Annotated in this window: 43 protein-coding genes (2 of these 43 running past the window's edge); 18 read left to right on the forward strand and 25 right to left on the reverse strand. The window is 44.1% G+C overall.

From position 1 onward, the window contains the following. Both leuB and leuA read right to left on the reverse strand, forming a co-directional pair. On the reverse strand, positions 1 to 353 hold the 5' end (the start) of the coding sequence (gene leuB / locus DV872_RS09085; RefSeq protein WP_114629608.1) for a 3-isopropylmalate dehydrogenase. Its footprint begins 709 nt before the window's first position; the window shows 353 of its 1,062 coding nt (coding positions 1–353); the start codon lies at positions 351 to 353; its stop codon lies off the left edge, out of view. A gap of 115 nt (positions 354 to 468) precedes the next feature. Beyond that, positions 469 to 2,160, reverse strand: a complete 1,692-nt coding sequence (gene leuA / locus DV872_RS09090) for a 2-isopropylmalate synthase (RefSeq protein ID WP_114629609.1) — start codon at positions 2,158 to 2,160, stop codon at positions 469 to 471. A gap of 199 nt (positions 2,161 to 2,359) precedes the next feature. On the opposite strand from leuA, the gene DV872_RS09095 reads away from it, so the two are divergent. Both DV872_RS09095 and DV872_RS09100 read left to right on the forward strand, forming a co-directional pair. Then, the gene (locus tag DV872_RS09095) at positions 2,360 to 3,295 is read left to right on the forward strand and encodes an AEC family transporter (protein WP_114629610.1); all 936 of its coding nucleotides are present in this window, start codon (positions 2,360 to 2,362) and stop codon (positions 3,293 to 3,295) included. Between the two features lie 18 nt (positions 3,296 to 3,313). Beyond that, positions 3,314 to 4,498: a MalY/PatB family protein gene (locus DV872_RS09100; protein ID WP_114629611.1), complete on the forward strand. Its 1,185-nt coding sequence runs from the start codon at positions 3,314 to 3,316 to the stop codon at positions 4,496 to 4,498. Here DV872_RS09100 and rlmB read toward each other — a convergent pair. From rlmB to DV872_RS09125, 5 genes are all read right to left on the reverse strand, one after another. After that, on the reverse strand, positions 4,466 to 5,206 hold the full coding sequence (rlmB, locus tag DV872_RS09105) for a 23S rRNA (guanosine(2251)-2'-O)-methyltransferase RlmB (RefSeq protein ID WP_114629612.1): 741 nt from the start codon (positions 5,204 to 5,206) through the stop codon (positions 4,466 to 4,468). The genes DV872_RS09100 and rlmB overlap by 33 nt on opposite strands. 92 nt (positions 5,207 to 5,298) lie before the next feature. Continuing rightward, positions 5,299 to 8,367 (reverse strand): ATP-binding protein, encoded by a 3,069-nt coding sequence (locus DV872_RS09110; protein ID WP_114629613.1) that lies wholly within the window; start codon positions 8,365 to 8,367, stop codon positions 5,299 to 5,301. Positions 8,368 to 8,489: 122 nt separating this feature from the next. Further along, positions 8,490 to 10,196: a class I adenylate-forming enzyme family protein gene (locus DV872_RS09115; protein ID WP_114629614.1), complete on the reverse strand. Its 1,707-nt coding sequence runs from the start codon at positions 10,194 to 10,196 to the stop codon at positions 8,490 to 8,492. Then, positions 10,189 to 11,106, reverse strand: coding sequence for a 2-oxo acid dehydrogenase subunit E2 (locus DV872_RS09120; RefSeq protein ID WP_114629615.1), 918 nt, complete (start codon positions 11,104 to 11,106; stop codon positions 10,189 to 10,191). Before DV872_RS09120 ends, DV872_RS09115 begins: the two co-directional genes overlap by 8 nt. Positions 11,107 to 11,432: 326 nt before the next feature. Further along, positions 11,433 to 12,704, reverse strand: coding sequence for an MFS transporter (locus DV872_RS09125; protein ID WP_114629616.1), 1,272 nt, complete (start codon positions 12,702 to 12,704; stop codon positions 11,433 to 11,435). Positions 12,705 to 12,890: 186 nt separating this feature from the next. Between DV872_RS09125 and DV872_RS09130 the strand changes: the two genes are divergently transcribed. The 5 genes from DV872_RS09130 to DV872_RS09150 all read left to right on the forward strand — a co-directional run bounded on the left by DV872_RS09130 (position 12,891) and on the right by DV872_RS09150 (position 20,040). Then, positions 12,891 to 13,892: a LacI family DNA-binding transcriptional regulator gene (locus DV872_RS09130; protein WP_158546899.1), complete on the forward strand. Its 1,002-nt coding sequence runs from the start codon at positions 12,891 to 12,893 to the stop codon at positions 13,890 to 13,892. 105 nt (positions 13,893 to 13,997) lie between these two features. After that, positions 13,998 to 15,329 carry an ABC transporter substrate-binding protein gene (locus DV872_RS09135; RefSeq protein WP_114629618.1) on the forward strand — a complete coding sequence of 444 codons (1,332 nt, stop codon included), beginning with the start codon at positions 13,998 to 14,000 and terminating at the stop codon, positions 15,327 to 15,329. A 237-nt stretch (positions 15,330 to 15,566) separates the two neighbouring features. Beyond that, positions 15,567 to 16,649: a carbohydrate ABC transporter permease gene (locus tag DV872_RS09140; protein WP_114629619.1), complete on the forward strand. Its 1,083-nt coding sequence runs from the start codon at positions 15,567 to 15,569 to the stop codon at positions 16,647 to 16,649. Further along, positions 16,646 to 17,758 carry a carbohydrate ABC transporter permease gene (locus DV872_RS09145; RefSeq protein WP_114629620.1) on the forward strand — a complete coding sequence of 371 codons (1,113 nt, stop codon included), beginning with the start codon at positions 16,646 to 16,648 and terminating at the stop codon, positions 17,756 to 17,758. Before DV872_RS09140 ends, DV872_RS09145 begins: the two co-directional genes overlap by 4 nt. Positions 17,759 to 17,775: 17 nt before the next feature. Beyond that, positions 17,776 to 20,040, forward strand: coding sequence for a glycosyl hydrolase family 65 protein (locus DV872_RS09150; RefSeq protein WP_114629621.1), 2,265 nt, complete (start codon positions 17,776 to 17,778; stop codon positions 20,038 to 20,040). 17 nt (positions 20,041 to 20,057) lie between these two features. Here DV872_RS09150 and DV872_RS09155 read toward each other — a convergent pair whose 3' ends face one another. From DV872_RS09155 to DV872_RS09170, 4 genes are all read right to left on the reverse strand, one after another. After that, positions 20,058 to 21,722, reverse strand: a complete 1,665-nt coding sequence (locus tag DV872_RS09155; RefSeq protein WP_114629622.1) for a choice-of-anchor D domain-containing protein — start codon at positions 21,720 to 21,722, stop codon at positions 20,058 to 20,060. Next, positions 21,709 to 23,331 carry an HD-GYP domain-containing protein gene (locus DV872_RS09160; protein ID WP_114629623.1) on the reverse strand — a complete coding sequence of 541 codons (1,623 nt, stop codon included), beginning with the start codon at positions 23,329 to 23,331 and terminating at the stop codon, positions 21,709 to 21,711. Before DV872_RS09160 ends, DV872_RS09155 begins: the two co-directional genes overlap by 14 nt. Further along, on the reverse strand, positions 23,324 to 24,514 hold the full coding sequence (locus DV872_RS09165; RefSeq protein ID WP_147283133.1) for a hypothetical protein: 1,191 nt from the start codon (positions 24,512 to 24,514) through the stop codon (positions 23,324 to 23,326). The genes DV872_RS09160 and DV872_RS09165 overlap by 8 nt, the downstream gene beginning before the upstream one ends. 116 nt (positions 24,515 to 24,630) lie before the next feature. Beyond that, positions 24,631 to 25,080, reverse strand: coding sequence for a GNAT family N-acetyltransferase (locus DV872_RS09170; RefSeq protein WP_199563454.1), 450 nt, complete (start codon positions 25,078 to 25,080; stop codon positions 24,631 to 24,633). Between the two features lie 201 nt (positions 25,081 to 25,281). Here DV872_RS09170 and DV872_RS09175 point away from each other — a divergent pair, with 201 nt between their 5' ends. From DV872_RS09175 to DV872_RS09215, 9 genes are all read left to right on the forward strand, one after another. Beyond that, positions 25,282 to 26,088, forward strand: a complete 807-nt coding sequence (locus DV872_RS09175) for a TrmB family transcriptional regulator (protein ID WP_114629625.1) — start codon at positions 25,282 to 25,284, stop codon at positions 26,086 to 26,088. Between the two features lie 282 nt (positions 26,089 to 26,370). Beyond that, the gene (gene ord, locus DV872_RS09180) at positions 26,371 to 27,420 is read left to right on the forward strand and encodes a 2,4-diaminopentanoate dehydrogenase (RefSeq protein ID WP_114629626.1); all 1,050 of its coding nucleotides are present in this window, start codon (positions 26,371 to 26,373) and stop codon (positions 27,418 to 27,420) included. A 4-nt stretch (positions 27,421 to 27,424) separates the two neighbouring features. Then, on the forward strand, positions 27,425 to 27,730 hold the full coding sequence (ortA, locus tag DV872_RS09185) for a 2-amino-4-oxopentanoate thiolase subunit OrtA (RefSeq protein WP_114629627.1): 306 nt from the start codon (positions 27,425 to 27,427) through the stop codon (positions 27,728 to 27,730). Continuing rightward, positions 27,730 to 29,145, forward strand: coding sequence for a 2-amino-4-oxopentanoate thiolase subunit OrtB (gene ortB / locus DV872_RS09190; protein WP_114629628.1), 1,416 nt, complete (start codon positions 27,730 to 27,732; stop codon positions 29,143 to 29,145). Before ortA ends, ortB begins: the two co-directional genes overlap by 1 nt. A 2-nt stretch (positions 29,146 to 29,147) precedes the next feature. Further along, the gene (locus DV872_RS09195) at positions 29,148 to 29,525 is read left to right on the forward strand and encodes an ornithine aminomutase subunit alpha (protein ID WP_114629629.1); all 378 of its coding nucleotides are present in this window, start codon (positions 29,148 to 29,150) and stop codon (positions 29,523 to 29,525) included. Continuing rightward, on the forward strand, positions 29,509 to 31,722 hold the full coding sequence (oraE, locus tag DV872_RS09200; protein WP_114629630.1) for a D-ornithine 4,5-aminomutase subunit OraE: 2,214 nt from the start codon (positions 29,509 to 29,511) through the stop codon (positions 31,720 to 31,722). The genes DV872_RS09195 and oraE overlap by 17 nt, the downstream gene beginning before the upstream one ends. Beyond that, a complete protein-coding gene (locus DV872_RS09205; protein ID WP_230391510.1) occupies positions 31,723 to 33,102 on the forward strand; it encodes a GlmL-related ornithine degradation protein in 1,380 nt (459 codons plus the stop codon). Position 33,103: 1 nt separating this feature from the next. After that, positions 33,104 to 34,909, forward strand: a complete 1,806-nt coding sequence (locus tag DV872_RS26525) for an alanine racemase (RefSeq protein WP_158546900.1) — start codon at positions 33,104 to 33,106, stop codon at positions 34,907 to 34,909. Positions 34,910 to 34,917: 8 nt separating this feature from the next. Then, the gene (locus DV872_RS09215; protein WP_114629631.1) at positions 34,918 to 36,744 is read left to right on the forward strand and encodes a glycoside hydrolase family 2 protein; all 1,827 of its coding nucleotides are present in this window, start codon (positions 34,918 to 34,920) and stop codon (positions 36,742 to 36,744) included. A gap of 115 nt (positions 36,745 to 36,859) precedes the next feature. Here DV872_RS09215 and DV872_RS09220 read toward each other — a convergent pair whose 3' ends face one another. The 7 genes from DV872_RS09220 to DV872_RS09250 are packed head-to-tail and all read right to left on the reverse strand — an operon-like array spanning position 36,860 to position 43,489. Continuing rightward, entirely contained in the window at positions 36,860 to 37,330 is a 471-nt protein-coding gene (locus DV872_RS09220; RefSeq protein ID WP_114629632.1) for an ureidoglycolate lyase, read from the reverse strand. Beyond that, the gene (locus DV872_RS09225; RefSeq protein ID WP_114629633.1) at positions 37,327 to 37,959 is read right to left on the reverse strand and encodes a dihydroxyacetone kinase subunit L; all 633 of its coding nucleotides are present in this window, start codon (positions 37,957 to 37,959) and stop codon (positions 37,327 to 37,329) included. The genes DV872_RS09220 and DV872_RS09225 overlap by 4 nt, the downstream gene beginning before the upstream one ends. 9 nt (positions 37,960 to 37,968) lie before the next feature. Beyond that, positions 37,969 to 38,973, reverse strand: coding sequence for a dihydroxyacetone kinase subunit DhaK (locus tag DV872_RS09230; protein ID WP_114629634.1), 1,005 nt, complete (start codon positions 38,971 to 38,973; stop codon positions 37,969 to 37,971). After that, positions 38,954 to 39,967 (reverse strand): ABC transporter permease, encoded by a 1,014-nt coding sequence (locus DV872_RS09235; RefSeq protein ID WP_114629635.1) that lies wholly within the window; start codon positions 39,965 to 39,967, stop codon positions 38,954 to 38,956. Before DV872_RS09235 ends, DV872_RS09230 begins: the two co-directional genes overlap by 20 nt. An 8-nt stretch (positions 39,968 to 39,975) precedes the next feature. Then, entirely contained in the window at positions 39,976 to 40,947 is a 972-nt protein-coding gene (locus tag DV872_RS09240) for an ABC transporter permease (RefSeq protein WP_158546901.1), read from the reverse strand. 10 nt (positions 40,948 to 40,957) lie between these two features. After that, positions 40,958 to 42,451, reverse strand: a complete 1,494-nt coding sequence (locus DV872_RS09245; protein WP_114629637.1) for a sugar ABC transporter ATP-binding protein — start codon at positions 42,449 to 42,451, stop codon at positions 40,958 to 40,960. A gap of 18 nt (positions 42,452 to 42,469) precedes the next feature. Next, a complete protein-coding gene (locus DV872_RS09250) occupies positions 42,470 to 43,489 on the reverse strand; it encodes an autoinducer 2 ABC transporter substrate-binding protein (RefSeq protein ID WP_114629638.1) in 1,020 nt (339 codons plus the stop codon). Between the two features lie 212 nt (positions 43,490 to 43,701). Between DV872_RS09250 and DV872_RS09255 the strand changes: the two genes are divergently transcribed. Further along, entirely contained in the window at positions 43,702 to 44,706 is a 1,005-nt protein-coding gene (locus tag DV872_RS09255; RefSeq protein ID WP_114629639.1) for a LacI family DNA-binding transcriptional regulator, read from the forward strand. A 120-nt stretch (positions 44,707 to 44,826) separates the two neighbouring features. Here the strand turns inward: DV872_RS09255 and argF are convergent, their stop codons facing one another. The 6 genes from argF to asnA all read right to left on the reverse strand — a co-directional run bounded on the left by argF (position 44,827) and on the right by asnA (position 55,169). Further along, complete coding sequence (gene argF, locus DV872_RS09260; protein WP_114629640.1) at positions 44,827 to 45,819, reverse strand: ornithine carbamoyltransferase; 993 nt, start codon at positions 45,817 to 45,819, stop codon at positions 44,827 to 44,829. Between the two features lie 77 nt (positions 45,820 to 45,896). Beyond that, a complete protein-coding gene (locus DV872_RS09265; RefSeq protein ID WP_114629641.1) occupies positions 45,897 to 47,129 on the reverse strand; it encodes an arginine deiminase in 1,233 nt (410 codons plus the stop codon). 195 nt (positions 47,130 to 47,324) lie between these two features. Continuing rightward, positions 47,325 to 48,668, reverse strand: coding sequence for an NADP-specific glutamate dehydrogenase (gene gdhA / locus DV872_RS09270; protein ID WP_114629642.1), 1,344 nt, complete (start codon positions 48,666 to 48,668; stop codon positions 47,325 to 47,327). A 151-nt stretch (positions 48,669 to 48,819) separates the two neighbouring features. Continuing rightward, positions 48,820 to 49,482: a response regulator transcription factor gene (locus tag DV872_RS09275; protein ID WP_114629643.1), complete on the reverse strand. Its 663-nt coding sequence runs from the start codon at positions 49,480 to 49,482 to the stop codon at positions 48,820 to 48,822. 2 nt (positions 49,483 to 49,484) lie between these two features. Then, positions 49,485 to 54,065 (reverse strand): PEP/pyruvate-binding domain-containing protein, encoded by a 4,581-nt coding sequence (locus tag DV872_RS09280; RefSeq protein WP_114629644.1) that lies wholly within the window; start codon positions 54,063 to 54,065, stop codon positions 49,485 to 49,487. A 66-nt stretch (positions 54,066 to 54,131) separates the two neighbouring features. Next, a complete protein-coding gene (gene asnA, locus DV872_RS09285; RefSeq protein WP_114629645.1) occupies positions 54,132 to 55,169 on the reverse strand; it encodes an aspartate--ammonia ligase in 1,038 nt (345 codons plus the stop codon). A 166-nt stretch (positions 55,170 to 55,335) separates the two neighbouring features. On the opposite strand from asnA, the gene aroE reads away from it, so the two are divergent. Further along, the gene (gene aroE, locus DV872_RS09290) at positions 55,336 to 56,193 is read left to right on the forward strand and encodes a shikimate dehydrogenase (RefSeq protein WP_114629646.1); all 858 of its coding nucleotides are present in this window, start codon (positions 55,336 to 55,338) and stop codon (positions 56,191 to 56,193) included. Between the two features lie 34 nt (positions 56,194 to 56,227). Here the strand turns inward: aroE and DV872_RS26530 are convergent, their stop codons facing one another. Beyond that, a protein-coding gene (locus tag DV872_RS26530) for a methyl-accepting chemotaxis protein (RefSeq protein ID WP_158546902.1) crosses the window boundary here: on the reverse strand, positions 56,228 to 57,671 show its 3' portion. Its footprint extends 422 nt past the window's final position; only the last 1,444 of its 1,866 coding nucleotides appear in the window; its start codon lies off the right edge, out of view; the stop codon is at positions 56,228 to 56,230.

The following is a 57,671-nucleotide window of genomic DNA, read 5'->3' on the forward strand; positions in this document are numbered from 1 at the left end:
ATGGCCTTCAGCTCTTCATAGAGGACTGCAGGTCTGAGGTTGGCATAGAGTTTAAGCATTTTTCTCAGTGCAAGAAGACCACCCAGCTCGGGAGTTTTTTCGGGAGGAAGTCCGTCCCATTTAGGTCCGCCGATGGAACCTAGAAGAACAGCATCAGCTTCCTTACAGATTTTCTGAGTCTCTTCGGGAAGGGGTGAACCTGTTTCATCATAGGCAATACCACCAATATGTCCCGTGGTCAGTTCCAGTTTAAATCCGAATTTTTCTTCTACTTTAGCAAGGACCTGCAGGGCAGATTCCATTACTTCCGGTCCAATCCCGTCACCGGGGAGAACAGCTACTTTATATGACATTTGATGCTCCTTTCTACCAGAGAGAGTAACATCACTCTGGTGTCTTTTTAGTTAAGGCCTAAGGGCCTTTGATAAACCCCGCCGACGGGTATGGCAGCAGGCGGTGAAATAAAAATCAGTTCTGTTCTTCAATTCTGTTAAGAGCACAGAGCAGGGCTTTCAGAGAAGCCGCGTTGATGCTGTTATCAACACCTACTCCGAAGTTGGAACGTCCCTTACTGTCGGCGACCTGAATATAACAGACTGCCTGTGAGTCGGCTCCTTCACTCAGAGCATGCTCATCGTATGAGAGAAAGTGAATATGGGGAGCAGATGTAGACTGCAGAGCATGAAAAAATGCGTCAATGGGTCCGTTTCCGTGCCCCTCCAGCTTCATCTCCTCACCCTTGTAGTTCAATGTACAGTTGATACCGACATTGTGCTGTTCTTTTCCGTTATCATCCACATCCAGCCGGGCATTGATCTCGTAATTCAGCAGTGACCAGGGAGCGTGAACTTCCAGGTACTCCTTGCTGAACTCTTCAAAAATATCCTTTCCCTTCAGCTCCCTACCGGTCTCATCGGTTATCTTCTGAATAGTCCTGGAGAATTCAGGATGCATTGCCTTGGGCAGTTTATATCCGAACTGAGCGTCCAGGATATAGGCGACACCACCCTTACCGGACTGACTGTTGATACGGATAATGGCCTCATACTCTCTTCCAAGATCAGAAGGATCGAGGGGAAGATAGGGAATTTCCCAGAAGTCAGACTTAATTGACCTATAGTTGTCGAGTCCCTTCTTGATGGCATCCTGGTGAGAACCGGAGAAGGCTGTAAACACAAGCTCTCCCACATAGGGGTGACGCTCATGAACATTCATTCTTGTACAACGTTTATAAATCTCGGTAATGTTGTCGATGTCAGAGAAGTCCAATCCTGTATCAATACCCTGAGAATACATATTCAGAGCCATGGTGATAAGGTCGGTATTACCGGTTCTCTCTCCGTTACCGAAGAGTGTACCTTCCACTCGGTCGGCTCCTGCCAATATGGCCAGCTCAGCAGCAGCGACACCTGTTCCTCTGTCATTATGAGTATGGAGACTGATAAGAACAGAATCCCTGTTTTTGATATTCCGGCAGAACCATTCAATCTGGTCAGCATGGACATTGGGAGTATGCATCTCCACAGTAGCCGGAAGGTTGAGAATAAGCTTATTCTCGGGAGTGGGTTCCAGAACATCCATTACGGCTTCACAAATTTCTAAAGCAAAGTCCAGCTCGGTGCCGGTAAAACTTTCGGGGCTGTACTCATAGCGGATATTTGTATCAGGATAATCGGCGGCAATCTCCTTGATAAGCCTGGCACCTTCAACGGCAATCTTGATAATCTCCTTCTGGTCTTTTTTAAAGACCACATCCCTCTGGAGGGTGGAGGTTGAGTTATAGAAATGCATAACTACATTCTTACAACCCTGGATAGCTTCGAAAGAACGGCGGATCAGATGTTCACGTGACTGGGTCAGCAGCTGAATAGTGACATCATCGGGAATAAGATTCCTGTCGATCAGAGTTCTGAGATAATCAAATTCTGTCTGAGATGCGGAGGGGAATCCAATCTCAATTTCCTTAAAACCAATTTTTAGGAGTAGGTCAAATAGTTCCAGTTTTTCTTCCACACTCATAGGAATGGGTAGAGCCTGATTTCCGTCTCTTAGGTCGACGCTGCACCAGTAGGGTGCTTTAGTAATGGTCTTTGAAGGCCATGTCCTGTCAGGCAGTGAAACTGGGGGGAAGGGTTTATACTTCCGATGATCGTAACTCATTGAGCTCTCCTTAGTAGTACGGCTGTCTTTAATTATGTAAATGACTCCGCCTTAAACAATTGGTTAATGGGACAAATACTATATCAATCTACTAACGGAAGTCTACACATCAACCATTTTTGTAATAATATTTAACGTTGATAATTTTGCATCACTGAATTGCTTTACCCGAAGCCCAGCAAATGCTAAAAGTTTAGTTATGAATGTACTTTTTTTTGTGTTTGAGGGTGTTTTCCCCGTTTTTCTGCTGATTATCATCGGTGCCGTTCTGAAAAATCGCAAAGTGATCGGTCCAGAATTCAGTAAAGGCGCCTCAATGGTGAGTTTCAAACTGGCTCTCCCCTCACTTGCTTTCACAAAGATAGCAACATTGGACTTTTCACAGGTATTCATATTGAAGGAGATTCTGATTATTGGGGGGCTGACCCTTCTAGTTACCGCAATTTCTGCACTGATCAGTATGAGATTCAGTGATGTAACACAGAAAGGCGCCTTTATTCAGGGAACCTTCCGTGGAAATATCGTCATTATTGGAATTGCTCTGACATTGAATCTTTACGGAGAGGCCATGGCCGCCAGAGCAGCAATGATTCTGGCATTCATGCTGCCTCTATTCAACATACTGGCAGTTGTTGTACTCACCCTCCCCCTCCACGGACTGAATGCAAAAGGGGTTCTCAAATCCCTGAAAAGCATAGCTACCAATCCTATTATTATGGGTGTAGCAACAGCCATGTTTTTCTCATTTTTCAGAGTACCCGTACCATCCATACTGGGTAAGCTTCTGGGATACCTTGCCGACCTGGCCCTGCCACTTGCCCTTATTAATATAGGTGGATCACTCTCAAGTCAGGGCTTAAAGGAGAAAGGAAGGAAGGCTTTGGGATCATCATTGATAAAAATTGTATTTTTACCTGTTGTAGCGGTGATCATTTTCTATACTATAGGGTACAGACAGGACGAACTGGGCATGATTTTCCTTATTACAGGAGCACCGGCGGCCGTCTCCAGCCATATTATGGCGGATGCGATGCACAATGACGGTGATCTTGCAGCCCTGATTGTAATGATAAGTACAGCCCTGGCATCTATTACAACCATGGCTGGAGTAAGCATAATACAAGCCTTCTTATAATTTCCAAGGAGTGAAAACATGGATTTTGACCGGATAATAGACAGAAAAAACAGCAACGCAGCAAAATGGGATGAAAAGGTTCTCAAGGCCAGGTTCGGTAATGAAGATATGCTCCCCTTCTGGGTCGCAGATATGGACTTTGCCTCTCCTTCAATTGTAATGGATACTTTGAAAGATAGAGCCGAGCACGGAGTTTTCGGATATCCTGCAAGTGATAAAGGCTTTCTTAAGGCCTGGCAGAACTGGGCAGAGGCCGAGCACAACTGGTCTGTATATCTATCAGATATCTGTTTTACTCCGGGAATAGTCAGTGCAATGAGCCTGGGAGTTCATCTATTCTCAAAACCCGGTGATTCAGTGATTCTGCAGGAACCCGTTTACCAGCCCTTCAGAAATATGATTATCCGTAACCATAGAAACACAGTGGTCAACGAACTTGTGATGGACGGTCCCCGGTATGTAATGGATTTTGATGATCTTGAAGAAAAAGCCTCACAGCCGGATTGTACCCTTCTTCTGCTATGCAGTCCCCACAATCCCGGAGGCCGTGTCTGGACAGAGGAAGAACTGAACAAAGTTTCTGAGATCTGTATCCGTAATGAAGTCTTTGTCATTTCTGATGAGATCCATGCAGACCTCGTCCTTGGAGAACGTCCTCATATTCCCTTTTCATCCCTCTCAACAGAGGCTGCCGAAAACTCAATGACCCTTATGGCCCCCTCCAAGACCTTCAACATTGCAGGAGAAAAACTCTCTATTGCAGTTTTCGGTTCACAGAAAAGAAGACAGACCTACCTGGATGGTCAGCTGGCATTCGGCACACAGGAAGGTTCCGCTCTGGCACTGGCAATCGGTGAAGCCGTTTATAATGAGGGAGCCGAATGGCTGATCGCCCTCAAAATATACTTAAGAGAGAATATTGCCTTCATCGAAGAATATCTGGATAAAAACCTGCCGGGCGTAAAACTGATGAAACCTGATGCAGGATTTATCGGATGGATAGATTTCAGAGAACTCGGAATGAACCATTTAGAGATTCAGGATCTTCTGCAGGAGAAGGGGAAAATAGCCCTCGTGGAGGGTACATGGTTCGGACAGGGAGGAGAAGGATTCTTCAGACTGAACTACGGCTGTCCCCGGAGCCTGCTCCGGGAAGGGTTGGAACGTCTGTCAATTTCTCTGGCGGATAACCTCATACATTAGAATCCCAGCTGCCACGGAGACATTCAGGGAATCGACATGACCATTCATGGGAATGCTTACCATAGTATCGCATTTATCCTTTAAAAGGCGGGAGATTCCCTTGCCCTCAGAACCCAAAACGAGACAGGTACGTCCCTTGAGGTCGGTCTGCGCAGCTGTTGAGCCACCCATATCTGCCCCATAAATCCAGAACCCCGCATCCTTGAGGGCATCCAGAGAACGGGCAGAATTACTGATCTGAACAGTGGGGACCCAGGCATGAGCCCCGACAGAGACTTTGGCAACCGTTGAGTTGATACTGGCAGAACGGTTGGCAGGCAGCAGGATCAGGTCTACTGAAAACTGATCTGCAGATCGGAGAATGGCACCAAGGTTATGAGGATCAGTAATGCCGTCTAAAAGCAAAACAAGAAGCTGATCATCACCGCCTCTTGCGGCCAGGAATGTTTTAAGATCAGTATAACGGTTCACGGTATTTCCGCTTTTAGGAGCCGAAGAACTCTGAACAAATACAGACCCTTTATGACCGTCGGAATCACTCATTTTATCCATCTCAACAGGAGTTATTGTCTTTACTGGAATTCCTCTACGGCCTGCTTCTTCTTCAAGCTGTGTAATTCTCTTATTAGTTCTGCTGACATAAAGTGTGCCCTCAGCTATTTTCATGCTCTCCATGATGCTGTGATAGGATGTAATAACCCTTGCCATAATTTCTCCATTGAACTCAGATTGGTGTGCATTCTAGGTGATTTATATGTTTTATTCTACCAAAGAACATTCAGAGCCTGGATATTTTAAGCTCAAATTATCAGAGACTGAATCTCCTGCACAAGATCCTTCATGGTAAAAGGCTTATGAATAAGGGAGGCATCCTTAAGATCAGCAATATTATGAAGCCTCTCTTCCGTATAACCGCTCATAAAAAGCACGGGCATATCATAACCCATGGACCTGAGATTGTTAAATGCATGAACCCCGCCCATCTCCGGCATAATGACATCAAGGAGAAAAAGACCTATGGTTTCATCATCAGATCTCCGTTTTTTCAGGGCATTAATCAGCTCTTTTCCATTCACAAAGCTTTTTATCCTAAATCCGCTTTTTCTCAGCATGGTCTCTGCAAGCTGGCGGACCATTGGATCATCCTCCGCCATAAAAATAAGACCCTTTAATTCAGGGCTGTCTTCTTCTCTGGAACTAAGCTCTTTCCGGGTATCCTGAGAAGCATTGACCCGAGGCAGATAAATATGAAAAGAAGTACCACGGCTGCGGTCTGTTTCAATATTAAGATACCCCTGGTGCTGCCTGATTATCCCATAAACAATTGAGAGTCCAAGTCCAGTACCCTTATCCTTATCTTTGGTTGTAAAGAATGGATCAAAGATCTCCGGAAGAATTTCCTTATTAATACCCGAACCGTTATCCTGAACAATCAATTCCACATATTCACCAGCAGGAATATACCCATCCAGCCCGGGAAAAGAGTGTGTGGCAATATGAATAGACTGACGGATGCTCAGAAGACCGCCCCCTTCCATGGCATCCCGGGCATTGAGACTCAGATTTATAAGGACCTGCTCAATCTGCTGTTTGTCGGCATAAACCCAGTCATCCTCAGCCGCAAGATGGGGCTCCAGAACGATATTCTCTTCAAGAAGACGCCCCAGTATGGGCATAAGACTGTGAATAAGCCCTGACATGGTAAAATTTTCCATGTTCATATTTTCTGTTCGACTGAAAAGAAGAAGCTGCCTGGTCAGATTTCTGGCACTGGCCGCAGTCTTTATAATAGGTTCGATATATTCCATCTCACGGGTGCCGGCACAGTCATCCTTCAGAAGCTGACTGTATCCAAGAATGATCTGGAGCAGATTATTGAATTCATGGGAGATCCCTCCTGCAAGTTTTCCAACCGCTTCCATCCTGGCAGCCTGACGAAGCTGACCCTGGCTGGCTTCAAGAGCCGCTCTTGTCTGAGACAATTCTGAAAAGTCCTGAATTATCCCGGTTACAATCTGTTTCCCTGTTTCAGGATTTTCCGCCTGCCGTGCAATAAGATGAAGGATCTTGTTTTCGCCATCATCAACAGGAATGGTCATAATGGATTTTACACGACTGGATTCATTTTGAAGTTCATCGGGGAGAATTGTGCTCTGATTCCAGGAAGGAAAAATCTTCTTCATAAAATCAAGAGTCTCAGGAATTCCATCAATGCCGGGATCAACAGAACTAAGAGTATAAACCTCACGAGAGTACCAATAACTATTTTTTTGCGGATCATATTCCCAGTTACCGACCATTGCCATGGCCTGAGCATCCCGCAGACGACGCTGTTCATTCTGGAGAATCTGCTGAATTTTTTCTGAATCACTTATATCCTTGAATACCACAATAACACCGATAAGAGTATCATCCTTGGGATCTCTGATAGGAGAAGCACTGTCCGAAATATGGATTTTCTGACCCTTCTTATTTATCAGAACAGTGTTGGCATCCATCAGAACACGCTCATTATGCGCCAGGACTTTATGAACCGGATTGATAACCATCTCACCGGTCAATCCATTTTCAAGTGGCAAAACCTGAGAAATATGGAGTCCACCGGCCTCTTCAAGTATCCAGCCTGTCATATTCTGAGCCATCTTATTCATAAATACGATCTTCGATTCGGTATCAGTAGAAATTACACCGTCACCGATAGAGCTTAAAGTTGTATAAAGCTCATTTTTCTGCCGTGAAAGATGAAGAGTCGAACGATTCAGCAAAAAAGACTGCCTTATCAATAACCCGATAAGGAAAAGAAGACAGAATAATGCTATAGAAAGAAGCTGAATGGTCACCTGGTAACTGCTTATTGATAGAGGATTAAGGAGGATAGATTCTCCCGGAATGTCCTGTTCTCTGAATTTCCAATATCTGAAGCGCTTCTGGTCAATTGCATAAACAGTTGTGTCATCTTCGATTACAGGAATTGTACCTGCGTCTTCCCCATCCAGAATTCCAGCTATCAGATCAACAGCCAGTCCAGCCTGTATGGTGCCTGATGTTACTTTACCGCCAAGGATGCCGGATCGTAGATGCAAAAGGTTGAAGACTGGAACTGATGTTTCCGAAGCGAGCCTGGAAAGGAAAGCCTTTTCTGAAATAAAGTTGCCTTTTTTATCTCTATACCAGCTGGTAAGCAGGAGAATTGAATCATCAGACACAGAAGAACTCCACTGGATAAGTTCATCGGTGGTAAGTTTATTTTCACCCAGAAAATGAAAATCCAGGAGAGCAAGCTCTCCTCTCAGATCCTGGATCTGCCTCTCAACCATCTGCCTGTTTCCGTATCCTGTGGGAGTCGCATCGACTATGACATACACAGTCCGGAGAGAAGGAATCAGCTTCTTTGCAAGGGCAAGAGTGTCCGGCAAATTCACCTTGCTGATCACACCTGTATGATTCTTCCTGAGGGTATTTTTAACAAATTCGTAGTCATTTACACCGCAGAAAACAATAGGAGTATCAGGGAAAAGCTCCTCGCCTTGTTTTGCAAGGAACTGAAGAGCATTGTCATCTACTGCAACAATAAGGGAGAAAGCATCGGCATCAAAGAGTGAAAGATCCCTGATAATACTCTCTTCCATTTCTTCAACCGATTTACGCTTTGTATCCATATATTCAAGGGTAATTTTAGTGCCGGGAATTTTCTCTTGTATTCCTTCAAGAAGAGCCGAATAGATACTGTCCTCCCAGAGATGTCCGGGGTGATAAGAGAAGAGGAGAAAAATTGAAGCTGTATCTTCAGAAGAAGAATCATCATCAGCGGAAAGCAAGGTAAGAGAAAACAGAAGCAGCAGGGTTATTTGTAGAAATAAGCTTCTCATCAGCCCCCCGTAAATATTGGATGCAAAATAATTTTATCACGTCTTTCCCTTTTCAGGGAATCACAGTGAGTTTTTTTTGCAAATCAATATATTTTAACTAGTATTTAAAATTGAGGATTTCCTCAGACCTCAGCGGCCTCTTCCTGCTCCAGCACTGTGTAGGCAATCTTACCTACTCTTGTAAGGGGAAGTTCATCCCGGAACTCGATCAGACGGGGACAGCTCCATTTATTGATATGTTTTCTGCTGTAGGCGATCAGTTCTTCCTCCAGCTCAGAACCGGCACTGTACCCTTTATTGAGGATTACAAAAGCTTTTATTTTATGGAGTTGATAATCGTCAGGAACCCCGATAGCACAGCTCATCTTTACCGCAGGATGACTCTCAAGTACCTTTTCCACCTGTGTTGGATATACCGCAATGCCGGAAACTTTGACCATTCTCTTCTGACGCAGTTTAAAATAGAGGAAACCGTCTTTATCCATAGCTCCGATATCTCCGGTATGAAGCCAGATTCTTCCATCATCATGAGTCTGCAGAACTGCAGAGGTCTCTTCGGGATCATTAAGATATCCTATCATTACAGAAGGACCTGAAATACAGATCTCACCATCTGTTCCAGCAGGAGCTTCATCATATGAATCTGGAAGTATCACCTTGGCCAGCATATCTGGATAAGGGACTCCAATTGAAGCTTCCCGATATTCATCCTCGGGCATTAAAACAGAAACAGTTACAGACTCAGTCAGCCCGTAGCCTTCACGCAGTTCAATATCTGCCCCCCGCTCCTTCAGAACCTTGTCAAAATCCCTCTTGATACTGATCGGAACAGAATCACCTCCGGCAAAAACGCCTTTCATCCCTGAAAGGTCAGCCTTAAGAAGATTCTTATTACTGGAAAGAGCTTCAAACAGAGTGGGAACACCCGCCATGATGGTGGGTTTTTTCTTTCTGATAATCTTTCCAGCCACCTCAGCCGAAAACTGAGGCACCAGGATACTACAGCCCCCATTAACCAGAAATGTATGGATACAGACTGCCAGTCCGAAACCATGAAAAACAGGAAGAATTGCAAGAATTGAGTCTCCAGGAGCCAAGGGTCCCAGCCTTTTAGAACCCTGACATGCTGTCTGCCCCGCCAGAACATTGAAGTTCATATGACTGAGCATAATCCCCTTGGGACTGCCCGTCGTACCACCGCTGTAAAGAAGGGACGCAAGTCCTTCCGGATTACTTTCCACTTCATCAACAGGACTGCCTTTAACAGCTGTAAGATCAGACCAATTAAGGATTCTGGAATCTTCCGGCAGTGCTTTGATTTTTCTTCCTTTTGCCAGGAAAAATAGAGTCCGCATTGTGGGACTCATATAAGTTCCCAGCTTTGTGATTAATACTGTTTCAACTTTTGTATTATCCAGAATATCTACGAAACGGGAGTAGAATGCATTGAGAGTAATCGCCCATCTGCTTTCACTGAGATTCAGGTAATATTCGATCTCATCAGGGGCAGATAAGGGGTGGATCATACTGGAAACAGCACCGATCTTTGCCAATGCATAAAAAGTGATGATAGCCTCTGGACAGTTGGGAAGACAGACAGTCATCCTGTCTCCCGCCTTCATTCCCTTTGCACTTAAATCTGCCGCGGTCTGATCGATAAGATTCAGGAGTGAACTGTAGCTGATCTCCGCTCCCATAAAATCCAGGGCTGTATTATGAGGATAGGCTTCGGCAGATTCACGGAATGCCCGGTAGAGGGTTCTCTTTTTATAATCAATTTCAGAGGGAATATTACCGTAATATTTCAGCCAGGGCTTAGTTTCAAACATAACCGTCTTCCTTGATAGACTTAATGGGTTTCAGATTCAGTTCATCCAGAAGATGCTGGGGGATATCGGGAACTTCGCTCAACTCAGCCGGGTTCTCCACAAAACGCTTGATCATATCAATGGCTCTTGCACAGTAGATCCCTTCGGAAAGACGGTCATCCAGGGTGTAGGTAAGTTTAACAATATCCCGTCCGATCACTTCACCTTTACTGTTCATTGAATAGACTTTCTTAATCTTCCCTATAGCAGCAAAAAGACCATTATTACCCCATTCAAAAAGATGATGATAAGGAGCATCAATGCCCACAGAGCCCAGATTTGTCAGAAAAAGAGTGGTATACATGGGATCTACACGGATCATGGATGCAGGAGCCAGATTCCAGTAATCCAGAACCCTGAACCCCCACATAATCATACGGAGGATGGATCTGGGAAACTTCATTAGAAAGTCTGTCTCCGATGAATTGACGTTACCCTCATCACTCTTGGCTTTATTGACATACTGATTAACTCGAGCTGTAATACTCTCAAGGGTATCTTTAGGATCGAAGGCGATCTTTACATTGATCTCCTGAGCATCATCCGTCAGTGTCTTCTTGGCAACAAAATTAACAGATAATTCATTTCTCTGATAATAACGGTAACCCGATACAAAACGATTCAGCTGGGGACGCAGAGCGATGGACCTTACAAAGGCGCCGAGAAAAACATGAAAGACTGTCATTTTCTTGCTTCGGTCTTCCATACTCTTGTTGTGTTTTTTAACATAAGCCAGAGTTTCGGTTACATCAATTTCCTGTTCAAAATAGATGATAGACTCGGTTCTGTTTCTCATTAGAAAGGGGAGCATCCCTCTGAATGAGTGAAGATTTCTGATAAGTGTACCATCGGGACGTTTTTTAAAGGCCATTTTTTTCTCCAGTTATATAATCTCTTATCTAATATCTGTTCTTCAATGAAATAATAAAATTGTCAAATGCCTCCGGATAAGTTCCCACTGATCAATACCATTGATGTTCCAGGTTTCCCTGACCGCAACAGCCCGTTCACTGAGGATGGGAGGTGTAAAATAATTCCATTCAATCCGAAAATCAACAACAATATAAAAAGCCCAATTGCTATGCCGAAATGTCTGAAGCTTCGATTCATCTATCGCTTATTCCATAGTATACAATTTTTAATGATGCCTATTATACAACGACTGGACCAAGATCTGCCACTTATAAATATACCGGTCTATCTGGCTCCGATCATGTCATCCTTTGCCTTTTTTACATCCACAGGACAGATCATCTTATTGATAACGAATAGTGCAGAAAGAGACAAAATACCGATGACAGGAAAAAACAGCCTGAAGTCCACAGATCGCAGGAGTAATCCGAAGAGCAGGGGTGCCAGGGCACTGCTCAGATTCAGGGCTCCGTAAATACCTGAATACAAGGCCCGCTTATCCTCTCTGCTGATCTGTACCAGGACAGCCTCCCCGCTCATCTTATGAGCTCCCGAGAGCGCCCCCAACATGGGAAAGATCAGATATAAAACCCACAGACCCTGACCTGAAAAAAGCAATATACTCAGCGTAAGAGGGATCAGCAGGCTTGCGATGCTCTGAATCTTTAAGAGTCCCTTAAAGCCCAGAGGTCCAATAATCTTCGGCCACAGGAAATTTGAAAGAAGCATCCCCCCCATCTGCAGAAGGACAATCGTCCCCACATATGATGATGGCAGATTGAATGTTCTTAACAGAGATGGAAGATAAAATGGGATCAGAACAATTGAGACAGTGAGAAGATTAGCCACGATACAGTAATATCTGAAACTTATGTCTTCGCTCAGGATTTCTCTGATAGAAGCTGTTATTCCCTTCAATCCGGGAGCTCCGGTACTTACACTCTCAGACTCGGGCTCTTTGATCATCCAGAATCCGATAGATCCCAGGGCCAGCATCAGTGAGGCCAATACGAAGAGAAAAGTATAGCGTTGAGTCCCTGCAAATCCGGTCAGTACAAATCTTGTCAGAACTCCGGAGACCAGGACTCCGGCACTCCAGAAGACCTGTTTCCGCAGGAAAAATTTATGTCTCAGTTCCCGGGGGATTGAAGTCCCGATAAGTGAAACATAACTGATTCCGGCAAAAGCTCCTGAGAGGGTAAACACCGTGAGACCGCAGTATATAAAAATCAAAACAGAAGAGGGTGAGAAACGTCCGGCATTGTTAAGGAGAAGACCGATACCGAAAAGTGCCATCATCCTGGCATACAGACCTGCAATAAGATAGGGTTTCTTTCTTTTTCTTGACTGAATAAATGGGGCAAAAAGGAGCTGAGAGACAAGAGGAAAACCGACCATTATGGCTGTTATAAAACCGATATGCAGCTCTGAGCCCCCTACCTGAAGCACAAGTGCGGGCAGCACAGAATTCACCTCTGTAAATGTAACTGTCAGTGCAAGAAATATCCCATGCCAGAGGAAACCGAAATAACTTGATTTTTGATCTTTTGTAATCATTCGAGGCTCTCTCCTTTATACAGATGATACCATGGCTTCAGGATTCTTTATAAAAATCCTGTATCCGATTTTTTTGAATAACTGACAATTAATTTGACAGATATCTCCAAGTGGGTATATTCTGAAAAGTAGATGAAAGTACTTTCACAAAAGTTCTTTCTTTATTCAACAACTGTTCAGGATAATATGAAAAAAAGAGCAACAATATATGATGTAGCAAGGGAAGCAGAGGTCAGTATTACAACTGTATCCCGATATCTGAATAACCCGGAAAATGTAAAAGCCGAAACAGGGCAGCAGATCTCCCTATCTATGGAAAAGCTTGATTATATTCGCCAGGGAAACGCAGGAACTATTACAAGCCGCTCAGTCCGGAGAGTCGGAGTTCTCACACCATTTTTCCCGGCACCATCCTTTGTAGATAGACTGAGAGGGATGATTCCCTTCTTTAAAGAAAAGAACTATGAAGTCGTTATTTACACCATAGAGAGTCCGGACCAGCTGGATGAATATCTGAGTTCCGTCCCCTTCACACGCAGAATTGATGGACTGATTTTAATGTCTGTTTATCTGACGACTGATCAGAACCGCGCACTAAAAGCCTCAGGACTCCATGTTGTGATGATCGAATCGGATGATGAGAACTACAGCCGTGTTTTGACTGACGATCATAAGGGCGGTCAGATTGCAGCAGAACTTTTTCTTGAAAAAAATTACCTGCCCTGTGCCTTTATGGGTGATAAAAACCGGAATCTCTCCTACAGCTGCCATCCTTCTGAACTGAGATTCAGGGGGTTTAAAGAGACTCTGGAAAAAGAGGGACATGAGATCCCGGAATCCCTGATTCTTGAAGCAGACACCACAGTGGAAAGCTCGCAGAAAGTTTTTACAGAATTCCTTAAAAAGGGTAAACAGATCAGAGCCGTCTTTGCCATGTGCGATGTTCAGGCTGTAGGCATTATCAAGGCAGCAAGAGAAGAAGGGCTCCGTATCCCCGAAGATCTGGCTGTACTGGGGTTCGACAATATTGAATCGGCCGACTGGATGGGACTGTCTACGATCACTCAGTATCTGGGTGATTCGGGACGTGTTGCAGCCGGCCTTCTGCTGGAACAGATTTCCGAGAAGGGAAATGCCATACAAAAAGTGAATCTTCAGGTTGGACTCCTTGAGAGGTCCACAACTTAACAAATGGAATCCACAGCCTCCGGGCTGTAACATAAGGACCCTTAGGCCCTTATGATTAAAACATCAGGGCAATAATTATTACCCTGAGAGTACAAGGAGAACAGTATGAAAAAAGTTGTTTGGGGAGCAGTCGCATTTTTGATGATTGCCTCACTGTCTTTCATGAGCTGCCAGAAAAAGGAAGAAGCCGCTGCGGCTCCCACAGAAGAAAAGGTGGTGGATGATCCGTACGCAGATGTCCGGGGCAAGGTCGTTTCCATGGCCGGTCCTTTTGTAGACAACGATGCTATCAAATTCGAACAGTCTGTCAAATCTTTTGAAGAGATGACGGGAATTGACATCCAGTATGAAGGATCAAAAGAATTTGAAGCTTCCATCGGTATAAGTATAGAAGGTGGAGATGCTCCGGATATCGTAGACTTTCCTCAGCCCGGTCTTCTGAAAAACTTTGTAGCCAAGGGCTATGTTGTTGACCTGAACAAGGCTCTCGACATGAACAAGGTTAAATCCAACTATATCCAGAGCTGGCTCGACATGGCTACCATGGATTCTCCCGACGGAGAAATCATGGCAGGACTCTGGGGACGTGTTAATGGAAAATCCCTTGTATGGTACAACAAGAAAGAATTTGATGCTGCGGGTTATGAAGTTCCTGAAACCTGGGAAGACCTTGTAGCATTGCAGAATATGATCCTTGCAGACGGCGATGCTCCCTGGGCAGTTGGTATTGAATCGGGTGCCGCAACAGGATGGGCCGCTACTGACTGGGTTGAAGAGATGATGCTCAGAACCACAAGTCTTGAAAACTATGACAGATGGGTTGCCGGAGAGCTGAAGTTTGACAGCCCCGAAGTACGTAAGGCTATCGAAGCCATGGCGTCTATCTGGTTTGCCGACGGAATGGTTTATGGTGGACGTAAAGGTATTTCCACAATAAGTTTTGGTGATGCTCCCAAGGTTATGTTTGAGAATCCACCCAAAGCCTGGATGCACAAACAGGGTAACTTCATTACATCCTTCTTCCCCGAAAACCTGACTGCAGGAACTGACTATGACTTCTTCTATCTGCCCAGTGTAGATCCTTCACTGGGACGCCCTGTTCTGGTTGCCGGAGATATCTATGCCATGTTTGATGACAGACCCGAAGTCCGCATGGTTATGCAGTATTTTGCAACCGGTGCCTCCGTTGAAGGCTGGGTAAAATCAGGTGGAGCTATTTCTCCTCATAAAGACTCACAGCTCAGCTGGTACACCAATGATGTTGACAGAAAAGTTGCCGAAGTCATCCAGAATGCCACCAGTGTCCGTTTTGACGGTTCCGACCTGATGCCGGGCGCCGTAGGTGCAGGTTCTTTCTGGAAAGAGATGACTGCTTATGTATCAGGATCAAAAACACTCGATGAGGCTCTGACTGCCATCGATAACTCCTGGCCCTGATCCTCTCGGGATCTAAGCTGGAAAAACACCGGGACTCTCAATGAGTCCCGGTTTTAAATGGGACTCATGTTTTGAGCAAAAAATACACAGGCATAGAGTGAGTCATGTCAGGATAATCCCCTGGGGTCTTAAGCAGGTAATAATCAGGACGAATTGGTCTCGATTGCTTATAGGCCTGATTTGGAAAACCATAGAGGCTCGATGAGTCTTTATAGAAAAAAGTAAAGGAGAAGAAGAATGAGCCAGGATATAGATTCTAATTGGAATCCTCTAACCTTAATCATCCTGATTATTGTAACCCTGACGATTCTCATCGGCGGATTCTTTCTACTGCAGACCATGCAGAACCAGAAGATATTGATGACACTAACCGCCGTGACCTGGGGGCTGGGCTCAGTAGCCCTCCTCTTTTTTGTATTAAATGCCATCGCTGAATCGATGCCCAGGAAGGTTCGATCTGTTTCTGTGGCTGTTGTTTTTGCAGGTCCCGCCGTTTTAATGCTTCTCTGGGCTCTGGTTATGCCTACCCTCAGATCTCTCAGACTGAGCTTTGCAGATGCCAACGGCAACGGCTTTGTATTTCTTGATAATTATAAATTTGCATTTACAGATCCCATCATGCTGGAAAGTTTCAGGAACAATCTTCTATGGATGATTTTCGGGACCTCTTTCTGCGTAATCATGGGATTGATCATAGCTGTTCTTGCTGATAAAAGCCGGTCAGAGAAAGTTTTTAAATCTCTCATTTTCATGCCCATGGCCGTCTCCTTTGTAGGAGCAGGAGTTATATGGAAGTTTATCTACAACTATAAGGGTGAGGGAATCAATATTACAGAAATTGGTCTCCTCAACGCTATTGTGACGTCCCTGGGAGGAGAGGCACAAGCCTGGCTGCTTATGCCGTTCTGGAACAACTTCTTCCTCATTATAATAATGGTTTGGCTCCAGACCGGATACGGTATGGTTATTATGTCTTCCGCTATAAAAGGAATTCCAGAGGAAATCAATGAAGCTGCCAAAGTGGATGGGGCCAATGCCTTTACGATTTTCTTCAAGATCACCATCCCCTATATCATGCCCACCATTATAACGGTCACAACCACTATTCTCATTTTCAGCCTGAAACTATTTGATATTGTCAGAGTTATGACAGGTGGTAACTTCGGAACCAATGTAATAGCCAATGAGTTTTATTTAAGACAGTTCACCTACGGTCATTCAGGCCAGGCTTCAGCAATAGCGGTTGTCCTGCTTGTGGTCATAGTTCCTGTACTGGCTTATAACCTGAAAGAATTCCGGGGAAGAGAGGTTCTGAAATGAAAGCCAAAACTAAAACTATTGATGTGAAAAAATCCACTGCCGGAAGAGTTCTGATAGGGGTCACCCTTGTAATAATAGTTCTGGCATGGACCATTCCCACCTTTGGTGTCTTTGTAACATCCTTTAGAGATCCCAAAGATATCTACGCATCAGGCTGGTGGTCAGTGCTTCCCCACAAAGATTTAGTAAAATCAGATGAATTCGAACTTCCCGCTGATATGGACCCCAATATTCCCATAGAACTTGAAGGTGTAACCGCAGAGTTCCAGGAATGGCGTGAAGGAATTGAAGTTTCCGAAGGAAGAACTCTACGCTGGTATGGGAATAAAAGATCCCGGAAGATAGAGGTCTTTGAGGAAAAATGGATAGGCTTCGGTGCAAATCTGACCATGCAGAATTATAGAGATGTCCTCTCAGGTGGAACAATAGATTTTACAGATGCCGATGGTAATAAGATTACCCGTCAGGGGAATAATTTTTCTGACGCTATTCTTAATTCCATCGCAGTCAGTATCCCCGCGACAATCATTCCCATCCTGATTGCTGCATTTGCAGCTTATGCCTTTGCCTGGATGGAATTCCCGGGGCGCAAACCTCTGTTTATCATGGTTGTTGCCCTCCTTGTTGTTCCTCTGCAGATAGCCCTGATCCCTGTTCTCAGAGACTTCACCCGTTGGGGTATCACTGGAACTTTTATGTGTATGTGGATGGCCCACACCGGTTTTGGATTACCTCTGGCGGTCTACCTGCTTTATAACTACATAAGTACATTGCCCCGGGATATTTTCGAATCAGCCTATCTGGATGGAGCCACTCCCTTTGTGACCTTTGTACGGCTGGTACTGCCTCTGTCTATCCCTGCCCTGGCCAGTTTCGCCATTTTCCAGTTCCTCTGGGTCTGGAATGACTATCTTGTGGCCCTGGTATTTCTGGGAGATAAGAACCGGGTGGTCACCTCTGCCCTGGCAGCTATGATAGGAGAAAAAGGCCAGGACTGGCACCTTCTTACCTCAGGTGCTTTTATGAGTATGATTATTCCACTGGCAGTCTTCTTTGGTCTGCAGAGATTCTTTGTACGCGGTTTAATGGCTGGTTCTGTTAAGGGCTGATTTAAGGAAAAAAGGATATGAAGGACGATAATTCTCTTTGGAAAATAAGCCGCAGCTTTAAGAATGCCAGGCTGAATGATGAGCTGAAGACACTGCTTTTCTGCGGCAACGGGTTTCTGGGAGTCCAGGCCGATGACCCGAATAGTCATCAGCCCAGCGGCACTTATATCAACGGTTTTTTTGAATCAACATCCATCAGCTATGGAGAGAAGGCCTATGGCTTCCCCTCTGTTCAGCAGGTGATGATCCCCCTGGTTGATGTACTGGGTTGGGAAATTGAGGAAAAGACAAATGATGGTTTAAAGAAACTTGCACTGTCCGAAGGGATTATCGAACTTGATATGCAGAAGGGAATCCGTGTAGTAAAAAGCACGTCCCGGAAACCTGACGGTTCCATTCTGGAAATAACAAAAGAGACAATCGCATCCCTGGCTCATCCCAATCGTCTGTACAACAGAATCAGTCTTAAAGGACAGGGAATATTCCGAATTATCAGAAAAATCAGGGAACCCGGTCAGGACCGTGAAGAGAGCGATGATCCCAGAAAAATGGAATCCATGGGTACTGACCTGTTTAAAGACAGCAGCTGTAGAATGAATGGCAAAAGATGCATCATAGAAGAGACAACAAGAACCAGCGGTATGAGCTATGCCTGTGCACTGCAGGTGGATAAGGAGAGAGGTGAGAAAGGTTATGCATCAGGACAGTTTGCAGAATATACACAGTATATAGATCTTTCTGAAACAGAAGAGATGAGCAGCCTCCTGATAGCTGTATTCTACAGCGCCAATGATGGGGATTCACCCGTAGAGAAAGCAGCCGATGAACTTGAAGAGGCCCTTAAACAGGACTGGACTGCCATCTGCAGAGACCAGGAGAAAACCCTCTCTGATTTCTGGAGCAAAGCGGATATCAGAATTGACGGCAAAGATGAATATACCCGGGCCCTTCGTTATAACAGTTTCGCCCTGCTCCAGTCCACCGGTACAGATCCAAGTAAAAGCGGAGCAGCCAAAGGACTGAGCAGCGGAGGCTATAACGGTCATTACTTCTGGGATGCGGACGTCTATATTCAGGCCGCCCTGAACAATATCGATCCAGCCAGAGCGAGAAACCTTGTAGAATACCGCATAGGACATCTGAAGGAAGCAAGAGCAAGAGCCTCTGAACTATCCGAAGCAGGAGCACTCTACCCCTGGCGGACCATAGACGGCCGGGAGTGTTCTGCCTACTTTCCCGCAGGGACAGCTCAGTTCCACATCAATGCAGATATTATATGGGGAATGAAGAGTTTTCTGGACAACAGCGGAGAGAGAGACCTTCTTTTAAAGGGTGGAGCAGAAATGCTCTTTGAAACAGCCCGATTCTGGGCAAATTTCGCAGTTGAAGTACCGGACAAAGGATACTGTCTGCACTGTGTGACAGGTCCCGATGAATACACGGCCCTCGTAAACAATAACTTCTACACCAACCTGATGGCCCGTGAACATCTGAGCTACGCCTTTGCCATTGCCATGGAACTTTCCGAGGAATATGGGGAGTTCATGGCGGAACTGACAGGTAGAATCGGATTAGATCAGGAGGAAATCAATAGCTGGCAGAAGATATCCAAAAAATTCTTTCTTCCGAAAATTGAAAATTCAATGGTTTATAAACAGGATGATTCCTTCCTGGAAAAAAGTCCCTGGGACTGGGAAAATACCCCTGAAGAGAACAGACCTCTCCTCCTTTACTACCACCCTCTGAAGATCTACCGTCACAGAGTCATGAAACAACCCGATGTTATTATGGGACTTCTTCTTCAAAAACAGTATTTCAGCAAAGAAGTCTTTGCAGCAAACTATGATTATTATGATCCCCTTACAAGCGGAGATTCATCCCTTTCATCGGCAGTACAGTCTGCGGCAGCGGCCCTTGCGGGTCGAATGGATGATGCTGAAGACCACTTCAGAAAGAATCTCTTTCTGGATCTGGATAACAGGGAAGGAAATACGGACAACGGAATCCACCTGGCAGCCATGGCCGGGGCAAGAATTGCCCTCCTCTACGGCTTTGCCGACATGGAAGATACCGCAGAGGGTCTCAGCTTCAATCCTTCATTTCCAGATGACTGGGGGAATGTTTCTTTTTCTGTGGTTTACAGAGGAGTAATACTATCTGTGAAATATGATGCACTTGAAAAAAGCGTCAGCTTTAAAGCTGACGCTGAGATTATAGTGAATATTGGAAAACAGAGCCTCTCAATCCGGAAAGATGTGGAGACATCTTTGTATCTGGACTGAAAGGCTTATCAGTTTGTTTAGTAGATTGCATACTTATCGTTGAGATAGGTATGGACTAAATCTACTTCTGCATCAGTCAAACTTTTGGAAAAAATAAGGATTTCTGCAATATCTCCGTCAAATCCATATCTAGAGTGGATAGAATAGTAATTCCCAATATATAAATTAGGGATTCTTATTCCTGTTGGCTCATTGATAATAGATATTGAATTCATATCTGTTCCATTTACAAAGTTTCTATGCCTATCTTCAATAACAGAAGTCTCATTATCAAATATATTTGTGATTAAATATTTCTTACCAGAGACAGGAACTTTTAAATCTATAGGAACGCCAGTAGCTGAATTACTTGTATAAGTCATCCCCATAAACCTGTTAAAAAAATATGTAGTATAAACTCTAAAATAAGGTGACAAGCTAGATCCTGTAGCATTACCTGTGAGATACATCCCAGTGGTACTTGCATCAATAACACCAGGTTGTAAAACTACAAAAAATGACAATCCCTGCACAGTGTCTAGAACCTGTGAAGAAATATATAATAAATCCCCCTCATCTCCTAATCCATCATCATTTACAAAGCGAACAGAAGCTTTACCTCCAATCCCAGACCCTGATGCAATATATTCAGGTAGTAGTCGTTCATCAACAGTGACTCCACCTGGATTAAATGATTCAGCATCAAAACCTCTACCACTGACATCTATCCATTTTGTAACATGACCAGATTCAAGATGTGCAGGAAGAATTTTTTCTGCATCCAACCAAAATGCTACATCATCCAACCAGTGAGGAATATTAGTAGCTCCTCGCAAATTAAACTCAAATGTACTCTCATCCTTATCATCACTGAGAATGGTAAAAGTCAGAGGAAAGCCACCATCAACATCTGGATCAAAAGCAACAGAAAAAATTAGAGACTCACCTGCAGCAATTACCAGGCCACTGCTGATTGAGTGAACTATATCAAAGGCAGCATCTGTGTTATCCACAGAAAAACCATTGATAGCTAAATCAACATTGCCAGTATTCTTTAATGCAAAATCAAGGGCAGCAGTATTACTTCCTGCTGCTGTCACATCAAATAAATAAGGATCGCCATTATTCGTATATTCCGTAGAGCTCTGGTATACAGCAATCTCACCCAGCGCTCCAGTTCCTGTCAAAGGAATGGAGAATGCCGAATACTCCGCATCGTTGGATGCAATAGTTATGGCTGCATTCAATAACTCTTCATGTCCGCCACCGGAAATGGGACCGATGACTGTTGGGTTGAAAACGACTTCGAATGAACTGCTCTCTCCGGGCTGGAGAGTCAGGGGCAGCTCAAGATCTCCCATATTCAGAGAATAAGGAGTTCCGGCAATTCCCATCATATCCACAAGGATAGCAGAGACAGTCATATCAATCTGACCGATATTTTCTATAGTCAATGCTGTGGGGTCAGAACTGCTACCGATTTTCTGATAAGAGAAGTCCACGGGGGTACCGTATTCGACTCTTGTGTCATCAATTCTCACGGCGATAACCTTACCACCGGCAACTGCACTCAGATAATCCTCGAGAGCAACATTGAAATCAGCCTTACATGAACCGGCTGCAAGCAGTACCGAAAGAAATAGAGTTGTGATGATCAGACCGCTTCTAGCCTTCCTACTGAAGATCGAATTAAATAATTGCATTCAGAGCCTCCAGAATATTTTCATCATATTTTCCGGAATCATTGTATAAATCTCTGATAGCAGATTCTTTATCCATTATATCACGATAATTTCTGGATGAAATCAGAGAGACAAAGCTCTCAACCACATGGAGGACTCTTGCTATGTACGGGATATCCATTTCCTTCAAACCAGAAGGATATCCGCTTCCATCCTGATTTTCGTGATGTTTCAGGATTCCGTCTCTGAATACGGGTTGGAACTCTTTATCTACAAAATAGATCATATTCAGCCCCAGGTTTACATGGTTCTGAATGGTGGCAAACTCTTCTTCGGAAATCTGTTCCTTTGTCAGAATCTGGGGATCTATACTTAAAAATCCAATATCATATATTAGAGCTACAGCAAAGTGGAGAAAACTCTCTCTTTCATCATATCCAAGCTCTTTAGAAATCTTGAAAACCAGCTCGCCGATATTCCGTGAGTTATTCTTTCGCTTTGTCGCAAGGTCGATTTTCTCACCCTGTGACTTACACTGCTGCATCAGCACTTTGATCTTCTCAGCTTCATCATCGGGAGGAGGAAGGGCTGCATTGGGATTTGATTTTTTTTCTGAGAGCTGAAGCTGTTCCATGGATTGAGCCATATCGGGAAGGGCATACTGATTATTGATAGAGGTAATAGGCCGGGTGCTCTGCATTGCATAGAGTGTGTTCTCAAAACGGCGCTGATCTTCACTGGATTTTCGAACAGAGAGGAGAATAAGAAGTCCGAATCCGATGAATAAAAAGAGTCCGATAACGGCTATCAGTATGATGATATAAAAACTCATCTGAGTACCGGTCTCACCTGACTGTTTACTGACCTCAAGAGATGTGTTGATGATTTCACTCATCTTCTCCTGCTGTTCAACGGCAAGGGCATCTCTTTTTTCCAGAAGTGCAATCATGCGCTGTTCATATTCAACACGATCTTCCTGAATCTGCTGAGAACGCTGCAACTCCTGTTCCTGTACCTGAGTTATCTGTTCTCGCAAAAGAGTCTGCTGCTGAACATTCCTGGCCTGTTCTTCCTGCTGCATGGTTTGAAGCCGATCCTGGTAGGCCTGTTCTTTCTCTTCATACTCTCTGCGTTCGGCTTCTCTGACTGCTTCAAGACGGGCCTGTGATGCCCTCTCCTCTTCAAGGGCCTTATCAATCTCTTCCAGACGCTTTATCTCTTCAGCTTCATTACGCAGACGTTCTTCTTCTGCTCTTTTGGCTTCTTCCATCTCCAATTTAACATTCTCCAGATCAGCAAGAGCCTTTTTAACCCGGGAGGAAGCAATGGACGAGTGAGTACCGAGATGATTCTTTATTTCATCCAGATATACTGGGAATTTTTTTTCAACAAGATCAGTTATATGGTAATAGTAGATTTTCTCAGCCAGTATTTTAGCTGCATTGGGTAGTTCTTCCCCTTCATGAAGGTTTAAAATAAAGTTTATCAGTGAATAGGCGGAGTTGTAGTCCTCCTCCTGATACTTCTGGTTTGCCTGGCTCATGTATTTTTCTTCAAGACTTGGTGCCTGAGCCTGTAGATTAAAACAAAAAAGAAACAGGAAAGCTGTATAAAATATTTTCTTAGTCATTAAAACTTATCCCCACTCCGATTTTTCCACTGTAATAATCCTCAACCATGCCTTCTTCTTTAAGGAAAAGAGTCTGAGTCGTTAATGCGGAGTATAATTTGAATTTTTCATTTTCAAAAAAGTCATATGAGATTCCCAGATTTCCTCCAAAGGAGACATCCAGATAATCAATAAAGAAACTGCTTATATAATAGTCCAGGGAGAGGTTGATTTTTAATTTATCAAAGAAAGTCAGGTTCCATATTCCGATTCCGAAAGAGGGAGTGGAAAAACCGATGATGGCCATATGCTCATCTTCACTGTCGGGGAAACTGTATGAATTATTCAGATAACCGACTCTGAGAGTTATGGGAATGGGCAGTTTTGAAATTCCGATGGAATAATTTGCATTGATTCCAAAATTAGTGGTACCCGATTCATCATTGCTCATCTCAAGAAACCCAAAATCCGTAACAATATCCAGATTCATAAACATGACAGGATTCCTGAAGTTTGCACCTATCTGTGCAGCCATTCCGTATAAGAGATGAGACTCTTTCATATCATTGAATTCCTGATATACATCCGAGTTGAAAAATATAAGATCTAAGGGGAATAGAGCCGCATAATAGGAGAAGTTATCAGTTGATACTGTGCTGATGCTCTCAACATAGGCCTTGGCATCATCAATCTCCTGCTGTTTTTCATCAAGGGATGCCTGATGTTGCTCTTCGACTTTTCTTTCTTCGGCAACCCGGGCGTCTTCCTCTGCCTGACGTTGTGCTTCTTCATCCAGTTTCCGCTGCTCTTCAGCCTTAACCTCGGCCTCAGCTTCTGCTGCCAGAAGGGCATTTTCTTCGTCTTCTCTAAGGATTTCATCCAGGAGGAGATAGAGATCCTGTGCCTGACTGTGGGCTAGATTATTATAGAGAACAGCATCCAGTACTTTATAGGCATAACTGTATTCTTCCTGAAAAACCAGGTCTCCGGCCTTTTCAACAACATAGTCGATTAGCCTGTCATAATCTTCATCAGAACTGTCATAATCTCGCAGCTGCTGGATGAATGAAGGGTCCTGTTTCACCAGAGCTTCTGAAATATATTCCTTCTTGATCTTATATGATGCTTCATCACCAAACAAACCACCACAGCTGAATAACGCGACAAACAGCAGGAAAATGGATAAAATCGTTATTTTTTTCACAAAAACCTCTAGTTCCAGAATCGACAGGTTTTTATGAATTCTTTAAATCGCTGTTCATTATAAAAAAAAGAGCTCCAAAATCGTTCATTTTAGTGCTCTTTTTTACAGGATTTTTTTTACTTCAGAACAATTCTGGCTACAACCTCATCATCTTCAATCTCATCATGTTCTTCAAAGCCCAGAGAAGCATAGACATGCCTGGCGCCTTTATTTTCAGGATTATAGGAGAGGGCAAATTTACTGTAGCCTTTCTCAGTACTTAGTTTATCTAAAGCTTCCTTTACGGCCGACTTACCGTAACCCTTACCCTGAAACTCTTTATCGATGGTAATTCCACCCAGCCAACAGCTGTTGTCATCCTCATCTATGGCCCACATCATAAATCCGATGACCTGATCATCAAGCTGAATGGCCAGTGGGTTCCAGAGGTCATCATAATTACAGAGACAGAGATAATAGCTTCCGGAGGCGACATACTCAGACTGCTCTTCCTTAACTTCCAGTACAGCGATATCACGCCAGTTATCCTTGTCCACTGGGACAAGGGATATTTTCTTATCAGACAATAGTTACTCCTTATATCTGTTATGATAATATCCCTTTCTCCTCCTGTTTACAAATCCCCTGGATGGGGATAGATGGAAAAATATAAGACATATCTATAACGGAATATGGATGATGTTGATATGATACCCTTTTCCTGCGAAGATACAGATTGACGAAATTAAAATCCCGAATAATCATATTCATTAAGATACGGAGCATATATGAGCGACAAAGCACTTGAGGGCATTCTTTCCAACTTAAAAGAGCTCGGTTTTACAGAATATGAAGGAAAAGTTTATATGGCTCTTCTCAACGAACATCCTTTGAGTGCCTATAACATATCTAAAAATTCAAGTGTTCCCCATTCAAGGGTTTACGATATTACAAGACGTCTGATCAAGAAAGGATATGTAACTTCCAAGGGTACAAACCCTGAGCTCTTCTCACCTATTTCTCCTGAAGAACTGGTATCCAGACTCCGACGCGATAATACAAAGCGTACAGATGAGTTGAAACTTCAGCTTGATTCCATCCAATTTACAGCGGATTTCGACCCTGTATGGAACCTCTCCGGCAGAACAGAAGCCCTGGAGATGGCCGAAGAGCTTATTGAAGAGGCTGAAAACACAATTTTTGTAGGTCTTTGGGATGAAGAGCTCAAAGTTCTGGAAGAGTCTTTCAAAAAAGCTGAGAAAAAAGGGATAAGAATACTGATTCTCCTTTATGGAGAAGGAAAACCCGACTTCGGCGAGGTCTACTACCACAGTGTTGAAAATCTGCAGGATATTACAGAGGTGGGACGCTCCCTTGATCTTGTTATAGACTCCAAGGTCTGTATTGCCGGAAGCCTGGGAGGAGTAGCCCCCTGTCAGTCCGTCTGGACTAGAAACAAGGGACTTATCAAATCAATTGAAGGTTTTATTATCCACGATTTCTATATAGCCGAAATGCGGGATTATCTTGGGGACAAGGCAGATGAAGTATTCGGTAAGAAGTTTGAAAGGCTCAGACTGAAATACGGCCACTGACAGATCAGCAGGCGGAAATAATTGTTCCGGCCACAGCCGGTGCAGCAGCTGCGCTTCTATTCTCTACCATAAAAAACTTCTCCATAATTCAAACTCATTACGACTGTTACTCATTATTACTAATATGAGTAATAGCTGGAAAACAGTATTAATCCACATCTCGGGAATGGTTAAGAAAAAGATAATTTATCCAACTTAATCCACAATATTCTTGACAGTTCTGCACTCTCGTCTATACTGGATTTACTATTACAGTAGTAATACAGTTCCAGGAGATAAGTTATGGATAATTTAAAAGTACTATTATGGGGTTTTGGAGCCATGGGCAGCGGTATGGCTGAGATGCTTATGAAGAAGAAAGGAATCGAGATAAGCGCCGTATGTGACATGCATCCCGACCGTGTGGGAAAAAGCATATATTCCCTTCTGGACAGAGAGCGTGGAGACAGACCCGAAGTACTTATTCGCAGTGACATAAAAGAGATCGTAAGTGAGGGCTTTGTTGATATTGCCCTCCTCGCCACCGATTCATTTACCGCAAAAGCCTTTGATAAGATCCAGTTCCTCCTGGAAAATAAACTCAATGTAATATCGACTGCCGAGGAGATGGCCTTCCCCCAGGCATCAGAACCCGAACTGGCAAAAAAACTCAATGAGATAGCAAGAGAAAATGGAGTCACTGTCCTTGGAACCGGAATCAATCCGGGACTGATTATGGACCTCCTGGTTGTAGCCCTCACAGGGGCCTGTATAGATGTGGAAGAAATAGAAGCCGAACGTGTAAACAGCCTCTCCCCGTTTGGTCCTGCTGTAATGGAAGAACAGGGAGTGGGAATCACTCCCGAAGAGTTTGCCGAGGGGGTAAAAAACGACACCCTGGCCGGTCATGTTGGATTCAACGAATCTGTGGGCATGATTGCCAAGGCTATCGGCTGGAAACTGAGCGAACCCGTCAGACAGTCCATGGAGCCCATTGTCTCCTCGGTTTACAGAAAGACAAAATATGTAGAAGTTCAGCCCGGAAATATAGCGGGGTGCAGCATGAAAGGTTATGGAAAGGTTGATGGCCGGGAGAGGATCAGAATGATTCATCCCCAGCAGGTAGAGCCTCAGCTGGAAGGCACCGACACAGGTGACTACATCAGAATAAAGGGTACCCCCGATATTAATATGTCCATTAAACCGGAAATCCCCGGAGGGATTGGTACAATTGCCATGTGTGTAAATATGATACCCCATGTTATCAACTCCAGACCCGGTCTTAAAACCATGATTGATCTGCCTGTCCCCCGTGCCGTCATGGGCGATATGCGCGACCTGATAGAGAGCTAGAGAAATGAAAGCAGTAAAAGGTGACTGGGTCCGTATTCATAAAATAATCCTAAGCTCTGCCCAGAGGGCTCCTCAGGTTCCTGAAGATACAAAACAGGTTCCTCTGGAAATGTGGGACAAGGGTTTCCTGGTAAATTCATCTGCGGTCGTCGGGGATGAAGTGGAAGTAGAGACAATCATCGGACGGAGGCTTACAGGCGATATGATAGAGATAAATCCTCAGTTTGATCATGCCTGGGGAAACTGTATTCCCGAAATACTCCAGATCGGAAGACAGGTCAGATCAATTCTGGCTGAGGAGGCAGAGTGATGTCAGCAGCCGGATACAGCGAACTCATGGCCCGCAGAGCCGAGATTATGAAGAGTGCCGTTCAGATTGACTATGATCAGTTTGAATCGGGCTCCATCGCCTTTGATTTTGAGGGGATGATGGAAAAGGTCGGCTACTCCCTGGAAGAGATCAAAGAGATCCAGGAGAGTACGGGGGTCGGCAACACTCCCCTCTATGAACTGAAAAACCTTACAGCCCTCTGCCGGAAGACGGCAGAAAAGGGAAAGGGTGCCCGGATCTTCTTAAAAGACGAAGCGGCCAATCCTTCGGGAAGTTTCAAGGCCAGACGTGCTGCTGTGAGTGTCTATCATGCAAAAAAGCTCGGCTACAAGGGTGTCATTGCTGCCACAAGCGGAAACTACGGCGCAGCTGTGGCCAGCCAGGCCGCCATGCTGGGTCTCAAATGCATAATTGTACAGGAATGCTACGATTCCGAGCATAAAGGACAACCCGAAATAATTGAGAAAGCCAGAAAATGCGAGGCCTATGGTGCCGAAGTTGTTCAGCTCTCTGTAGGTCCCGAACTCTTTTTCAGCTTTCTTCAGCTCCTTGAAGAGACAGGCTACTTCAATGCATCCCTCTACACCCCCTTCGGCATAGCCGGAGTGGAGACTCTGGGTTATGAACTCTCGGCTCAGATGAAAGAGAAAATCGGACGCAACCCCGATGCGGTTGTGGTCACCACTGCTGGAGGCGGCAATGTCACAGGTACTGCCAGAGGCCTGATCAAGGCTGATGCTCTTGAAACTGAAGTCATCGGCGCCAGTGTAGACCTGAAGGGACTCCACATGGCCAGTGACGGACAGTTCAACCTGAAGTCATTCACCACAGGTCATACGGGATTCGGCATCCCTTTTGCCACAAATCCCGACAGATCGGATGTACCCCGCTCCGCCGGACGGCCTCTGAGATATATGGACCGTTACGTCACCGTACATCAGGGTGAGGTCTTCTATATGACCGAAGCTCTGGCTCAGATCGAAGGACTGGAAAGGGGGCCTGCGGGAAATGTTTCCCTGGCAGCGGCCTTCTCCATAGCCCGGGAGATGAACAAAGATCAGGTCATTGTTGTTCAGGAGACTGAATATACGGGAGCGGGAAAGCATATACAGCCCCAGCTTTCCTTTGCCCGGGAAAACGGAATAGAGATCAGATTCGGTAATCCCGAAGAGGAGATTCCCGGAAAGTCCATCATACTCCCCGAGGACCCCTCAATGATCCGGGCCGTGGATCTGGATCTGGACAAAATAAGATTATCCTATATTAGAAACTGCCTTGCCTCCCTGGGTAATGAAGAAGAGGCAACAGAAGAAGATATTCACTATATGGCCGAGGAGTGCAGAATCGGCACAGATAAAGTTAAAAAAATGATTGATTCACTGGAAGGTAGGTAATAATGGAACGAAAAGATGATTTTAATAAGAGAAGAGAGCATCTGAAAGATCTCACAGAGAAGCAGCTGGAAGAGAGATTCTGGGAGCTCTGCGGTCAGCTGATGGATCCGATTGTAGAGATGGCTGAGAAGCAGACATCCCCCTCCATTGAAAGATCAGTTCTTCTTCGTATGGGATTTTCCAGCCTGGAAAGTAAAGCCATCGTAGACAGTGCCATTGATAAACATCTACTGGAGCACGGCGCCGGACATCTTGTTTACAAACTGGCCAAGAACAAGGGAATGAATATCCGTGAAGCGGGACTGAAACTCGCAGATAACGAACTCTGGGATGAAACAGTATCCCTCTTTCAGGGAGCAATCAATGAAAAAACTCGATAAAAATACAAAAATAGATGTCCTTGAGATCCTGAAGGATCTTGAAAACTACAGACCCCGCAGAAGAAACTGGACCTGGAGAAAAGGTGCCGGAGAGAAAAGACAGATCGGTAAATTCGAATACTACGATACCTCCGAGAACCTGGAGCAGGCACAGCCCCTCCCGGGAGGTCACTTTTTTGACGACATAGCCCCTCAGCCCACCAGCTCCATCACAACAGAAATCGCCTCCGGACGTTTCGAAGACGATATCAGAAGAATGAGAATGGCCGCCTGGCACGGTGCCGATCATCTGATGGTTATCAGAACTGCCGGACAGAGCCATATGGACGGACTTATCGAAGGAACTCCCCAGGGAATCGGCGGTGTACCAATCACCAGAAAACAGCTTCGTGCTCAGAGAAAAGCTCTGGATCTGATCGAGGATGAGGTGGGAAGACCCATCAACTACCACTCCTATGTGAGCGGTGTTGCAGGACCCGAAATTGCGGTTCTCTTTGCCGAGGAGGGAGTCAATGGAGCCCACCAGGACCCCCAGTACAACGTACTCTACAGAAATATCAATATGGTCCGCTCCTTTGTGGATGCAGCGGTAGCTAAAAAAGTAATGGCCTGGGCAGGAATTGCCCAGATCGACGGTGCCCATAACGCCAATGCCACCGCCCGTGATGCCTGGAAGGTGATGCCCGAACTGATGGTTCAGCATGGTATTAACTCTATCTTTTCAGTAAAGGTGGGAATGAAAAAAGAGAATATCTGCCTCTCGACTGTTCCTCCCACGGCTCCTCCCGCACCCTGTATGAGACTGGACCTACCCTACGCTGTAGCCCTGCGTGAATTATTCTCTGAATACAAGATGAGGGCACAGCAGAACACAAAATACATGGGCTCCTCCACAAGAGAAGCCACCGTAACCCATACCCTGAACCTTCTGATCTCCAAGATGACCAGGGCCGAAATTCAATCCACCATCACTCCCGATGAAGGACGGAATGTTCCCTGGCATATCTACAATATGGAAGGAACCGATACAGCAAACCAGGCCTTTGCCGGCATGGACGGCCTGACAGAGATGCTGCAGATTAAACGGGATGAAGGAGAGCTGGCCTGCAAGGTTCGTGAACTGAAAGAGAGAGCTGTTCTCTATCTTGAGGAGATGGTTGAAGCCGGCGGTTATTTCAATGCCGTTGAGCAGGGATTCTTTGTGGATTCCGGATACTATCCCGAGAGAAATGATGATGCCATCATCCGTCATATCGACGGCGGAATCGGTGCGGGCACAACCTATGACAGGGCGGAAGATTACATGGCTCCCGTAACTGCCCATTTCGGATACAACAATCTGGAGCAGTACGGCCCTGAAGCTGTAAAAGATCCTTCATCTCTTATTGATGGGGGCACCTTTGAAAAGCCGGAAAAAATCATATTTATTGATGAACTGGATGACATGGACAACGTCAAAGTCAGGATGGAGGAGACAAAGGACTTCAGAGAGAAGAACATTGTCAAACCAGAGATGGAATGGCTGGGAGATGGTGTTGTACAGACGACCATGTTCCTCCCTACCGATGAGAGAACCGCCTATTACGCCGCCATTGAAGTGGGTAAAAAGATGGGACTGGAAGAAGTTGAAGTTATCCATACAGAGATCATGCAGGCAGCAGAAGGTACCAGAGTGGAGATAAAAGGGAAGTTCCAGCACTCCATCGATCTGGATACACTGGTTGTTCCTCCGGCTCCGGACATTATGACTGACGAAGAGCTCTCTGCCGCCATCAAGGCACGACCCATGAAGGTTGTTGCTGCGACGGTAGGTGAAGATGAGCACTCCGTAGGACTCAGAGAGATCATCGATATAAAACATGGCGGAATCGAGAGATTCGGCATCGAAGTTCACTACCTTGGAACCTCCTGTCCCATCGAAAAACTCGTAGATGCAGCCATCGAACTGAATGCGGATGCCATACTTGCCTCCACCATTATCAGTCATGATGATATACACTATAAGAATATAAAGAAGATACATGACTACTGTATTGAGAAAGGAGTCAGGGACCGGATTATCTTCAGCCCCGGAGGAACTCAGGTCTCACCTGAAATTGCAGAAAATTACGGAGCGGACAAGGCCTTCGGCCGGGGAAGCAACGGAACTCAGGTAGCCACATTTCTTGTGAAGAACAGGGAAGAAAGAGGATTGTAGATGAGAAGCACCATGCAGGTGGATCTGCTGTGCGCGGAGATCGGCAGCACAACGACCGTAGTCAACGCCTTCAGTGGAATTGGAACAGCAAAACCCCGTCTTGCAGGACAGGGTTTTGCTCCCACCTCAGTACTTGAAGGCGATGTGACCGTCGGTCTTAATGCCTCCATCAGCAACCTGAAAAAGAATCTCGGATGTGAGAATCTCTCATGGAAAAGATTTCTGGCCTCCAGCTCCGCTGCCGGAGGTCTGCGAATGACCGTTCACGGCCTGGTCTACGATATGACTGTCAGGGCGGCGAAAGAGGCGGCCCTGGGAGCCGGTGCCAATATTCATCAGATCACTGCAGGAAGAATGCGGCGAACCGAGCTTAAAAAACTTGTGGATGTACATCCGAATATCATAATGATTGCCGGTGGTGTTGATTATGGAGAACGTGATACAGCCCTGGATAATGCTGAGAAAATTGCAGACCTTAAACTGGGAATCCCGGTGATCTATGCCGGCAATATTCAGAACCATGAAGAGATCCGTGAGATCTTCAGGGACTCAGGCAGCAGACTCTACATTGTGGATAATGTATATCCTGTGATCGACAGGATGGAAGTACTCCCTGCCCGAAAAGTGATACAGCAGGTTTTTGAAGAACATATAGTCCATGCTCCCGGTATGGAGAAGATCCGCTCTCTGGTGGATGGTCATGTCATCCCCACCCCCGGAGCCGTTATGGAAGCCACCCGCTTTTTAAATGAGGAGCTGGGTGACCTGATAACCTTTGATGTGGGAGGAGCAACAACAGACGTTCATTCTGTCACAGAAGGATCTGAAAACATTAGCAGCATCCAGATCTATCCCGAACCCGATGCCAAACGGACGGTTGAGGGTGACCTGGGAGTTTATATCAACAGAATGAATGTACTGGAGCTCTCCGATCAAAAACGACTGAGTCGGATAACTGGAATTGAAGAGGAAAAGCTTGGAGCTGCTGTTACAGCATTAAAAGCCGTTCCTGAAACTGATATAGAGCGTCTGCTGGTCAGGGAACTGACCTATACGGCATTGAAGACCGGACTCCACAGACATGCCGGTAAATACCGGGACTCCTTCGCCTCAGGAGGAAAGAAGACCGTGGCCATGGGCCGTGATCTGACTGCTCTGAAATATGCTGTGGGAACAGGTGGTGCCCTCACCAGACTGGGAGTGGGTGCTGAGCTGATAGAAGAGGTCTTTGCCACAGGTCAGAAATATGATTTACTCCCCCCTGCCCTGCCTAAGATTCTTATAGATTCAAAATACATAATGGCCTCTCTGGGTGTCCTCAGTACAGAATACCCCGAGGATGGGGTACACTTATTCAAGCATTATCTGGAGGACCTCTGATATGGCCGGCCCGGAAATTATAGTTGATATAAACAAGATACGTGAAAACACCAGAACTCTGGTTGATTTCTGCAGCAGCAAAGGCATTAGGGTCACCGGAGTTACCAAGGTGACCTGCGGTATGCCCCTGGTTGCCCGGGCTATGCTTGAGGGTGGTGTTGTAAGCATCGGGGAATCCCGAATTGAAAACATTCAGCGCCTCAGATCCAGCGGAATAAATGCACCAGTAATGATGTTGAGAATTCCTCCTCTTTCAGGTGTTGATGAAATCGTAACATCCGTAGATATAAGCCTCAACTCGGAGCTCTCTGTGATCTGTTCTCTCTCTGAAGCGGCGGTACGCAAAGGAAAGATTCATAAAATAATTCTGATGGTGGATCTGGGAGATCTGAGAGAGGGGATATGGCCCTCGGATCTGATGGAGATCTGCCGTGAAGTTGTAAAACTGAGGGGTGTAAAGATTGCAGGAATCGGAACCAATCTGACCTGCTTCGGCGGGGTCCTCCCCTCCCGGAAAAATATGACCCAGCTTGTAACTTATGCTCAGCAGATTGAAGAGAGATTCGGTCTGGAGATGGAGATTATTTCCGGTGGTAACTCTTCATCCCTCCCTCTGCTTATGGAAGGGGGAATGCCTGCCAGAATCAATCATCTGAGATTAGGTGAATCCATTGCTCTTGGAAGAGAAACTGTCAAAGGGACTCTCTGGCCGGGATGCCATGCAGATGCCTTTCAGCTCTCTGCAGAGCTGATTGAACTTAAGAAAAAACCCTCTGTTCCCATCGGAGAAACTGGAATGGATGCCTTCGGCAAGACACCTGTATTCTCTGACAAGGGCGATATATTGAGGGGCATACTCTCTGTGGGTAGAGAAGATGTAGTGATTGACAATCTGATTCCCGTAGACAGCGGGATCTCTGTCCTGGGAGCATCCAGTGATCATCTTCTGATTGATGTAACAGGGTCTTCTTCCGACCTCAGTCTGGGAGACAAAGTCAATTTCAACCTGAATTATGGAGCCCTTCTGGCGGCCATGACTTCCGGGTATGTAAAAAAAACACCTATCACAGGAGAAGAGGGAATCATGAAATCCAAAAATGCGGTTTTAATGGGGAACTCTCCCACCTTCACAGAAGAGATTCTGTTAAATCATCTTACAGAGATGGGATTTGAATATGAAATCAGTACAAAAGAGATTACAGAAGGTCTTATCGCAGCAGAGATCAGGGAGAAGAAGATTCCTCTCATCGGCGGAGAACAAAACTGCAGCGTTGCAGCACTGAGAGGCATGGCGAAAGCACTTGATCAGGCCGGGCTTATCATATTTTCCCCTAACGCTTCACTCCTGACAGAGGGAGATGAGAGTCACTCATTTCTGGCAGAGATACTGGGATTAAAGAACAACGGAATCAATCTCAGTTCGAAAATATCTCCAGAGAGCATTGTGATCATAGGACTGCGAGATGCAGAGCGCAGTGAAGTTGAACTTATCAGGGAACATGATATTCAGGTATATACCATGGAGGATATTGATCTTCTGGGGATGAGAGAGGTCATGATCAATGCCCTGAGAAAGGTTACAACGGGAACAGAGGGATTCTATGCCCGTCTCAGCACTGATGTAATCAAGGCCGAAGGAGAGGGACTGACTTTCAGGGAAGCCCACCTGGCCATGGAGATGATTGCCGATTCAGCAAATATGAAGGCCTTTGACATCTCCGGAACTCCCGACAGGAGCTGGATCGATGACAAAGGCCTGTGCAATCTAGTTGGATCTGCCTTTGGAAAAAGGATTTTAAAGCTCTAGTTACAGATATGCAAAATAATCAGATAAAATGGCGGAGAATCAAAGAACGGATGGAAACTCCCTGGGCAAACAAAATAGATATTAATAATCCCCTGGGAGAATACCCGAGACCGCAGTTCGTACGCCCGGACTGGCTATCTCTCAATGGAATATGGGATTATGTCGTAAAAGAAGACGGAAATGACGATCTTGAAGATTACGACGGTGAGATTCTAGTTCCTTTTGCCATTGAAACAGCTGCTTCTGGTGTTGGCAAACCCCTTCACCCCAATGAAACACTCCGATATAGAAAAAAGTTTGAAATACCTGAAAACTGGAAAGAAAAGAGAATAAAGCTCAATTTTGAAGCTGTGGACTGGCACTGCATCTGCCGAATCAACGGTATAGAGGCTGGTGTGCATAAAGGTGGTTACATCCCTTTCTTCTTTGATATCAGTGACTTAATCGTAGATGGTGTTAATGAAATGACTCTCGATGTGAAAGATCCTACTGACAGCGGCCACCAGCAAAAAGGCAAGCAAACTCTCAAACCCAAGGGCTGTTTCTATAAAGCCACTAGTGGAATATGGCAGTCTGTATGGCTAGAACCGGTTCCAGAAGAGAACCACATCCTCAAGATGAAACTAACTCCGCAGGTGGACTCTTCATCTCTAACTGCGAATATTACGACTGTGACAAAATCTTCTGTGAGATTGACAATCATTTCAGAGGGTAAAAAAATATCCCAGCTCATAGCTGAAAGCGGGAAAGATCTGGTATTGCCAATATCTGATCCCCGATTATGGTCTCCCGTGGATCCTTATCTCTATGATCTGAAAGTAGAACTCATCAGTTCTGAGAATGTGATAGATAGTGTAGAAAGCTATTTCGCCTTGCGCAAAATATCTACAGCTCCCGGCTATAAGGGGCGTCATTTTATCTATCTCAACGACACAGCCATTTTTCTCCATGGTCCCCTGGATCAGGGATATTGGCCTGAAAGCGGGATGACAGCACCCTCTGAGGAAGCGATAATATTCGATCTGGAGAAGACGAAAGCACTGGGTTTCAACATGGTAAGAAAGCACATCAAAATTGAATCGAGACGCTGGTATTACCATGCCGACAGATTAGGCCTTGCTGTGATTCAGGATATGGTATCCGGTGGGAACAACTATGTGAGTCCCCTGGGAGATGCTCTCCGCTACACAGTGGGAAAACATTATAGAGATACTTCGAAACAATATAAAAAATCCGTTGGAAGGTCTTCCCCTGACAACAGAGCTGGATTCGAAGAAGAACTGACAGAGATGATTGAGCATCTCTATAATACCCCTTCCCTGCTGATATGGTGCCCCTTCAATGAAGCCTGGGGCCAGTATGATGCTCTGCGAATAAGCGATATGGTCGGAGAAAAGGACCCTTCCCGTCTCATTGACCATGCATCAGGCTGGTATGACCAGGGTAGGAGTGATTTTGAATCTCAGCACTCTTACTCGGCAAAGCTTCCCGGACCAGGAAAAAATGATGACAGAGTCTACCTGTTGTCAGAATACGGTGGAATCAATCTGAATATTCCAGGGCATTTGTGGGATGAAAATAAAAAGTTCGGTTATAGATCTTTTAAAAGTAAAAAATCTCTTGAGCAAGCCTATGTGAAACTGATGAGACAAAGCCTTAATCCGTTGATAGAAAAGGGACTTGGAGGGGCAGTTTATACACAAATAAGCGATGTGGAAATTGAATCTAATGGTTTTTATACTTACGACAGAAGAGTTTTAAAAATAGATGAAGCAGTGGTTTATGAAAGCAATAAAGAAATCTACGAAGCCTTTAGATCCCTAAACAAAAAGTAAGTAAATAAACCGGCAATAAGCTCATTGCCGATTCAGAAAAAATAAAGGCCTTCGACATCTCCGGAACTCCCGCCAGGAGCTGGATCGATGACAAAGGCCTCTGAAAAATGGATTATTAAACTGTCAGTCCGATGGACTCACAATCTATCTTCTCCAGATCACAATCAGGTGTTGACTGATTCAGAAGGATAAAAACATTTGTAGTGTCACTACAGGAGATGGGGGCAAAGTGCCAGACATTCCTTGAAACTGAAAAGGCTGTTCCAACTTCTACTTCCAAGGCTCTTAGAGTGCTCAGATCAGCTGTCTTTTCTCCACTTCCGAGAACAAGTACAATATTTTTATCAGAGGGGATGATCAGCTCGCTGCTGCTTAAATGCCGTTCAAGCCAACTGATTTCCACAGTGGTATCCATATGGGTTTCTACAAGAGAAAATCCGATATTTTCATTGAATTCAATCTCAGCTAGATTCTTAAAGAAGGAAAAATCATCACCCTTATAGGCTGCATCTTTTTCTTTGATACTTAATAAAGTGCCGAACTCTTTCGAATTTTCTGCTGTCATTTTTTCAATTTGGAGCTTCATGCTGTGGCTCCGAAATATTCAGATATAGTTTCAATCAGAAGATAGGCAACAGTTGCTCCGGCATCCACATGTCCCTTGGATTTCTCTCCGAAACAGGCAGCTTTTCCGTGCTGAGCTTCCATATCCTTTGTCTTTTCAAGACAGGATGCGGCATAGGAAGTGAGATCTTCAAAGAGTGTTTTTTCGCTGTCGTAGTTCTTATCCAGAAGATAGTCCGCAACAGGGGATAAAACATCAAAGATTGTTTTTTCACCGACCTTGGTCTTTCCTCTCTTCACGATGCCTGATTTCATTCCACCGAAGAACAGGGACCAGTCAGAAATCTCTATAGATTCCTTTTCTTTCAGGACTTTCCCGGCATCCATAAATGCCGATGCCATAAGTGTCCCCATGGTTGAAGGGGCCGCCTTTGCCATAGTCATTCCAGATTTCATTATAAGTTTGCCTAATGATGTCTCTGTGCTGTCTTCAGCCTCATCAGCTGCAGCGGCAAATATTTTTGACATGGTGATACCTAGATCACCATCTCCCATTATCGAATCCATTTCGATCAGATATTCTTTCTTTTCTGCAAAGCGTTCTTTGAGAACCTTCAGGATTCCCTTAAATTCATCTATTCCAATAGCCATATGCCTTCCTTAAAGCTCTTTCTGACAGTAAAACGGAGTATAACAGGGTTTCTTGATCAACTTTTTAAGCTCATCATCCAGTTTTAGAAGAGAGATAGATCCACCGGCCATTTCCATAGAAGTAGCAATTTCACCGATAAAAGCATGAAAGACCTTAATCCCTTTCATTTCCAGAATCTCCGCAGTTTCTTTATACATGATATAAAGCTCTTCTTTGGGTGTAGAACCAAGACCGTTAAGCAGTACACAGACCTCATCCCCTTTATTGTAGGGAAGATCTTCAATGATTTTTTCCATCAGAATCTGTACAAGTTCTTTAGCTGTCAGAAGCTTGGTTCTATTGATTCCCGGCTCTCCATGGATACCCATACCAATTTCCATTTCATCATCAGCCAGTGTAAATGAAGGCTTACCAACCTCGGGAATGATACAGGGAGACAGGGCAAATCCCATTGTTCTGACATTGGCGGCTGCCTTTTCTCCAATTCTCTTCACTTCATCCAGGGATGCCAACTCATCGGCCTTGGCTCCTGCACATTTATATACAAAGAAAATGCCGGCAACACCACGTCGTTTATGCTCTTCTCCTTTTTTGGAGGAGGCAACATCTTCACCGCAGACAAGATGCTCGGTTCTGATATCATCCATTTCGGCCATCTCAGTAGCCATTTCGAAGTTCATTATATCGCCCGAATAATTTCCGTAGAGATAGAGAACACCCTGACCCTGTTCAACAGCCTTGGTCACATTCAGGATCTGTTCAGAACTGGGAGACTGAAATACATCACCAACAGCACAGCCGTCAAGCAGGCCGTCACCAACATATCCGAGAAAGAGAGGAAGGTGACCCGAGCCTCCACCGGTTACAATACCGACCTTTCCTTTTACCAGATCCTTTTTTATGAGACAGTGAAGATCATCCTCCACAAATGTCAGATCCTGAGGATGTGCAGCGTAGATGCCTTTTAGAGTATCCAGGGCAAATTCTTTTGGATTATTGAGTATTTTTTTCATGAGAAGACTCCTTATATTTTTTTAATATTTTCATGGGACTGAAAGTTTCTTTTTCAACGAAATAATAGTAGATCATTACCAGGATCAAAAAGAGTCCTGTAAAAAAGACACCGAAGAAATTGCTGAAACGTAAAAGGCCGAACCCGGAGTTGAGAAATTGCAGGGTGAATACTGCCAGCAGAACTCCTGAAGTTTTCCCGATTCCACCAGCCCAGCTTACCCCGCCAAGAAGGCAGATCAAAATAGCCTGTAGAGTATAGGAGCCACCATAATCAGCCTTGGCACTGTTTGTTTTACTGGTCATTATTATGCCGGCAATGGCACCCAGAATACCAATCAGGATAAAAACCTTCAGGATGACCGCTTTCGTATTAATAGTTGAGTAAAAGGATGCTTTACTGTTTTCTCCCACATAATAAAGATTCTGTCCAAAGATAGTCTTTCTCAGAATAAAAGAGACTACAATTCCGATGAGAATAAAGATGATAAAAATATTCGGAATAAGACCGAAAATACTCCCATTGGAAAATTCAGTCAGAGAGGGGGAGAAATTGACAATGGCATAGCCCTTTGAGAAAACAACCCCGATACCGCGAAACAGCTGATAGGTTCCCAGTGTCGCGACTATGGGATGGATTCCCACATAGGCGACGAGGAATCCATTTGTGAAACCGCATGCGGCACCAACCAGGATTCCCGCCAAGATCCCCAATACCATACCCATTGGTGATCCGTCGTGGGAAAGCATAATCCCTGCAGAGACCAGACCGCTCACATTGGCAATTGATACAAGGGAGAGGTCAATCCCCCCGACAATCATGGCCAGCATGATTCCCAGAGAGAGGATTCCTAACTCAGGAATCATACTAAGCATAGAATTCCAGTTTCTAAGGGAAAAGAAATTCATATTTGTAAGAACACCCATTACAAGCATAACCATAAAACTGATTATGAAGAGTCTGAGTATTTTTCTATCTTCTATTGATTTATTCATAATAGCTCCTAGGCTTTCACAATCTTATTGACCAGGATTGGAGCTGCAACAGCTATAATTACGACAAGGCCGACCACAACCTGCTGCCAATAGCTTGAGACTCCCATAATGATCAGGCTTGTGTTGATAATAGTAATGACCAATACTCCCAGGAATGTCCCTAGAACAGATCCCTTACCACCACCAATATTAGCACCTCCGAGAATGGCAGCCGCAATAACAGACAGCTCTGAACCATAGAGTTCAAAGGGGTTTGCAATTCTAAGGAATCCCGACTGTGTTATCCCGGCGATTCCTGCCAGACTGCCCACGGCGACATAGATGAAAATTTTAATCCATCTTGTATTCAGCCCCAGGCGCTGAGCGCTCTCTTCTGATCCGCCTATCATATAAACCGATCGTCCCAGCATGGTGTATTTCAAAAAAAGAAAGATCAGAATACATAGGGAAAAATAGAGAAAATAGGCACTGGAAAGCCCGATGAGCTTGCCATCCACGGTCTGTTGGAGAATCATATTTTTTCCCCATTCCACCAGAGATCCCGGAATCTGATGGTTTATCCTTGTTCCTATATAGGTATACATAAACCCCGAGAGCAGACTGCTCGTACCAAGGGTAACCACCATTGCCGGAAAATTAAAAAGAGATATCAACACCCCGTTCAACAGACCGCAGAGGGCTCCGATGATCATCCCTGTCAGATAAATCTGCAGGATAGAGACATCTGAGTTCCCCATATAAATAAGAGAACTGCAATAGAGGCTGAAAGCTGCCACAACAGGAAAGGAAACATCTATTCCCCCGGAGACCAATACCAGTAAAACCCCTAAAGAGAGAATACCGATAACAATAGAGCTTTTTAGAATACTGAATATGTTTCCATTCGAATAAAAAACCGGATTTATAATTCCGATTACAAAACACATAACAAAGAGAAATATAAAAATATAAGTCTCATGCTTGTGAAGAATTTTTGTCATTCTCATATTTTTACCTTATCTCATCCAGTCCTGCCATCAGGACCTCTTCAGTAATGGAGTCATAGCCGTACTCTTTATGCAATTCACCTTTATGAATCAGAAGAACACGGTCACAGTTATCCACTAGTTCAGGAATATCATCAGAAACAATAATTACCGAAGTTCCTGCTTTACGCAGTTCCTGGATTTTTTTATGAATTTCAAATTTGGAACCCACATCCACTCCCACACTGGGGCCGTTCAGGATAAGGATATCAATGTCAGCACAGAGCCATTTGGCGATAACCACTCTCTGCTGGTTCCCCCCTGAAAGTGTGCGGACCGGAACAGAAATATCAGAAGTATTGAGTTTGAGCTCTCTGATTTTCTCACTTACAATAGATCGGACTCTATCAAAATTGATGATACCAAAACGAGAAGAGAAGTTTTCAAGACTGGCCATGATCCCGTTACTTTGAATTGACTGCTGCAGCAGCAGACCTTCTGTCAGCCTGTCCTCGGGTACATAACCGATCCCATTTTTCTTGGCTATCGAGGGATTTGATATTTTAACAGGATTTCCCTTCACACGGATCTCTCCATGATCTACAGGAAGAACACCGAAGAGGGAAGAGACTATTTCTGTTCTTCCACAACCCAGGAGTCCTGTTATTCCAAGGATCTCCCCTTTCCCCAGGGAGAATGAAATATCTTTGAATTTATCTTTATAAGAAATACCATCCACTTCCAGGATGACTTCCTCTGAATCTTCTTTTTTCTCTTTACGACTGGATTCAATTTCCCGGCCGATCATCAATGCGGAGATTTTCTTTTCATCAAAGTTCTCAACAGGACCCTCTTCAACAATCTGTCCATTCCGCATAACGATGAACTGATCGCAAACCTCCATGAGTTCTTTTAATTTATGGCTGACAAACAGAATCGCGATATTCTGTTTCTTCAGCAGCCTGATAATATCCAGCAGCCTCTGGATTTCCGTATGAGTCAGTGCAGAAGTCGGTTCATCCATTATAATCAGATGGGACTTCTCGGATGTAAGAGCCCTGGCAATGGCGACCAGCTGCTTATCGGCAACAGATAGATTCTCTACTAATTCGCTGAGGTCAAGATCCACCCCGATTTTATCGAGAGCTTCTCTGGCTATCTCTTTATAATCTTTTTCACTGATGAACTTTCTCCTGTTTTTCACAAGTTTGTTCATTGCTATATTCTCAGCTACACTTAGATTCTGAAAAAGAGAAAAGTCCTGATAGATAACCTGAATCCCTGCAGAAATGCTCTGCATGGGAGTCAGCTTATGGTGCTCTTCACCGTTTAGAAAGATCTTACCCATATCGGGAGTATGAACTCCCGATATGGTCTTAATGAGAGTGGACTTGCCACAACCATTTTCACCTGCTAAACAGTGTACTTTTCCCTCTTCGATATGAAGTGTAAGATTCTTTAAGGCATGAACCCCGCCAAATCTCTTATCTATATTTTCAAGGTAAACTACATTGTTCATTATTTTGAATGATTCTCCCTAGAATGAGTACTCATCTACATTGTTTTTATCAACAAAAACCCAGGCATTGGCAAAGAACAGATTCTTCTTAGAAGGATCCTGATTCAGAGATTCGTACCCTGCAACATCCAGATCCATACCATCAGTAATTTCTTTACCATCGAGGAGCATTACAGCAACACGATTCATGGCATAGGCAGCCAGAGCTGGGTCCCAGAATCCGATTTTATCAACGGCTCCGCTTTCCAGGTAGGCTTTGTTATCCAGAGGAGTACCAACACCAACGACAGAAACCTTATCCTGAAGTCCGCTTTCATCAATGGCCAGTCCGGCACCGGGGGCAGTTGTACTGGCAGATCCGATAATACCTTTGAGGTTGGGGTAAGTAGAAAGAAGTTCTTTTGTTTTTTCATAAGCAATCATCTGATCGTCATAGTCTTCGTTTCTTCTGCTTACCAGTTCTACAGAGGAGTAATCTGCAATAAAGGCTTCTACACCATCCTGCTGTTCATTATGAGACTTAGAGGTAAGAGATCCTACAAAGTTAGCCACCTGGCCTTCTTCACCCATATTTTCCAGGAGATATGATGCCATTTCTGCACCAAAATCTTCATTCCTGAAGGCTTCGAGAATGACATCTGTATTCTGCTGGCTGGTAGCTTCATGTGTTACAACAACAATTCCTGCATCCATAGCTTTCTTAAGTACTGGTTCAAGAGCCTCGGGAGAAAAAGGAACAACACAGATTGCATCAACACCCTGAGCAATAAGGTTTTCAATAATCTGTACCTGCTGAGCAGCATCTGCCTGAGCGGGTGACTGCATGAAAGTGTCATGACCGGTTTCTTCACCAAACATTTCAGCACCTTCTCTCATGCGGTTAAACCAGGAAATACCATCAATTTTACCAACTGTGGCAATGGTGTACTGTTTATTTCCTTCAGTGACTGCGACCGCAGCTGTGTCTTTCTGGCCCTCTGCCATAAGAGACGATAATGTCAGGGATACAAAAAGTAGAGAAATAATAAATCGTTTCATGTAATAACTCCTATATTTTAGTGAAATACTAACCCCGTTTTAGTAGGGTGTCAAACTAATTTTATATAAAAAATATCTTACAATCGACTAAAACGCCCTATAAAGCGTTTTTAAGATAATATCATGTTCATTTTACGTTCCAGGGTTTACTAAAATCTTTATAAAATAAACTTTAACTTTCTAAAATTTAGAAAGTGGTTTAGAATACTCTTATGACAAAGATTAGTGACATAGCAGCAAAAGCCTCCGTATCTATAACAGCAGTATCTCTGGCACTAAACAATAAACCCGGAGTGAGTGAAGAAACCAAAAACCGAATATTGCAAATTGCAAAAGAGATGAACTATACCAAGACTGTAAAACAGAATAAAGTTGGTTCTCTTCGTCTAATGAGAATTGTCAAACATGGTCACACAATTAATACAGACCATGATAATTTCTTATCCCACTACATTGATAATATTACCAGAGAGAGCCGTAACAACTCCTGTGAACTCCAGACTGTTTCCTGCAGTATTAACGAAACAAATCATATCCTTAAAGGTTTTATCCAGGACGGCATCATGGGTGTTATTGTTATTGGCACTGAACTCACAAAGGAAGATGTAAGGGAATTCGAATGCTATGATATCCCCATCGTATTTATTGATACATACCATCCAAGTATTCACTTTGACTTTGTCAATATGGATAATTACAGCGCTGTGAATGATATTGTGACCCTCCTTGTCAAAAATGGGCACAAAGAAATTGGGCTTGTAAGCTCTCCTGTGGATGTTGAAAATTTCAGACGTAGAGAGCGGGCCTTTAAAACTCTTATCACAGAGTATGAACAGGTGAATTTAACAGAATATAATGTCCATTCCACCTTCGAGGGAGCTCAAAAGGATTTTGAAAAATTGATAGAAGGGAAGGCAAACCTTCCAACAGCTCTCTTCTGTGTGAATGATATAATAGCCCTGGGATGCATGAAAACCCTTAAAAAAAATGGTATACAAATCCCTGAGGATATATCTGTTGTTGGATTTGATAATCTGCCCCAATCCCGTATGTCCACCCCTGCTCTCACGACAGTGCAGGTTAATCATGCAAAAATAAGTGAGTTTGCTCTCAGACTTCTTTTCGACAGAATAGAATCGGACTCTCCCGAGTTAAGATTAAAGGTCTCTGTTGGAACATCTCTTATAATAAGAGAAAGTGTGCGTGTTCTCAATTAATAATCAATTCACTATACAATTCGAACAGACCCGGAGCCCAAAAAAAACCTCAAAGTTTTGTCAACTTTGAGGTTTTCAGTATAAAAAAAGCTTCAGCCTTCTTTTTATGATTTCTTTAATTTATAGATTACCGATGGTGGCTACCATCACTGCTTTAATTGTGTGCATTCTATTTTCGGCTTCATCGAACACAACAGAGTGCTTACTTCTGAAAACTTCATCAGTGACTTCCATTGAATCAAGACCAAACTTCTCTTTAATATCCATACCAACCTCTGTCTCCAGGTCATGGAAAGCAGGAAGACAGTGAAGGAAAAGAACATCGTCATTTCCGGTCTTCTTAATCATATCCATATTGACCTGATAGGGCCTGAGCTGTTTGATTCTCTGTTCAAACATAGCCTCTTCTCCCATGGAGACCCATACATCAGTATAAATAACATCTGCACCCTTTACGGCATCCAGACTCTCGGATAGTTCAATAACCGCACCCGTCTCTTTTGCAATTTCATTCATCTCGGCAACCAGCTCTTCAGAAGGAAAAAGCTCTTTTGGAGCCAGGGCTACAAAGTGCATACCCATCTTAGCGGCACCGATCATCAGTGAATTACCCATATTGTTTCTGGCATCACCTGCATAAACAAATTTAACCTTGTTCAATGGCTTATGGCAGTGCTCCATTACAGTCAGAAAATCTGCAAGGATCTGAGTCGGATGATAAAGGTCAGTCAGACCATTCCAGACAGGAACTCCCGCATGTTCTGCCAGGGTGGCAACAGTCTCCTGTTTGAACCCCCTGAACTCGATTCCGTCATAGAATCGTCCAAGTACTTTAGCTGTATCTTCAATGGACTCTTTCTTACCCATTTGACTGTTGGTCAAAAAAGTAACAGACCCGCCCTCATCAAAGGCAGCTGTTTCAAAGGCACATCTGGTTCTTGTGGATGCCTTTTCAAAGAGCAGTACTATATTTCTTCTATCAAGAAGATCACCTCTGACCCCGGCTCTCTTCTTTCTCTTCAGATCCAGAGAGAGATCCAGCATATACCTGATCTCCTCGGGTGTGAAATCTTTCAATGTCAGGAAATTTCTTCCTCTTAGATTGACTGCCATTTATGTTCTCCTAATCTTCCAGCTTGAGTAAAATCACTCTGGTGTTTTAATTTCAGTGGCCAAAGGACCAATTAATATCAATTTATCGCTGCACGCCTCAGGGGCATACTCATACATCGGGGACCGCCCCGCCCCCGAACAAGTTCGGAGCCCTCTATCTCAATAACCTCAACTCCGTTTTGCCGCAGAGTTTCATTGGTCGCCTGATTTCTCCTGTATGTTACAACAACTCCCGGGGCAATTGCCAGAGTGTTTGTGCTGTCATTCCACTGCTCCCGGGCAGCGGTGATCTTGTCACCCCCCCCGGATTTTAAGATTTGAACATCATCTCTGTCCAAAGCATCGTTCAGAGCCTTTACAAGATTATCCTTGGGAGTGATCTTTAATGAGCCCCCGGATGCAGGAGTCATACTGAAAATCTTAATTTCATTTTCAATTCCCGGAAAGATGGTGAACTTATCAACATCCAGCATTGTGAATACCGTATCAAGATGCATATAGGCTCTCTTGAAGGGAATCTGAATAACCACGATCTCCCGTACACCCGAAGCACCTTTAAACAGATTTTCTGCAATTTTCTCAATAGCCTCGGGAGAGGTTCTGGCACTGCAGCCTATGGCAACAGCCTTATCACTGAGAACAAGTATATCTCCGCCCTCAATTGAATCAGCATTATTATAGTCATACCAGACTGGTGCGTCAGAGCTGTCGATACCTGAATGATAGCGATTGATATAGGAGAGAATCATGGTCTCTCTGTTTCTGGCGGAGGTTTTCATTGAGTTGATTGAAATTCCATTACCGATGATCGCACCCGGATCTCTTGTAAAATAGAGGTTGGGAATGGGGTTTATATAAAAGGGATAGTCATCAGTGATGTAATAGGAGAGACTTCTGCTCTCCTCTTTATAATTGATTTCATTCTTGTGGAGACCCGTAATAAAGATCTCAGCCAGTGCAGCTGATTCACTTGCATGCAGATATTCCAGAATGGCATCGCTCTCTCTCAGCTTGGTAATTCCTGTAAACTCGGCCATCTCGGCAATAAGCTCATTTTTGACATGAGACTCTTTGAGGATGTCCGCAAGAAGCTGATCATAGTAGTAGACCTCGCATCCTCTGGCGCGCAGAGCATCAGCAAAAAGATCATGCTCCTCCTGCATCTTTCCCAGCCAGGGAATATCATCAAAAAGAAGCTCTTCCAGATACTGGGGGATTAACCTTTCCAGCTCTTTTCCGGGCCTGTGAAGCAGTACAGCTTCCAGCTTTCCCACCTCGGACTGAACATTGTAAGAGAGCAGATTGCTCATGGAAACATCCTTTGTTACTATTGATGTAGTAATACTATCTCAATATTTTTATTTTAGCAAGAAAATGTTATTTCAGTATAAATGATATCTCCTTTTTGGAAAGCAGTAGATTCACAGCAAACTGCCTGATGATCCATTATAAAAAAATAAGGCCGAGACATAATCGTCCCGGCCAAAAGTCATAAATAGATTATCTTACACAAAGCCCTGAGCCATCATGGCATCGGCAACTTTGATAAATCCACCGATATTGGCTCCATTTACATAGTTCACAAAGCCGGAATCATCTTTTCCGTATTTAACACATGTTTCATGAATACTCTTCATTATCTCCTGGAGTCTTGCATCAACTTCTTCTCTAGTCCAGGAGAGACGCATGGAGTTCTGTGTCATCTCAAGTCCGGAAACAGCGACTCCACCGGCATTGGCAGCTTTACCGGGACCATAAAGAACTTTTGCCTCAAGAAGAACTTCTACCGCTTCAGGGGTACAGGGCATATTCGCACCTTCACTGACTACGAAACAGCCGTTTGCAACAAGTGTTTTAGCATCAGACTCATCAATTTCATTCTGTGTGGCACAGGGAAGTGCAACATCACATTCAACTGACCAGGGGCGTTTACCTTCGTTGAAGCTGACATTATATTTTTCGGCATATTCAGAAATACGGCCCCGTCTTGTATTTTTCAGATCCAGAACATAGTTCAGTTTCTCCGTATCAATTCCATCAGGATCATAAATAGAACCGCTGGAGTCAGAAAGGGTGACAACCTTACCACCCAGCTCAATAACCTTCTCTACTGCATACTGAGCGACATTCCCGGAACCGGAAATGGCTACAGTTTTACCCTTGAAACTGTCATTTTTAGTTTTAAGCATCTCTTCGGCAAAATAGACTGCACCGTATCCGGTAGCTTCGGGTCTGATAAGACTGCCCCCCCACTTCAGGCCCTTTCCAGTTAATATCCCGGTAAACTCATTTCTGATTCTCTTATACTGTCCGAACATATATCCGATTTCTCTTCCACCCACACCGATATCACCGGCGGGAATATCGGTATTCGGTCCGATATGACGCTGCAGCTCGGTCATAAAGGACTGACAGAAACGCATGACTTCATTATCTGACTTCCCCTTGGGATCAAAGTCGGAACCACCCTTACCTCCACCCATGGGGAGTGTTGTCAGGCTGTTTTTGAAAACCTGTTCAAAAGCCAGGAATTTCAATATTCCCAGGTTCACTGTGGGGTGAAAACGCAGTCCCCCCTTATAAGGACCGATGGCACTGTTCATTTCGATTCGATAACCCCGGTTGATCTGAATTTCACCCTTATCATCTACCCAGGGGACTCTGAACATCAAAACTCTTTCGGGTTCTGTCATTCTCTCCAGTATTTTAGAGAACTGATATTCGGGATTCTCATCCAGAAAAGGCATAAGTGATTCGACAACCTCTTTCACTGCCTGATGGAATTCAGTTTCGCCCTGATTCTTGGCAATAATTTTTGCCATAAATTCATTAACTTTTACATTTACCATTATGTTGTCCTTGAAGTATTTATAGTGTTAGAGGCTCCGGCATTTCCACCGGTTTTCCCTGAGATACATATAACACGGAAATGAATAAAAAATTATTTTTTACGTGAATCACGTAGAGAATTACGTAATTCCCTGAGCCGGATAAGAGGATTCAGATTTCGATGATGCTGTTTTTGATTGCAAATTTAACCATATCAACTGCAGTCTTGAGATTGAGCTTCTGCATAATATGATTTTTATGGGATTCTACAGTCCGGATACTGATAAACAGCTTCTCGGAAATCTCGTTATTGGTATAACTGTTTCCCCATAGGGTCAGAACTTCCAGCTCTCTTGAACTCAGTGAGTGCAGTTCCTTCTGTTCCGGAGAGGGGCTGTCGGATTTCAGATCTGTAATATATTTTTTAAGTAATAGCTGGGTAATGGATTTACTGTAATAATCATGGCCGTTTCGGAGGGTAAAGATTGCCTCCAGCAGATCATCCTGATCGCTGTCTCTGGCCAGAAAACCTTTCGCCCCTGCCTTGATAGTCTTGTGGATAGTGGCTTCATTTGCAGCCATGGAGAGTATAAGAATCATAACTTTGGGATGGACAACAGACATCTGTACTATGAGATTCAAAATCCGTGCATCCAGAACATCAGGATTTAATATAAGAATATGCACCTGATCCAAAGCCGGAGATTTTAAAAGGCCGTCAACTGAGGTCTCTTTTAATAGAACCTGAATACTCTCCAGATCATCAAGGAGACGGCAGATTCCCTCAAGGAGAAGTTTATGTTCGCTGCAGACCCCAACTCTAATTTTACCCATAATTAACTGTTCTCAATAATCACTGATTTTTTCTCTTTTCCATCCATAAGAACCTTTAAAGCCTTATCAAAACGTATATGTCTGAAAAAACTTGTCTGATGAATCACCTGTTTCTGATATAGGCTGTCCCAGTTGATAAATTCAGAATTTGACAGATCATTTACCGAAAAATATCCTATATTCATGGAAGTCACATTATGGAAGAAATGAGATCCCAGTGATGAATCAAGGGGAAAGTTCTTCAGACTGATCTCTACAATTATCCGGGCATTTGATATCTGAGCCCAGTTTACAGGAATACCCAGATACTGGTCACGAGTACCCCATCGTCCCGGTCCGATCAGAATATAATGCCTGTCTTCTCTACTCATGAGATTATTAAGATATTCTATCTCTTTAACCATATCCAGTGTCTTCATCTTATCGAACTTTTCCGGATCAATATAGATAACATCATAAAGGTCATCAATCTCTCCATTACCTAGACTGGTCTGTGTATACAGCAAGGCCTTTGAACGCATGATCTCATCCAGTTCAAAATGGAAACTGCTCCGGCTCTCAACCATGGGTTTAGTCTGGAGCAGATAAAATGTAGGAAGCCCGTTTTCAGCCTTACAGAGATCAACGGCAAACTCTATCTCCACAGGGGATCCCAGGGCATCCTTCAGTGTAGCAAGGAGAAGTTCCAAAGTCTTAGCCAGGGGAATATAATCATATTTTAGAATATTGGCGAAGTTCATGATACGCGGTCCGGCTGCGGAAAGACCGGGTACAATCCTGTCATTCTGGGAGTCATACACCGAGACACAATGCTTTAGAGCACCATGACTTTCGGCCTCTGAGATATCCAGAAGTGTCATGGAAGCCAATTCACCATCAACTGCATAGTCCATATTGATCTTACGGCAGTCAACTGCATAGAATTTCACCTGAGAACTACTGATAATATCCTTCATGGAATACATATTCACCTTGGGATATTTAGGTGAGAAACGGTATGAAGTCATTCCATCCACGACATACGTTCCCAGTCCGAAGGCTGCCATTGCAAAACCCTCTTCAGGTTTCATATGAGCCACAGGGTAATAGTTATAAGAACAGGCAGTACCGCTGACATGAGGATAATAGTAATCTCCATAACGCTGCCCCACCAATTCCTGAAGAACAACAGCCATCTTCTCATCTTCCACCCTGTGATGAATCGCCTTGTAATAGCCTTGTGCTTCATCAGAGAATACAGAAGCAAATACCAATTTAATGGCCTGCTTCAGTTTCTCCAGAACCATACCCTTCTGTTCTCGGCAGTTGGGTATTATATAGGTATGGAAAACACCCGCAAAGGGCTGTGTAAATGAGTCTTCCGACAGACTGGAAGAACGGATAGCCAGAGGCTTATGTACCTGTGAAAGAAAATCGGTCAGTTTGTCTTCAAGTGCAGGGGAGAACTCACCCGCCAGAAAATATTGCTTAATCTTGTCAAAACTCTGATTTCCACCGATTATTTTTTCATATAGCTTATTCATGTGAAGGAAGTTATCAAACTCTTCTGTCCCGATAATTGCGGTTTTAGGTGTCCTGATATTTATAGCATCTGTAACAGTTGAGAAGTCCAGATTATTTATAAGAGTACTGATAAAGGCAAGACCTCGTCCCTTCCCTCCCAGGGAACCTTCAGCAAGTTTTACAATGTTTTTCTCATCTATTGTAGAGACTTCCTCAAAGCGGAAGATACGTCCTTTCTTCTTTTCATCCTGATATTCTTTAATGATTTCCAGAAGGTTCTTTCGGAAAGATGAAACATCCTCAACAGATTTAATCTTCAGCGGATTGATAGTCTTTGCCAGTTTGATCTCTCCCCTTGCCATCAGCCAGATAGAGAACTGGTTCTCAAGAGCATGAAGATAGAATGTCTCATCCGGTACCAGGAGCAGCTGCTCTTCAAATTCCCTGAGAGTTTGTGCAACTGCAATCTGCCGGCCCCGTCTGTCTCTGAAAATGAAATCACCAAATCCCAGATAGTAATTCAGATATTTCTTCAGATCATTCAGGAGGGTCTCAGAATTTTTATTCATAAAGAAGACATCAAGGTCTTCGGCATTCTTCAAATTTTCATCATCAGAGGACTGGAGAATTATGGGAAGCTTCATCATATGAGATTTCACATATTTGATAAATTTTATGCCAGCCGTCTTATCCGGTTTTCCACCGTGTTCAAACTCAATATCTGAAATAACACAGAGAAGATAATCCTTGTATTGATTGAAAAGATGCATAGCATCCTCATAGTTTCTAGCCAGAAGAATCTTAGGACGGGATCGCATCTTACTGATCTTATCCAGTTCGTTCTTCTCGACTTCCGGAAGCAGCTGCTGTACCTGACCAAAGACAATGCCATAAAGCATCTGCAAATATTTTGAATAATACAAAGAGGAGTCTTCAACCAGAAGAATCACCCGAACCAGCCCGACCTGTGTATCATTGGCGACATTGATTCTATCCTCTATTGATTTAACAATAGAAAAGATAATCTGGGAATCTCCATTCCAGAAAAAAAGGTTATCCAAAGTTTTTGAGGACGCCACCAGTTCTTCAAAGTGTCTAATTTTACTCTTCTGATTCAAAAGCAGATAAACCGGGAGAGAGGGAACTATATCTTTAATTTTTTCACTCAGAGAAACCGGAGCATCAAGATCTAAACCTACCATCAGAATAACCAGGTCAAAGGATTTATTCCCAAGCATCTCCAGAGCTTCCTCTGCAGTTGTTACCCCTGTAATACGGGGCAGTGAAAAGAGACTGTACTGGTAGATCTCACCCATAAAACGCTCAAAAAAACCGTCTTCTTTTCCAAGAATGAAGGCATCATAGAGAGTTGCGACAAAGAGTATCTCCTTCACCTTATACTTCATCATTTCCAGATAGATGTACTTGTCCAGAACCTGCTGATTAAAGAAGAGCTGCAAGGGGCCTTTGTTGGTCACAAGTGATTTCTTATACTCGGTCTGCTTCTCTATTTCATTCTTCTTATGGATATTCTTTCTGTAAATTTCCCTTCCCTTACTGTTGTTCAGATAAGCGCTGATCAGCTTGGCGATATTGATCAGCAGATCACGCTCCTCTTTCAGGAAAGGGCCCTCATAAGATTCAGGAAATTCCCTGAGATAGACAACCGTGATAAAACCCTTTTTATTATCGAATGTCACAAAGTTTTCACTCTGACTCCAGATAGTTTCCTTATATCCCTGTGTCAGATAATCCCTGCCTTCATAGCAGATTTTCGCTGCAGTACATCGGGGATACTGCCAGGATTGACTCAGTATATGAGCAATTTCAATGAGGGTCTCATCAACAGGTCTATATTCAGAGATAAGACGTGTAGTTCTATTGATAGCCCCCAGCTCTTTAAGACGTTCATTGTTTTCAGACAGTATTTTTTTCAATACATCAGTACCGGCAATACCGGAAATCATACCGGCTATGTTGATAAGAAGATCTCTCTCCTCTTTAAGAAAAGGTCCCTCATCCTCCATAGGAAAATCATCCAGAAGAAAGATCTCAATTGTCCCTTTGATATTTCCGGGGGTTTCGAAGGTCTGCATCTGAACCCATCCGCTCTCCTCGAAATTACAGCTTACAAATTCTTTTTCTTCATAACGGATTCTGACCACCGTGGACTCTGGATATTTCCAGGCTTCAGGCAGTATCTGGCAGATATTCTGCAGGGCCACTTCAAAGGAAAGACTTTTCTTGAGAATTTCAGAAGTCTGATTAATACAGCGCAGCTCCTTCAATCTTTCGGTATTATGGATCAGAAGATCATGAAGAGAACGGTTGGAATAAGTTCCGGAAATAATAGATGCCAGGATATTCAGCAGTGATCTCTCTTCCTTAAGAAAAGGCCCCTCATCTTCAGGAGGGAATTCTCTGAGATAGGAAACCTCAATGATTCCTTTCTTCCCGTCAGGGGTTTCAAAAATTTGTTTAATAGTCCAGGCTGTTTCATGGTAGCCGCTGCTTTCAAACATATTTCCATCAAATATTATCCGTACCACCGTATCCTGTGGATACTGCCAGGCTTCGGGCAGAAGAGAGCAGATCTCCTGGAGAGATTCGGTAAGAGTCCCGTGCTTCATCAGGATAGAATTGGTCAAATTGATACTTTTCAGCTCTTTGAGGCGCTCGTTATTGTCATGATGAAGTATCTTAAGCTGATTCTTGGAGATAAAACCAGTCAGTATATTAACGAGGACTTTAAGATACCCGCCTTGAATTGAGTTTACCCCGGAATCTTTCATATCAGTAGAATCATGCTTAAAGAAAAACTCCAGAGAGTCATCAATATTCTCAGCAAATTCCATGGGAAACTTTGCACAGTTCTCAGTTATTTCAAAACCGGAACTGATATATATACTGTGGTCAATTTCAATCCTGATTGAAACACTATAAGGCTGATCAAGAGAGACTGATAAAAGATTTACAATCTCATTGAGGATGGAATCGAAGGGTCTGTTCTGAGTAGTCAGTTTTATAATTTCGCTGATCAGTGCCATCTGCTTATTATTTATAGTTTCTTTATTTGTCATTATCAGTGCCTCAGCTAAGATGAAATTAACCGGAACGGTCTAATAGGCCGCCCCGGGTATAAAGATCTACATCAGAACAATTCTGTTCTTCTCACAGTCCTTTCTCATCTCTTCTGGCCAGAGACTGGCCTGTACTTCTCCCACATGAGCCTTTCTTAAGAGGAACATACAGAGCCTGGACTGACCGATACCGCCTCCGATTGACTCGGGAAAGTCTCCGGCCAGCAGTCTTTTATGAAAGAACAGTTCTTTGCGATCCTCGGCGTCCCTGATTTTCAGCTGTCTCTCAAGAGCCTCACGGTTTACACGAACTCCCATGGAGGAGATTTCAAAGGTTCTGCCCAGCACAGGATTCCAGAGAATAATATCTCCGTTGAGTCCCTTGGAGCCGGCACCGTTATCACTGCTCCAGTCATCATAGTCCGGCGCACGGCCGTCATGTTCCTGACCATCCGAGAGAACGGCACCTATTCCGATAATGAAAACAGCGCCAAACTCTTGTGCCACCTTTGATTCACGCTCAACAGGGCTGAGATCAGGGTATTTTTTACAAAGTTCTTCCGCCTGTATAAAGGTGATGTCCTCAGGAAGGATTGGAGTAATCTCAGGATAGCTTTCAAAAACCATAAATTCCGTTGCCTTGAGGGTGGCATAGATTTTAGTAACTACAGACTTAAGATAATCGAGATTCCGGTCTGTAGAATTAATGGCCTTTTCCCAGTCCCACTGATCCACATAATAGGAGTGAAGGTTATCGGGATCTTCATCGGGGCGGACGGCATTCATATCTGTATACAGTCCGTAACCCTCGGGGATTTTATAATCTCCCAGCATCATCCTTTTCCATTTGGCCAGAGACTGTGGAATCTCAGCAGTACAGTTCATACCCTTGGGTTTAAAAGATACGGGTTTCTCAATGCCGTTCAGATCATCATTGATACCTGTCCCTGCCTCAATGAAAAGAGGTGCCGTGACACGTCTCAATCTCAGCTGGGCAGAAAAATAGGTCTGAAAGAATGCCTTGATATCGGCAATAGCCTTTTCTGTCTCTTCCAGGGATAACAAGGGTTTATATCCCTTGGGATAGTAATATTCAGCACTCATAAAATTGTCCTTCTAAATTTAACTTTATTTCAGTATAGATCAGTTCTTCCGCTTTGGCTTCTATTAATATCATCTGCCGATTATTTTAAGATCTGTCTATTTTTATATGATAATATAACGATTACCATATCTATCAAAAATAGTTTCGAGAAGGATGGCGTTATTAATGGGCCGCAGTTATAAATCAGAATTAGTGGGCGTTTTCGGACATCCCGTAGCAGAAAACCCAACGATTGTAATGCTGGAAGCAGCATTTAAAGAATTAAATATGGATTGGAGATATCTGACCATTGAAGTACTGCCGGATGATCTGAAAGAGGCTGTTGCAGGCATGAGAGCCATGCAGATGAAGGGAATCAATCTGACGATTCCCCATAAAATTGAGGTTATGAAATACCTTGATAATATTGCACCCGATGCCGCTCTGATCGGGGCAGTGAATACAGTTCGAAAAGAGAACGGAAAGCTGATAGGTGAGAATACAGACGGAAAAGGGTTTCTGGAATCCCTCAGAAAAGATGCCGAACTGGACCCTGCGGGGAAGAATTACCTGATAATCGGAGCCGGCGGTGCTGCCCGCGCCATTACAGTTGAACTTGCTCTGGCAGGGGCAAAAACAATTACTGTCACAAACCGGACAGCTTCAAAAGGTGAAGAGCTGGTAAATCATCTTAATACCAATACTGAGGTTCATGCTGAGTTTCTCCCCTGGGAGGGTTCCCTGGCAGTTCCAGTGTCTACGGATGTTCTTGTAAATGCCACTTCCATGGGCTTATACCCGGCAGTAGATGACAAACCTGAGCTGGACTACAGCAGTATAAATAAAAATATGGTTGTCTGCGACGTAATTCCGAATCCTCCATCTACAGCATTTCTCAAAGAAGCAGCCGAGCAGGGTGCTGAAACCCTCGATGGACTGGGGATGCTGGCCTATCAGGGAGCACTGGGATTTAAGATGTGGACGGGATTTAATGCTCCGGTTGCTATTATGAAAGATGTATTATCCAGAGAATTCATGGAGTGATCGATTCCCATGAATTCTCTGGTTTTATATTATTTTACTCAGGGCGGTCAGGGGCAGATAGAGATAGCTTCGCGTTATCTGAACTATGAGTTCCGGATTCATCACTTATTTTGAAGAAAGCAATTGAATCCTGCATAACTCTGGACTGGCTCGTCAGCTCTTCTGAAGTGGCTGCCATCTCTTCAGAAGCAGAAGCATTCTGCTGAATGACCATATCCAGCTGCTGAATAGCTGTATTGATCTGTTCAGCTCCCATACTCTGCTCTTTGCTTGCGCTGCTGATCTCCTGTATAAGTGATGCGGTCTTCTGAATATCGGGAACGAGTTTATCAAGCATTTCACCTGCTTTTTCAGCAATTTTAACACTTGAATATGATAGCTCACCAATTTCTGTAGCAGCAGTGCCGCTATGTTCTGCAAGTTTCCTAACTTCTGAAGCAACAACTGCAAATCCCTTCCCATGCTCACCGGCTCTAGCCGCTTCGATGGCAGCATTAAGAGCAAGCAGATTAGTCTGACGGGCAATTTCCTCAATAACTGAAATCTTCTCAGCAATGGATTTCATTGCCTCAACAGACTGCTGGACAGAACGCCCCCCCTCTTCTGCATCAACCGCAGATTGAGTAGCAATCCGGTCTGTTTCAATAGCATTCTCAGCATTTTGATCAATATTTGCGGCCATCTGTTCCATGGACGATGAGACTTCCTCTATTGAAGAGGCTTGCTGGGAAGCACCTTCCGATAAAATGACAGAACTGGAACTCAGTTCATTACTCCCGGTAGCAACATTATAGGCACTGGACTGGACATCGGAGATGACGTTTCGCAGGCGGGGTACCATATCATTAATCGACCTTGCCATATCTCCAAGTTCATCTGTTCTCAATGCCTCTTTTGTACTTAGTGAGATCTGAAGATCACCCTCGGCTATTTTTTTGAATATGCTGACAAATGAAACTATTGATTTTGTAATCTGTCCCACAATCAATAAGATAATAAGCCCGGATGCAATAATCGTAATGAGACCCCCGATAAATGTGGTATTCCTCACGATTACCATGGGTTGCATCAGTTCACCAAGAGGTGCGGTGACTGCGATGATCCAGTCAGCACCCTTAACTTCAGAAAACGCCATCAGTTTCCATTGTTTCTGTTCCTCAAAATAGTACTTGAAAATCCCAGTTTTATTCCGAACCATGTACTGCCCGTAGTTTGTATTACTGATATCCAGGCTCAATATGTAATCCTTATTTGGATGACCGATAATCATTCCATAAGGATCGGTCATAAAAGCATAACCGCTATCTCCGATCTTAATTGTAGATAGAACCATATCGTATAGATCAGAAATACTGATTACTGCAAATATAACACCTTTGATGGAATTGTTATTATCAGTGATAGGATTGGAAATTACAAAAATAGGATGTCCTGTAGCCTTGCTGACAAGAGGCTCAGACTTACCCTGTCCACCCTTT

Origin of the sequence: Oceanispirochaeta sp. M1, assembly GCF_003346715.1 — a bacterium.
Taxonomy (GTDB): Bacteria; Spirochaetota; Spirochaetia; order DSM-2461; family DSM-2461; genus Oceanispirochaeta.

Coding starts and splice junctions, on each gene's coding strand:
- leuA (WP_114629609.1), bottom strand. CDS start 2,160: ATGAGTTACGATCATCGGAAGTATAAACCCTTCCCCCCAGTTTCACTG.
- DV872_RS09095 (WP_114629610.1), top strand. CDS start 2,360: ATGAATGTACTTTTTTTTGTGTTTGAGGGTGTTTTCCCCGTTTTTCTG.
- DV872_RS09100 (WP_114629611.1), top strand. CDS start 3,314: ATGGATTTTGACCGGATAATAGACAGAAAAAACAGCAACGCAGCAAAA.
- rlmB (WP_114629612.1), bottom strand. CDS start 5,206: ATGGCAAGGGTTATTACATCCTATCACAGCATCATGGAGAGCATGAAA.
- DV872_RS09110 (WP_114629613.1), bottom strand. CDS start 8,367: ATGAGAAGCTTATTTCTACAAATAACCCTGCTGCTTCTGTTTTCTCTT.
- DV872_RS09115 (WP_114629614.1), bottom strand. CDS start 10,196: ATGTTTGAAACTAAGCCCTGGCTGAAATATTACGGTAATATTCCCTCT.
- DV872_RS09120 (WP_114629615.1), bottom strand. CDS start 11,106: ATGGCCTTTAAAAAACGTCCCGATGGTACACTTATCAGAAATCTTCAC.
- DV872_RS09125 (WP_114629616.1), bottom strand. CDS start 12,704: ATGATTACAAAAGATCAAAAATCAAGTTATTTCGGTTTCCTCTGGCAT.
- DV872_RS09130 (WP_158546899.1), top strand. CDS start 12,891: ATGAAAAAAAGAGCAACAATATATGATGTAGCAAGGGAAGCAGAGGTC.
- DV872_RS09135 (WP_114629618.1), top strand. CDS start 13,998: ATGAAAAAAGTTGTTTGGGGAGCAGTCGCATTTTTGATGATTGCCTCA.
- DV872_RS09140 (WP_114629619.1), top strand. CDS start 15,567: ATGAGCCAGGATATAGATTCTAATTGGAATCCTCTAACCTTAATCATC.
- DV872_RS09145 (WP_114629620.1), top strand. CDS start 16,646: ATGAAAGCCAAAACTAAAACTATTGATGTGAAAAAATCCACTGCCGGA.
- DV872_RS09150 (WP_114629621.1), top strand. CDS start 17,776: ATGAAGGACGATAATTCTCTTTGGAAAATAAGCCGCAGCTTTAAGAAT.
- DV872_RS09155 (WP_114629622.1), bottom strand. CDS start 21,722: ATGCAATTATTTAATTCGATCTTCAGTAGGAAGGCTAGAAGCGGTCTG.
- DV872_RS09160 (WP_114629623.1), bottom strand. CDS start 23,331: ATGACTAAGAAAATATTTTATACAGCTTTCCTGTTTCTTTTTTGTTTT.
- DV872_RS09175 (WP_114629625.1), top strand. CDS start 25,282: ATGAGCGACAAAGCACTTGAGGGCATTCTTTCCAACTTAAAAGAGCTC.
- ord (WP_114629626.1), top strand. CDS start 26,371: ATGGATAATTTAAAAGTACTATTATGGGGTTTTGGAGCCATGGGCAGC.
- ortA (WP_114629627.1), top strand. CDS start 27,425: ATGAAAGCAGTAAAAGGTGACTGGGTCCGTATTCATAAAATAATCCTA.
- ortB (WP_114629628.1), top strand. CDS start 27,730: ATGTCAGCAGCCGGATACAGCGAACTCATGGCCCGCAGAGCCGAGATT.
- DV872_RS09195 (WP_114629629.1), top strand. CDS start 29,148: ATGGAACGAAAAGATGATTTTAATAAGAGAAGAGAGCATCTGAAAGAT.
- oraE (WP_114629630.1), top strand. CDS start 29,509: ATGAAAAAACTCGATAAAAATACAAAAATAGATGTCCTTGAGATCCTG.
- DV872_RS09205 (WP_230391510.1), top strand. CDS start 31,723: ATGAGAAGCACCATGCAGGTGGATCTGCTGTGCGCGGAGATCGGCAGC.
- DV872_RS26525 (WP_158546900.1), top strand. CDS start 33,104: ATGGCCGGCCCGGAAATTATAGTTGATATAAACAAGATACGTGAAAAC.
- DV872_RS09215 (WP_114629631.1), top strand. CDS start 34,918: ATGCAAAATAATCAGATAAAATGGCGGAGAATCAAAGAACGGATGGAA.
- DV872_RS09220 (WP_114629632.1), bottom strand. CDS start 37,330: ATGAAGCTCCAAATTGAAAAAATGACAGCAGAAAATTCGAAAGAGTTC.
- DV872_RS09225 (WP_114629633.1), bottom strand. CDS start 37,959: ATGGCTATTGGAATAGATGAATTTAAGGGAATCCTGAAGGTTCTCAAA.
- DV872_RS09230 (WP_114629634.1), bottom strand. CDS start 38,973: ATGAAAAAAATACTCAATAATCCAAAAGAATTTGCCCTGGATACTCTA.
- DV872_RS09235 (WP_114629635.1), bottom strand. CDS start 39,967: ATGAATAAATCAATAGAAGATAGAAAAATACTCAGACTCTTCATAATC.
- DV872_RS09240 (WP_158546901.1), bottom strand. CDS start 40,947: ATGACAAAAATTCTTCACAAGCATGAGACTTATATTTTTATATTTCTC.
- DV872_RS09245 (WP_114629637.1), bottom strand. CDS start 42,451: ATGAACAATGTAGTTTACCTTGAAAATATAGATAAGAGATTTGGCGGG.
- DV872_RS09250 (WP_114629638.1), bottom strand. CDS start 43,489: ATGAAACGATTTATTATTTCTCTACTTTTTGTATCCCTGACATTATCG.
- DV872_RS09255 (WP_114629639.1), top strand. CDS start 43,702: ATGACAAAGATTAGTGACATAGCAGCAAAAGCCTCCGTATCTATAACA.
- argF (WP_114629640.1), bottom strand. CDS start 45,819: ATGGCAGTCAATCTAAGAGGAAGAAATTTCCTGACATTGAAAGATTTC.
- DV872_RS09265 (WP_114629641.1), bottom strand. CDS start 47,129: ATGAGCAATCTGCTCTCTTACAATGTTCAGTCCGAGGTGGGAAAGCTG.
- gdhA (WP_114629642.1), bottom strand. CDS start 48,668: ATGGTAAATGTAAAAGTTAATGAATTTATGGCAAAAATTATTGCCAAG.
- DV872_RS09275 (WP_114629643.1), bottom strand. CDS start 49,482: ATGGGTAAAATTAGAGTTGGGGTCTGCAGCGAACATAAACTTCTCCTT.
- DV872_RS09280 (WP_114629644.1), bottom strand. CDS start 54,065: ATGACAAATAAAGAAACTATAAATAATAAGCAGATGGCACTGATCAGC.
- asnA (WP_114629645.1), bottom strand. CDS start 55,169: ATGAGTGCTGAATATTACTATCCCAAGGGATATAAACCCTTGTTATCC.
- aroE (WP_114629646.1), top strand. CDS start 55,336: ATGGGCCGCAGTTATAAATCAGAATTAGTGGGCGTTTTCGGACATCCC.